This window comes from Mycobacterium sp. 852002-40037_SCH5390672 (assembly GCF_001665875.1).
GTDB lineage: Bacteria > Actinomycetota > Actinomycetes > Mycobacteriales > Mycobacteriaceae > Mycobacterium.
Genome location: NZ_LZTA01000097.1, coordinates 56,138 through 113,808, shown reverse-complemented (window position 1 = coordinate 113,808; position 57,671 = coordinate 56,138). Strand labels below are relative to the sequence as shown.

At 66.7% G+C, this 57,671-nt stretch carries 50 protein-coding genes, 3 tRNA genes and 3 pseudogenes (2 of these 56 running past the window's edge); 36 read left to right on the top strand and 20 right to left on the bottom strand.

Annotation, left to right across the window (positions count from 1 at the left end; all coding sequences use genetic code 11):
* From recB to A5782_RS17635, 3 genes are all read right to left on the bottom strand, one after another.
* On the bottom strand, positions 1–615 hold the 5' portion of the coding sequence (gene recB / locus A5782_RS17645) for an exodeoxyribonuclease V subunit beta (protein ID WP_067102902.1). The gene continues 2,688 nt to the left of window position 1, outside the view; only the first 615 of its 3,303 coding nucleotides appear in the window; it begins with the start codon at positions 613–615; its stop codon lies beyond the left edge, outside the window.
* Positions 615–3,905: an exodeoxyribonuclease V subunit gamma gene (recC, locus tag A5782_RS17640; protein ID WP_067102900.1), complete on the bottom strand. Its 3,291-nt coding sequence runs from the start codon at positions 3,903–3,905 to the stop codon at positions 615–617. Before recC ends, recB begins: the two co-directional genes overlap by 1 nt.
* A gap of 83 nt (positions 3,906–3,988) precedes the next feature.
* Positions 3,989–4,855, bottom strand: a complete 867-nt coding sequence (locus tag A5782_RS17635; RefSeq protein WP_067102898.1) for a cyclopropane mycolic acid synthase family methyltransferase — start codon at positions 4,853–4,855, stop codon at positions 3,989–3,991.
* 331 nt (positions 4,856–5,186) lie between these two features.
* Between A5782_RS17635 and A5782_RS17630 the strand changes: the two genes are divergently transcribed.
* Genes A5782_RS17630 through cynS form a run of 3 tightly spaced genes read left to right on the top strand, consistent with a single transcriptional unit; the run spans position 5,187 to position 6,984 of the window.
* The gene (locus A5782_RS17630; protein ID WP_067102896.1) at positions 5,187–5,702 is read left to right on the top strand and encodes a nitroreductase family protein; all 516 of its coding nucleotides are present in this window, start codon (positions 5,187–5,189) and stop codon (positions 5,700–5,702) included.
* Between the two features lie 51 nt (positions 5,703–5,753).
* A complete protein-coding gene (locus tag A5782_RS17625) occupies positions 5,754–6,503 on the top strand; it encodes a class I SAM-dependent methyltransferase (RefSeq protein WP_067103151.1) in 750 nt (249 codons plus the stop codon).
* A 25-nt stretch (positions 6,504–6,528) separates the two neighbouring features.
* Positions 6,529–6,984 carry a cyanase gene (gene cynS, locus A5782_RS17620; RefSeq protein WP_067102894.1) on the top strand — a complete coding sequence of 152 codons (456 nt, stop codon included), beginning with the start codon at positions 6,529–6,531 and terminating at the stop codon, positions 6,982–6,984.
* A gap of 108 nt (positions 6,985–7,092) precedes the next feature.
* On the opposite strand, the gene A5782_RS17615 is transcribed toward cynS, so the two are convergent.
* The 5 genes and pseudogenes from A5782_RS17615 to A5782_RS17595 all read right to left on the bottom strand — a co-directional run bounded on the left by A5782_RS17615 (position 7,093) and on the right by A5782_RS17595 (position 12,410).
* A complete protein-coding gene (locus A5782_RS17615) occupies positions 7,093–7,572 on the bottom strand; it encodes a hypothetical protein (RefSeq protein ID WP_067102892.1) in 480 nt (159 codons plus the stop codon).
* Positions 7,569–10,022, bottom strand: a complete 2,454-nt coding sequence (locus A5782_RS17610; RefSeq protein WP_067102889.1) for a molybdopterin oxidoreductase family protein — start codon at positions 10,020–10,022, stop codon at positions 7,569–7,571. The genes A5782_RS17615 and A5782_RS17610 overlap by 4 nt, the downstream gene beginning before the upstream one ends.
* A gap of 59 nt (positions 10,023–10,081) precedes the next feature.
* On the bottom strand, positions 10,082–10,777 hold the full coding sequence (locus A5782_RS17605) for a crotonase/enoyl-CoA hydratase family protein (protein WP_067102887.1): 696 nt from the start codon (positions 10,775–10,777) through the stop codon (positions 10,082–10,084).
* Positions 10,774–11,627, bottom strand: a pseudogene (locus tag A5782_RS17600) (hypothetical protein). The gene A5782_RS17605 and the pseudogene A5782_RS17600 overlap by 4 nt, the downstream one beginning before the upstream one ends.
* A 69-nt stretch (positions 11,628–11,696) precedes the next feature.
* Entirely contained in the window at positions 11,697–12,410 is a 714-nt protein-coding gene (locus tag A5782_RS17595) for an MBL fold metallo-hydrolase (protein ID WP_067102883.1), read from the bottom strand.
* A gap of 133 nt (positions 12,411–12,543) precedes the next feature.
* On the opposite strand from A5782_RS17595, the gene A5782_RS17590 reads away from it, so the two are divergent.
* From A5782_RS17590 to rplA, 12 genes are all read left to right on the top strand, one after another.
* Positions 12,544–12,750 carry a type II toxin-antitoxin system VapB family antitoxin gene (locus A5782_RS17590; RefSeq protein ID WP_067102881.1) on the top strand — a complete coding sequence of 69 codons (207 nt, stop codon included), beginning with the start codon at positions 12,544–12,546 and terminating at the stop codon, positions 12,748–12,750.
* A gap of 153 nt (positions 12,751–12,903) precedes the next feature.
* Positions 12,904–12,976: transfer RNA gene (locus tag A5782_RS17585), tRNA-Thr, on the top strand.
* A 52-nt stretch (positions 12,977–13,028) separates the two neighbouring features.
* Positions 13,029–13,102, top strand: a tRNA-Met gene (locus A5782_RS17580).
* A gap of 40 nt (positions 13,103–13,142) precedes the next feature.
* Complete coding sequence (rpmG, locus tag A5782_RS17575) at positions 13,143–13,310, top strand: 50S ribosomal protein L33 (RefSeq protein ID WP_067102879.1); 168 nt, start codon at positions 13,143–13,145, stop codon at positions 13,308–13,310.
* Between the two features lie 75 nt (positions 13,311–13,385).
* On the top strand, positions 13,386–13,838 hold the full coding sequence (gene hadA, locus A5782_RS17570; RefSeq protein ID WP_369815649.1) for a (3R)-hydroxyacyl-ACP dehydratase subunit HadA: 453 nt from the start codon (positions 13,386–13,388) through the stop codon (positions 13,836–13,838).
* Positions 13,825–14,253 (top strand): (3R)-hydroxyacyl-ACP dehydratase subunit HadB, encoded by a 429-nt coding sequence (hadB, locus tag A5782_RS17565; RefSeq protein WP_067102875.1) that lies wholly within the window; start codon positions 13,825–13,827, stop codon positions 14,251–14,253. Before hadA ends, hadB begins: the two co-directional genes overlap by 14 nt.
* A 3-nt stretch (positions 14,254–14,256) precedes the next feature.
* Complete coding sequence (gene hadC, locus A5782_RS17560; RefSeq protein ID WP_067102873.1) at positions 14,257–14,757, top strand: (3R)-hydroxyacyl-ACP dehydratase subunit HadC; 501 nt, start codon at positions 14,257–14,259, stop codon at positions 14,755–14,757.
* Between the two features lie 144 nt (positions 14,758–14,901).
* Positions 14,902–14,974: transfer RNA gene (locus A5782_RS17555), tRNA-Trp, on the top strand.
* A 145-nt stretch (positions 14,975–15,119) separates the two neighbouring features.
* The gene (gene secE / locus A5782_RS17550; RefSeq protein ID WP_067102870.1) at positions 15,120–15,569 is read left to right on the top strand and encodes a preprotein translocase subunit SecE; all 450 of its coding nucleotides are present in this window, start codon (positions 15,120–15,122) and stop codon (positions 15,567–15,569) included.
* Between the two features lie 25 nt (positions 15,570–15,594).
* On the top strand, positions 15,595–16,407 hold the full coding sequence (nusG, locus tag A5782_RS17545; RefSeq protein ID WP_067102868.1) for a transcription termination/antitermination protein NusG: 813 nt from the start codon (positions 15,595–15,597) through the stop codon (positions 16,405–16,407).
* 47 nt (positions 16,408–16,454) lie between these two features.
* Positions 16,455–16,883: a 50S ribosomal protein L11 gene (rplK, locus tag A5782_RS17540; protein ID WP_067102866.1), complete on the top strand. Its 429-nt coding sequence runs from the start codon at positions 16,455–16,457 to the stop codon at positions 16,881–16,883.
* A 71-nt stretch (positions 16,884–16,954) separates the two neighbouring features.
* Positions 16,955–17,662 (top strand): 50S ribosomal protein L1, encoded by a 708-nt coding sequence (gene rplA / locus A5782_RS17535; RefSeq protein WP_067103149.1) that lies wholly within the window; start codon positions 16,955–16,957, stop codon positions 17,660–17,662.
* A 49-nt stretch (positions 17,663–17,711) separates the two neighbouring features.
* On the opposite strand, the gene A5782_RS17530 is transcribed toward rplA, so the two are convergent.
* The 9 genes and pseudogenes from A5782_RS17530 to A5782_RS17490 form a co-directional block, all read right to left on the bottom strand.
* On the bottom strand, positions 17,712–18,938 hold the full coding sequence (locus A5782_RS17530; RefSeq protein ID WP_067102863.1) for an RNA polymerase sigma factor: 1,227 nt from the start codon (positions 18,936–18,938) through the stop codon (positions 17,712–17,714).
* A 3-nt stretch (positions 18,939–18,941) separates the two neighbouring features.
* Positions 18,942–19,640: a YciI family protein gene (locus A5782_RS17525; RefSeq protein ID WP_067103147.1), complete on the bottom strand. Its 699-nt coding sequence runs from the start codon at positions 19,638–19,640 to the stop codon at positions 18,942–18,944.
* Between the two features lie 103 nt (positions 19,641–19,743).
* Positions 19,744–20,670 carry a hydroxymycolate synthase MmaA4 gene (gene mmaA4 / locus A5782_RS17520; RefSeq protein ID WP_156624004.1) on the bottom strand — a complete coding sequence of 309 codons (927 nt, stop codon included), beginning with the start codon at positions 20,668–20,670 and terminating at the stop codon, positions 19,744–19,746.
* Between the two features lie 139 nt (positions 20,671–20,809).
* A pseudogene (locus A5782_RS17515) lies at positions 20,810–21,372 on the bottom strand (class I SAM-dependent methyltransferase).
* Between the two features lie 107 nt (positions 21,373–21,479).
* Positions 21,480–22,346: a cyclopropane mycolic acid synthase family methyltransferase gene (locus A5782_RS17510; protein ID WP_067102861.1), complete on the bottom strand. Its 867-nt coding sequence runs from the start codon at positions 22,344–22,346 to the stop codon at positions 21,480–21,482.
* 133 nt (positions 22,347–22,479) lie between these two features.
* On the bottom strand, positions 22,480–23,340 hold the full coding sequence (locus A5782_RS17505; RefSeq protein ID WP_067102859.1) for a cyclopropane mycolic acid synthase family methyltransferase: 861 nt from the start codon (positions 23,338–23,340) through the stop codon (positions 22,480–22,482).
* 88 nt (positions 23,341–23,428) lie between these two features.
* Entirely contained in the window at positions 23,429–24,334 is a 906-nt protein-coding gene (locus tag A5782_RS17500) for an alpha/beta fold hydrolase (protein ID WP_067102856.1), read from the bottom strand.
* Positions 24,335–24,345: 11 nt separating this feature from the next.
* Positions 24,346–25,692, bottom strand: a complete 1,347-nt coding sequence (locus A5782_RS17495; protein ID WP_067102854.1) for an AarF/ABC1/UbiB kinase family protein — start codon at positions 25,690–25,692, stop codon at positions 24,346–24,348.
* A 41-nt stretch (positions 25,693–25,733) separates the two neighbouring features.
* Complete coding sequence (locus A5782_RS17490; protein ID WP_067103143.1) at positions 25,734–26,327, bottom strand: DinB family protein; 594 nt, start codon at positions 26,325–26,327, stop codon at positions 25,734–25,736.
* A 76-nt stretch (positions 26,328–26,403) separates the two neighbouring features.
* On the opposite strand from A5782_RS17490, the gene A5782_RS17485 reads away from it, so the two are divergent.
* The 6 genes and pseudogenes from A5782_RS17485 to rplL all read left to right on the top strand — a co-directional run bounded on the left by A5782_RS17485 (position 26,404) and on the right by rplL (position 33,966).
* Entirely contained in the window at positions 26,404–30,582 is a 4,179-nt protein-coding gene (locus tag A5782_RS17485; protein WP_067102853.1) for an NEW3 domain-containing protein, read from the top strand.
* On the top strand, positions 30,579–31,196 hold the full coding sequence (locus A5782_RS17480) for a malonyl CoA-ACP transacylase (RefSeq protein ID WP_067102851.1): 618 nt from the start codon (positions 30,579–30,581) through the stop codon (positions 31,194–31,196). Before A5782_RS17485 ends, A5782_RS17480 begins: the two co-directional genes overlap by 4 nt.
* Before the next feature lie 5 nt (positions 31,197–31,201).
* Entirely contained in the window at positions 31,202–32,122 is a 921-nt protein-coding gene (locus A5782_RS17475) for an ROK family protein (RefSeq protein ID WP_067102849.1), read from the top strand.
* 76 nt (positions 32,123–32,198) lie between these two features.
* Complete coding sequence (locus tag A5782_RS17470) at positions 32,199–32,639, top strand: DUF1772 domain-containing protein (protein ID WP_067102847.1); 441 nt, start codon at positions 32,199–32,201, stop codon at positions 32,637–32,639.
* A 245-nt stretch (positions 32,640–32,884) separates the two neighbouring features.
* A pseudogene (gene rplJ / locus A5782_RS17465) lies at positions 32,885–33,406 on the top strand (50S ribosomal protein L10); the annotation flags it as partial.
* A gap of 164 nt (positions 33,407–33,570) precedes the next feature.
* The gene (rplL, locus tag A5782_RS17460; RefSeq protein ID WP_067102843.1) at positions 33,571–33,966 is read left to right on the top strand and encodes a 50S ribosomal protein L7/L12; all 396 of its coding nucleotides are present in this window, start codon (positions 33,571–33,573) and stop codon (positions 33,964–33,966) included.
* 49 nt (positions 33,967–34,015) lie between these two features.
* Here rplL and A5782_RS17455 read toward each other — a convergent pair whose 3' ends face one another.
* A complete protein-coding gene (locus A5782_RS17455) occupies positions 34,016–34,687 on the bottom strand; it encodes a TetR/AcrR family transcriptional regulator (RefSeq protein ID WP_067102840.1) in 672 nt (223 codons plus the stop codon).
* Positions 34,688–34,758: 71 nt separating this feature from the next.
* On the opposite strand from A5782_RS17455, the gene A5782_RS17450 reads away from it, so the two are divergent.
* The 9 genes from A5782_RS17450 to A5782_RS17410 all read left to right on the top strand — a co-directional run bounded on the left by A5782_RS17450 (position 34,759) and on the right by A5782_RS17410 (position 50,507).
* Complete coding sequence (locus A5782_RS17450) at positions 34,759–36,240, top strand: carotenoid oxygenase family protein (RefSeq protein ID WP_067102838.1); 1,482 nt, start codon at positions 34,759–34,761, stop codon at positions 36,238–36,240.
* A 181-nt stretch (positions 36,241–36,421) separates the two neighbouring features.
* On the top strand, positions 36,422–37,432 hold the full coding sequence (locus tag A5782_RS17445) for an ABC transporter ATP-binding protein (protein WP_067102836.1): 1,011 nt from the start codon (positions 36,422–36,424) through the stop codon (positions 37,430–37,432).
* Positions 37,433–37,824: 392 nt separating this feature from the next.
* Positions 37,825–41,331, top strand: coding sequence for a DNA-directed RNA polymerase subunit beta (locus A5782_RS17440; protein ID WP_156624003.1), 3,507 nt, complete (start codon positions 37,825–37,827; stop codon positions 41,329–41,331).
* Between the two features lie 68 nt (positions 41,332–41,399).
* The gene (locus tag A5782_RS17435) at positions 41,400–45,350 is read left to right on the top strand and encodes a DNA-directed RNA polymerase subunit beta' (protein WP_067102832.1); all 3,951 of its coding nucleotides are present in this window, start codon (positions 41,400–41,402) and stop codon (positions 45,348–45,350) included.
* A gap of 227 nt (positions 45,351–45,577) precedes the next feature.
* Positions 45,578–46,333: a deoxyribonuclease IV gene (locus A5782_RS17430; RefSeq protein ID WP_067102830.1), complete on the top strand. Its 756-nt coding sequence runs from the start codon at positions 45,578–45,580 to the stop codon at positions 46,331–46,333.
* A gap of 59 nt (positions 46,334–46,392) precedes the next feature.
* Positions 46,393–48,021: an acyl-CoA dehydrogenase family protein gene (locus A5782_RS17425; RefSeq protein WP_067102828.1), complete on the top strand. Its 1,629-nt coding sequence runs from the start codon at positions 46,393–46,395 to the stop codon at positions 48,019–48,021.
* 61 nt (positions 48,022–48,082) lie between these two features.
* Entirely contained in the window at positions 48,083–49,021 is a 939-nt protein-coding gene (locus tag A5782_RS17420) for a crotonase/enoyl-CoA hydratase family protein (RefSeq protein ID WP_067103141.1), read from the top strand.
* 2 nt (positions 49,022–49,023) lie between these two features.
* Positions 49,024–49,743: a PaaX family transcriptional regulator C-terminal domain-containing protein gene (locus A5782_RS17415; RefSeq protein ID WP_067102826.1), complete on the top strand. Its 720-nt coding sequence runs from the start codon at positions 49,024–49,026 to the stop codon at positions 49,741–49,743.
* Complete coding sequence (locus tag A5782_RS17410; protein WP_067102823.1) at positions 49,740–50,507, top strand: crotonase/enoyl-CoA hydratase family protein; 768 nt, start codon at positions 49,740–49,742, stop codon at positions 50,505–50,507. Before A5782_RS17415 ends, A5782_RS17410 begins: the two co-directional genes overlap by 4 nt.
* Positions 50,508–50,517: 10 nt before the next feature.
* On the opposite strand, the gene A5782_RS17405 is transcribed toward A5782_RS17410, so the two are convergent.
* Both A5782_RS17405 and A5782_RS17400 read right to left on the bottom strand, forming a co-directional pair.
* Positions 50,518–51,003 (bottom strand): DUF3060 domain-containing protein, encoded by a 486-nt coding sequence (locus tag A5782_RS17405; RefSeq protein ID WP_067102821.1) that lies wholly within the window; start codon positions 51,001–51,003, stop codon positions 50,518–50,520.
* A gap of 45 nt (positions 51,004–51,048) precedes the next feature.
* Complete coding sequence (locus A5782_RS17400; protein WP_067102819.1) at positions 51,049–51,426, bottom strand: DUF3060 domain-containing protein; 378 nt, start codon at positions 51,424–51,426, stop codon at positions 51,049–51,051.
* 196 nt (positions 51,427–51,622) lie between these two features.
* On the opposite strand from A5782_RS17400, the gene A5782_RS17395 reads away from it, so the two are divergent.
* The 6 genes from A5782_RS17395 to A5782_RS17370 all read left to right on the top strand — a co-directional run.
* Positions 51,623–52,267 carry a TetR/AcrR family transcriptional regulator gene (locus A5782_RS17395; RefSeq protein ID WP_067102817.1) on the top strand — a complete coding sequence of 215 codons (645 nt, stop codon included), beginning with the start codon at positions 51,623–51,625 and terminating at the stop codon, positions 52,265–52,267.
* A gap of 262 nt (positions 52,268–52,529) precedes the next feature.
* Positions 52,530–52,904, top strand: coding sequence for a 30S ribosomal protein S12 (gene rpsL, locus A5782_RS17390; protein ID WP_007767794.1), 375 nt, complete (start codon positions 52,530–52,532; stop codon positions 52,902–52,904).
* Complete coding sequence (gene rpsG, locus A5782_RS17385) at positions 52,904–53,374, top strand: 30S ribosomal protein S7 (protein WP_067102815.1); 471 nt, start codon at positions 52,904–52,906, stop codon at positions 53,372–53,374. The genes rpsL and rpsG overlap by 1 nt, the downstream gene beginning before the upstream one ends.
* 84 nt (positions 53,375–53,458) lie before the next feature.
* Positions 53,459–55,564, top strand: coding sequence for an elongation factor G (fusA, locus tag A5782_RS17380; protein WP_082942988.1), 2,106 nt, complete (start codon positions 53,459–53,461; stop codon positions 55,562–55,564).
* Between the two features lie 166 nt (positions 55,565–55,730).
* Positions 55,731–56,921 (top strand): elongation factor Tu, encoded by a 1,191-nt coding sequence (gene tuf, locus A5782_RS17375; RefSeq protein ID WP_067102813.1) that lies wholly within the window; start codon positions 55,731–55,733, stop codon positions 56,919–56,921.
* Positions 56,922–57,098: 177 nt separating this feature from the next.
* Positions 57,099–57,671: the 5' portion of a PE family protein gene (locus A5782_RS17370; protein ID WP_231986712.1), read on the top strand. 198 nt of this gene lie beyond the right edge of the window; only the first 573 of its 771 coding nucleotides appear in the window; the start codon lies at positions 57,099–57,101; its stop codon lies beyond the right edge, outside the window.

Here is a 57,671-nt window from a genome sequence, read left to right as displayed (position 1 = left end):
GGCCCGCGAATCGGGATCCGGGTCGCGCGGCCGCAGCTGCGTCGAAGGGTTCTTGACCACCTCGCGTGCCAGCCGCAGCGCTTCTCGGTAGTGCAGCACCGGATCGTCGCGCTCCTGACCGAAGTGGGCCAGGTACAGATCGTCGACGATTTCGGTCACCAGATCGTCGAGGCTCTCGAGCAGCGTCACGCTGGCCGCGGTGTCGCCCGCCACGCCGAGTGAGCGCAGCACCAGTTGGCAGAACTGATGGGTGGTGGCGATCGTCGCCGCATCGAAGCCGGCCAGTGCGTCGCGAAGACGCTCTTGGCGCGCCGCGCGCTGATCGTCGGTGCCGTCCAGCAGGTAGGCCACCACCTGGTTATCGCCGACGGTCGACGGATCGGCGAAAGCGCGCACGGCCTCGACGATTTGACACCGGACGCGTTCACGAAGTTCCTGGCTGGCGGCCCGGCCGAAGGTGATGAGCAGCATCTGATCCAGCGTCGCGGCGCCGTCGGCGAGATACCGGGTCACCAGCGAAGCCAACGCGAAAGTCTTGCCGGTTCCCGCGCTGGCCTCCAGTACGGTGGTGGAGCGCTCGGCCGGCAGGGCACCCAACAGGTCGAAGCGCTCCATCAGATGGGTTTCCTCTCGGCGCGCAGCATCGGCAGCCAGACCCGGGCCGCGTAGGCACCGAGCCGGTTGTCCTCGCCGTCGCACTCCTCGCCCGGGCGCACGGGCTGCATCAGTTCGTCGAGCGGCGCACCCTTCCCCCATGCCCGCACGTGTGCCGGAGCCTGGTCCTCACCCGGAAAGCGGTCGCTCGATCTCCATCGGTACCGCGCCTCGGCCACCGGGTCCTCGCCGCCGTACCGGGCGGCCGCCCAGGCATAGGACGTTTTGATGGGCAACGGAATCGGCTCACGCCGTCCGGCGTCGTAGATCTCCACCAGCTCGCGCAGCACCTCGATGACCTGCTCACGGTCACGCGGCGGCCCCAGACCCTCCACCCGGGTGCTGGTGCCGCGGCGCATGCGGCCGATGCACACCGCCGTCCAGTCCCGGTCGGCATCATGAGCGACCAACGCCAGCAACGGGATCCACGATTCGAGTAGGTGCTTGCCGTCCAGCCGCGAATACGTCACGGATACCAATTTGTCGCCATACACCGGCGACACCGTGCCGGTGAGGCGCCGTCCGCCGCCCAGATCGACGTCGACGTCGTAGGCCGCGCCGCCGGCGGGACGGTGGCGAAGCGCCTCGACCCCCAACAGGGCGGCCTGGTCCCGGATCTCGGTGACCTTGCGCCAGCCGAGCTGACCGGGGGGCAGCGTGCCGCGGCGCCACTCGGCTTGCCGCGCATCGTCCGGCGACATCCCGCGCAGGATGTCGCCCAGCATCCGGTCGCCGACCGTCCACTCTTCGAGACCGTCGATGTCGACCGGCATGGCGTCTTGCACGCCGTCGACGTCGTAAGGCAGCGTGAATTCCAGTGCGCGAAAGAAGCCTTTCACCGGGTCTTTGAAGAAGCCGACCAGGTCGGCGAGAATGACGTCGCCGGCCGGTGGTGGCGGCAAGGGCGCCGAGATGAATTTCGGCCGTTCGCTGTGTTCACCGGTGGTCGCGCGTGCCGCGCGCAGCACCGTGGGGTCGAAACTGAACGGCACGGTCGGGACGAGCCTGCCCGGGATCACATTGCGAATATCGAACGGCTGCAACGGATGCTGGACGACGACGCGGTCACGCACCTTGGTCGAAGTGGTCATGTCGAGGGTGTCCAGCAATTCGGCCAGCGGCACCGCCGGCGGACGCGGCTGCCCCGAATATTCGTTGGCGCCGGTGTAGGTGATCACCAGTTTCTCGGTGGCCGCGCCGATCGCGTCGAGCAGCAATTGCCGGTCCTCGGAACGGATGTCGCGTTCACCGGTCATCGGGCACCGGGCCAGCGCATCGTCGCCGTCGACGATGCCGAGCCGCGGGAACAGCCCGTCGTCCAGGCCGACCAGGCACACCACCCGGTGTGGCACCGAGCGCATCGGCACCATGGTGCACACCGTCAGGGTGCCGGTGCGGAAGTTCGCCCGCGTCGGGCGACCGGAGAGGCGTTGGGCTAGTAGCGCGCGAATGTCGGGCAATCGCAGCGCGGTGTCGCTCCGGGATCCGGCTTGTGCAGCCGTCCGGGCGAACTCGCGTTGCAGCTGACCGGTCTGCCATTCGTCCGCGTCGCGGACCCGTGTCAGCAGCGTGATGCCGTCGGTGAGGTTGGTCAGCCACTCGGCCAGCGGCCGGGTTCCGGTGAGCGAGTCGAGGACGTGCTGCAGCCGTGCGACGAATTCGGCCAACTGGCCGGCCAATTGGACGCGATTACTGCTGACGTCGTCGAGCGGCAGCGTGGCGTCGATCCATGCGTTCGAATCGTCGGACATCGCGACGCCCGCCAGTATCCGGTCGATGCCGAAACGCCATGTGTTGTGCACGAAGTCGACGTGGTAGGGCCGGCGATGCTCCTGGTCCAATCCCCACCGGATGTTCGCCTGCCGGACCCAGCGGGTGATGGCCTCCAGATCGTCATCGGTGAACCCGAACCGGGCTCGCACCGGCGGGGACTGGGCCAGGTTCAGCACCTCGCTGGCCGTCACCCGGCCGGCCGCCAGGGCCAGCAGTTGCGCGGCCACGCCCAGCAGCGGATTGGTCTGGATCGGCGAGCGGTCCGCCAGCCGCACGCGCAGTTGGTGGGCGGGATGGGCGCCGTGCACCACGTCGCCCAGGCCGAAGTCGGCCATGATCAGCGGCGCGTAGGTCTCGATGTCCGGGCACATCACCAGGATGTCGCGCGGCTCGAGCGTCGGGTCGTCCTGCAACAGGCCGAGCAGCACCTCGCGCAGCACGTCGACCTGGCGGGCGGGGCCGTGGCAGTTGTGTACCTGGACCGAGCGATCGTCGGACGCCGGCGTGCGGCCAAGTGGGCGAACGGTATTGGCGGCGATGTCGGACTGCAGCCAGCCGAGCAGCGTGTCCGCGCGGACGGCACTGGCCAGATACTCGTCGGTCCGGGGGACCGCCGGCAGGCTGCGTTGCAATTCACGCAGGTCTCGTCCCAGCGTCGCGAGCAGCGGATGGGACACCGCGCGATGGCTGACGTCCTCGCGCCGGGGAATGGCGCCGTGCGTGCCGGCCAGCGCACGCCACAGCTCCTCGCTCGGGTGCGGTAGCCACAGATGCAGGTCGTGGTGGGTTGCCACCGCCTCCAACAGCTCAACGTCGGTACGGGTCAACCGCGTGTGCCCAAACAGCGACAGCCGGGGCGGCAGCTCGCTAGGTGCTTCGCGCAGCCGCGCAACGGTCATGGCGTGGCGGACCTGCGGGGGGTCGGCGGCGACGCGCGCGACCAGCGCCCGCCACAGCTCGGGCTGCCAGCGCAGGTCCTCATCGAGATCACCGACGTCGCCGTTGCCCCAGTCGACGAGCAGTTGCGGGCGTTGCCGGGCATAGGAGTCGAACAACCCGGCCAGCCGGCGGGCGACCTCGTATCGCCTGCCCTGACGCAGCTCGGCTTCCGCACCGGTGTGGAAGTGACCCACGTGCATGGCCAGCGTGCGGCACCACGGTAGGTCCAGCGAACAGTCGATCGCCTCCAGCAGCGGCCAGGCCATGGCGTCCGGCGACCACGGATCGTCGTCGGCCGTGCCGGTGATCTCGGCGATCAACGAGCCCGGGCTGCGGAACGCGACCCCGGCGCACACCCCGTCACCGCCGCGCGCACCGAGCACATGCGACAGCCGCTGACTGAGCCAGCGCTCCACGCCACGCGCCGGGACCACGACGAGCTCGGTGGCGAACGGGTCGGGCTGCGGGTTGGCCAGCAGAGCGCCGAGACCGTCGGCCAACAGATCGGTGCGCTCGGCACGGTGCAGATGAAGCGGCATTGCGCTGTCACGATAAACCCGATGACCGACACGGGTGGGCGCTTAGGGCTGCGCAGTGTGTCGCCCGAGGGGCGGGTGCGGTGTTATTTCGCCAGCGTGAACTGGTTGACGTCGATGTATCCGACCCGGAATGCGTTGGCGCAGCCGGTCAGATACCGCATGTAACGCTGGTAGACCTCTTCGGACTGGATCTCGACTGCCTCGCGGTGGTGAGCCTGTAGAGCTTCGGCCCAATGATCGAGTGTGCGGGCGTAGTGCAGTTGCAGCGACTGCCTGCGCTTCAGGTTGAAGCCCATCTTCGATGCGTGGAACTCCACGATCTCGATCGCCGGCAACTGCCCGCCCGGGAAGATCTCGGTGGCGATGAACTCGTTGAAGCGCGTCTGCTCCTCGGTCATCGGCAGGTCGCGCTCGATGATCTGCTGCGGGGTCAGCATGGTGATGGTGTGCAGCAGCATCACCCCGTCCTCGGGCAGGGTGCGATGGGCCATCGCGAAGAAGTCGTCGTAGCGGTCGTACCCGAAATGCTCGAACGCGCCGATGGAGACGATCCGGTCCGCGTGCTCGTCGAACTCTTCCCAGCCGTGCAGCAGCACCCGCCTGCTGCGTTGGGTGTCCATCGCGTCGAAGAGCTTCTGCACGTGCGCGGCCTGGTGTTCGGACAGGGTCAGACCGACGACGTTCACGTCGTAGTTTTCGATCGCGCGCCGCATCGTGCCACCCCACCCGCACCCGATGTCCAGCAGCGTCATGCCCGGCCGCAGGCCAAGCTTGCCCAGCGAGAGGTCCATCTTGCGCAGCTGCGCCTCTTCAAGCGATATATCCCGGTTGCGGTCCCAGTACGCGCAGCTGTAGGTCATGGTGGGGTCGAGGAACAACCGGAAGAAGTCGTCGGACAGGTCGTAATGGGCCTGTACCTCTTCGAAGTGCGGCGTCAGGTGCTCTGCCACGGCGGCTACCGCCTTTCTGGCTTGGGGGCATTCAGTTGTTCACGAGTGGGCCGCTCAATTGGTTCACCACGGCTTCCAGGAAATGTGGCGATCGCACCCGACCGGGCCGGCGGGCATTCTGTTGTCGAATCCGGCGCTGCACACCCGGCGCGGCGATGGCCGTCTCGGAGGAAACTCGTGTTGAACTGTGGCCCAAGGTGTTTGGCTGCGTTGGCGCCCGTGCGCTCACATTTACCGGGGCTACACTACGGGCGAAGGCGCAATCGCTACCTCGGAATTCACCCGATCCTACGCCGGTTGATCCGGGAACAGAGTTGCTGGAGGGAACCAGATGGAAGCTTGGGACGCGATCTGCGCACGTCGCAATGTGCGGGAGTACCAGCCGAAACCGGTACCGGCCGACGACCTCGACCGCATCGCCGAAGCCGGCTGGCGCGCGCCGTCGGCGAAGAACCGCCAGCCGTGGGACTTCGTCATCGTCACCGATCGCCATCAGCTGCAGGAGCTGTCCACGGTCTGGCGGGGCGCCGGCCACATCGCGGCGGCCGCGGCCGCGATCGCCATCGGGGTCCCGCTGCCCCCCGACGAGCGCCGGGTGGTCACCGACAACTACGACGTCGGCCAGGCCACCATGGCGATGATGATCGCCGCCACCGACCTGGGGATCGGGACCGGTCATTCGTCGGTGGGGGACCAGGACAAGGCACGGGCAATCCTGGGCGTGCCCGATGATTACCTGGTGGCCTTCCTGCTCGGGATCGGCTATCCCGCGGATCGCCCGCTCGCGCCGATCCGCAAGCCGAATCGGCGGCCGTTCTCCGAGGTCGTGCACCACGGCCGTTGGTGATCGTCACGGCGAAAAAGCTTCGGCGCGTTATTGAGTCGTATGCTGATGGGCGTGCATGACCACCAGGGCGATTACGGGGTCGACGGTTCTTTTCACACCGTCTCGGCCCGCGCACAGGCAATAGGCATCGGCGCTCAGGCCGTCGGTCTGGCCGTGTTCGCGGGGATCAGCTGGGCGCGCGGGAGGCGGCTGCGGGCGGCGTTGGCCGCGGTGTCGTCCGCCGGGGTCGCGGGCGCCGTCGTTCTCTACATGCACGCCACCCGGACCGGGAAATTCGTTGTCTGGGACCGGGTTCTGCGCGATCTGCGCCTCGCGGGCGACGAAACGGTGCTCGACCTGGGATGCGGGCGCGGTGCGGTGTTGCTGGCGGCGGCCAAGCGGTTGCCGCGGGGCCGCGCGATCGGCGTCGACCTGTGGCAGGCCGACCAGACCGACAACTCCGAGCAGGCCACGCTGGCCAACGCGGCGGCCGAAGGCGTCGCCGATCGCGTCGAGTTACGCACCGCCGACATGACCGCGCTGCCGCTCGCCGACGAGAGTGTCGACGTGGTCGTGAGCAACCTGGCCATCCACAACATCGGTGGCCACGACGGGCGACGCCAGGCACTCGACGAAGCCGTGCGGGTGCTGCGGCCCGGGGGCCGGCTCGCCATCGCCGACCTGTGGGAGACGCGTCAACATGCCGCCCGGCTGCGCGAACTCGGCTGGCGCAACGTGCGCCGGCGCAACCTCGGCTGGCGCATGTGGTACGGTGGCCCCTGGTTCTCCACCCGCTTGGTCACCGCAACCAAGCCGGAGTGATACTGCGCGGGCATGCTTGAGGGCTATGAACAGAACCGAACTCACCGAACAGGTCGTTCTAGCCCGGCTTCGGGAGGGGCTGACGTGGCAACAGCTGGCCGATGCGATCGACCGGCCGGTGCTGTGGACAACGTCGGCGCTGCTCGGTCAGCACCCGATTCCGGTTGAGCAGGCCCAAATTCTGGCCGAGAAGTTGAAGCTCGACGCGTCCGCGGTGCCGGTGCTGGCGGCGGCGCCCATGCGTGGCGGCCTGCCCACCGCCGTCCCCACCGACCCGACCATCTACCGCTTTTACGAAGCCCTGCAGGTCTACGGCGGCGCCCTCAAGGAGGTGATCGCCGAACAGTTCGGCGACGGCATCATGAGCGCGATCAACTTCAGTCTCGACGTGCAGAAGAAGCCGCACCCGTCCGGAGACCGCGTCGTGGTGACGTTCGACGGGAAGTTTCTTCCCTATCAATGGGTTGCGGCGGACGCCTGACGCGAGGTCGCCGCAGTGAAGTGACGGCCCGTCGCGTACGTGTCAGACTGGCGGCGAGGAGGCGAAGGGAACGCGGTGGCGGCCAATGGTGGCCACCGCGTTCGTCATTCAGTTCATCAAGACTTGCGGGGAAAGTTCTTTCAGCATCGCGTTGGCCCAGCGCATCTGGCGCAACGTCTCGGGGTGACAGCGCGACGCCAGGCTCAGCAGTTCGGAATCCTTGGCGGCCTGCGCGCCCTGGGCCAGCAGCTCCCAATCCAGCGACACCCCCGCCGACAGCCGGTGAATCCGTCGCAGGTCCGCGAGCAGCGCCAGGGCGGGTTCGGGGCGGTGCCGCAGCAGGCCACTCATCCGCGACTGCATGAAACCGGTCATCGCGCCGGTGCGCGGGTCGGCGGACAGGCGCAGACCATAGTGGCGGCCGTGCCGCGCCAGCTCGCTGACGTGCTGCTTCGACCAGCCAGCCATGTCGTGCGCCAGGTGGCGGATGTCCTGATCACTGTGGTGGCGCGCGGCCATCACGTTGAGGTGGTGGGCCAGCTTACGTTCGGAGCGGTGCAGCTCGCGGATCGCCAATTTCAGCTTCATGATCGGCTCCCCGTCGACACGACCTCGGTCACGCCGGCCGACGCGCCGCCCTCGGTCGGGGGCACCGATCCGTTGACCGGAGCGGACGCCGCGGTGGTCGGCGCGTATCCGGCGCCGTTTCTCCCCTGCTGCCCCACCCGCACCCTGCGCAGCCGCGCGGCGGCCGTCTTGTAGATCGGCTGCTTGGACACCGGATCCCAATCGGTGAGCGTCATTTCGTTGCCGGCCCGATGATGCGTCCTGCCTCCTACGTCCCAGTAGCCGTAGTGGAAGGGCACGAACAGCACGCCGTCGCGGATGCCGCAGATGCGTGCGGCGGCCACGACGCAGCCACGCGGCGTGCTCACCTCGACGAGATCGCCCTCCGCGATGCCCAGGCGGCGCGCGTCGCGTTCGGACATCTCGACCCACACGTCGGGCGCGGCCCGCTGAAGTTGCTGAGCCCGAGCGGTTTTGGTGCGGGTATGGAAATGGTAGACGGTGCGACCGGTGATCAACGCGAACGGGAAATCGCGGCTGGTGGGCTCGTGCGGGGGCACGTATTCGGCCGCCTTGATGATGGCCTTGCCGAAGGGGTTCATCGATCGGTACTCGTCGGGCTGCAACGGAGCGCCGGTGATCAGGTCTTTGCCGTATGCCTCGCAGTAGTCCGGTGTTGCCCAGAATTTCGCGTCGGCATAGAGCCGTTCGGTGCCGTCGGGATGCTCTGTGTTGCAAGGCCATTGAATGCCGCTGCCGCCGCGCAACTTGTCATAGCTCAGGCCGGTGTAGTCGCACGGCCGGCCCGCGGTGCATTTCTTCCACGCCTCGAACGCCGACTCCGGATCCGTCCAGGGCGGAAACGGCTGGCCGTCCTTGTCGCGGAAATCCATCCGCCGCGCATAGTCCAGGAAGATATCGAGGTCACTGCGCGCGGAACCCGGTGGCTCCACGGCCTTTTCGGACAGGTGCACGGTGCGGTCGGCGTTGGTGAAGGTGCCGGTTTTCTCTGCCCACGCCGCGGCGGGTAACACCACGTCGGCCAGCGCGGCGGTCTCGGTCATGAAGATGTCCTGGACGATGAGGTACAGCCGTTCCTGCGACAGAATGTCACGGATCCGCGGCAGCTCCGGCAGCGACACCGCGGGATTGGTGGCGGTGACCCAGAGCATCCGCAGCGTCCCCTCCTCGGCGAAGCGGAACATCTGCATGGCGTGCGTCGGCGGGCCGTAGTGCGGAATCTGCAGGGGTTCAAGATTCCACAATTTCGCCAACTCGGCGACGTGGGAGTCGTTGGACCAGTTGCGGAAGCCGGCCAGGTCCCCGTCGGCGCCGCACTCGCGCGTGTTCTCCGCGGTCGGCTGCCCGTTCATCTGCAACACACCGCAACCCGGCTTGCCCAGCATGCCGCGCACCAGGTGAATGTTGTTGACCTGCACGGCCGCCGCGGTGGCCTGGTGGGACTGATAGAAGCCTTGCAGGACAGTGGACATCAACCGCTTGGCCGTGCCGAGCAGTCGTGCCGCACGCCGGATGTCCTCGGCCGCCACGCCGCAGATCTCGGCCACGCGCTCGGGCGCGAACTCTTCGACCCGGTCACGCAGTTCGTCGAAACCGATGGTGTGCGAGTCGATGTAGTCCTGGTCGGTCCAGCCGTGGCCGATGATCTCGTGCAGCAGTCCGTTCATCAACGCCACGTTGGTGCCCGGCAGCGGCGCCAGGTGCACCGTGGCGTGCCGCGCCACCGGCGTGAGCCGCGGGTCGACGCAGATGATCGCCGGTGGCGAGTTGCCGGCCAGCCGGTCCAGCATCCGCGCCCACAGCACCGTTTGCGTCTCGGCGACGTTGTGCCCGAACAACGCGATGACGTCGGCGTGGTCGACATCGGTGTAGGACCCCGGTTGCCCGTCGCAGCCGAAGGATTCCTTGAGCGCCTCGGCCGCCGTCGCGGTGCACAGCCGGGTGTTCCCGTCGACATGATTGGTGCCGATCGCCCCGTGCGCGATGGCCCCTTGGGTGTAGTACGCCTCGGCGAACAACTGCCCGGAAGTGTAGAAACCGATCGAGCTGGGACCGTAGTTGTCGAGTAAGTCCTTGGTGTGGTCCACGATCCGCTGCATCGCGGTGTCCCAGTCGCACGGCTTCAGCTCGCCGCGGACCCTGATCATCGGTGTGGTGAGCCGGTCGGCTGAGGCGTTGGCCTGCCAGCCGAAGAGGTCCTTCGGATCGAGCCGCCCGTGGTTGACCCGGTCGACGGCGCGTCCGCGCACCCCCACGATCCGCCCGTCCTTGACGGCGATGTCCAGACCGTCGCCGTTGGAATGCAACACCGCAGCCGATTGCACCCAGCGGTCCACGGATTCGGCGGTGACTCCGTCGGCCAGGTAGCTATCGACTCGTTCCGGCCACCGTGTGGCGGGTTCGTAGGGAGTCCGCGTCCCCCAGGGGTCCGCGATGCGATCGATGGCCATTCCGGTGACTTCCCCGGCAGCGGCCCGCGAAACCGGCTCGGGCGGACGCCCTCAACGGCTCACACCCCGAATTCGGATTCGATTCCGTCGATGCCGGCGCGGATGGCCGTCAGGGCGTCGGCGCGGGTGCGCAATTTGGTGGCGGCGTGCGCGCGCTGATGCAGGCCGGCGAATTCCCGTGCGGCCTCTTCGGCGCGGTCGATCACCATCTCGGGCAGCACGATCTCATCGATAAAGCCTGCGGCGAGGGCGGTTTCACCGAAGAAGGTTTTGGCCAGCCCGCTGGCTTGCTGGTAAGCCGACGGCGTCAACCGCAGCTTCATGATTTCCAGGGCGGCATACGGGATGACCATGCCGATCGCGACCTCGTTGGCCTGAATGTTGTAGGCGTGCGCGGCCACCCGGTGATCACCCGCCGACAACAGGAACGCCCCCATCGCGATGGCATGGCCGGTGCACGCCATCACCACCGGCTTGGGATGGGACAGCAGGCGATACGCCAGCTCGAATCCGCCCCGGAGCATGTCGATCGCGGGCTGCACCTCACCGGAGGTGAGGATCTTCAGGTCGAAGCCGCCGCTGAACACCCGCTCGTTCCCGGTGATCACCAGCGCCCCGGCGTTGTCCGCGTCGGCGCGGTCGATCGCGTCGTTCAGGGCCTGCTGCATGGTGGGGCCCAGCGCATTGACCTTGCCGTCGTCCATCTTGATGACGGCGATGGAGTCTTTGGTGCTGTAGTGGACCGGGGCGGTCATCGGCTGCTCCTTGCCGTCAGGCGGGCTGGCTGTGGTGTTTGCCCAGTTCGTCTTCGGCGTTACTCCAGCGCAGGCTGACATCGGTGGGTTCGTCGAGTTGGCGCGTGCGCCATCTGTCTTGGGTTTCCCGGACCGCGCCGTTGATCCGTTCGATCTCGCTGCGGAACACCTCGGGACGGGTTTCCTTGCTGGCGTAGTGGAAATAGGTCAGCAGGCCGCGCAACAGCTCCAGCTTCTCCTTCTCCCGCTTCGCCAGGTCGTGGCTGGTCATCAACTCGATGCGCTGGACGGGCGGCAGGGCGTCCCAGTCCAGCACCACGTCGGTGTGCAGCGGCGAACGCTCGCGCTGCCAGAACCTGCGGCCGTGCGGCGTATCGGGCCGGTCGTAGTAGGTCAGGGTGCCGGTGAAGCGCGATTCGATGCCACTGCCGATCTCCGCGCGGTCGAGCGCGGAATCCCACACCATGCGCCATTCCTGGCCGGGGGCCAGCATCGGCAGTTCGCGGGGGAGCCGCAGTTCGATGACGTCGGCGTAACCGTCGGTGGCGTTCTCGTATTCGGCCACCGTGGGGGGATTGGAAAAGGAGAACCCGATGTCGTAGGCCGCGGTCCGGCCGAAATTCCGGACCACGAGTTCGATCACGTGCCAGTCGGCGGAATGCGGTTCCATGAACATCGCGACGTGCGGGCGGGTCTGCTCGGCCGCTGCCCGGCGATTGCGGTTGATCTGGCTGTTGGTGAAGATCAGTGTGACGACGGCCAGGATGATTGCCGCCCACGCTGCCCACGCAATCCAGGTGCCAGACCCGACGTGCGTGACATCATGCCAGCTGTCCTGGATCCAACCCATGGAATCCACCCCCCGCTTATATCACAGGGGCGGCCGCCGGATGGTCATGACGAGCGATCCCAGGGGAACTCAGCCGCCCATCAGCATCCGCCATTGATCAAGGTCCGCGGCCCGGTAGACGTAGTTGGAGCGCTTGACCTCCGAGAGCGAGGCACTGGGCTCCGCCGAATACCAATGGCCCGGAAATACGGTCGGGTCACCGGGTAAGGTCGCGAGCCGCTGCAGGCTGCGGTACATCTCGTCGGAGTCGCCGCCCGGGAAGTCGGTGCGCCCACAGCCCTCCAAAAACAACGTGTCACCGGCGACGAGGCGGCCGTCGAGCAGAAAGCACTGGCTGCCCGGCGTGTGCCCGGGTGTGTGCAGCAACTCGATCTCGATGTCACCGATGCTGACCTTGTCATGGTTCTCATGGGAGGTCAGGTCGCCCAGGCTTATCCCCGTGACCCGCGAAACCCACAGGGCCTCATGGGTATTGACGTGCACTGGCACCGGTGCCCGCTCCAGCAGTTCGGCCAGGCCCGCCAGCGCGAACCCCATCATGGATCCGCCCACGTGGTCGGGGTGGTGATGGGTGACCAGCACGCCGGACAGGTGCATGCCGTCGGCCTCGAGCGTGTCGAGGAGATCGCCGGCAGCGTAGGCCGGGTCGACGACCACGCAGTCACCGGTTTGCCGGTCGCCGATCAGGTAGGCGAAGTTGCGCATTTGCGTCGCGATCATGTCGCCGGCGGCGAAGTCGCGACCGGAGAGCAGTTGGCGGAAGTACAGCCGGTCCTCTGGCACGTGACCAGACTAGGACCCCGACCGCAGCGTGCCACGACTAGTCCCACCACTGCGGATTCGCCGCGGCGGACACTGCCTGACACAGCCGTTTCGGACCCGAGTTAGGCCGGTAGCCAGTGGGTATTGTTGGCACATGAAGAAGAAGGTCGAAATCGAGATCGACGTCGATCTGGTCGATGAGGCAATCCGCCGCTTCCATCTCGGCGACGCGCGTGAGGCCGTCAACCTGGCGTTGCGGACCCTGCTCAACGAGGGTGATTCCGTCGAACGCGACGATGCGTACGACGAGTTCAGCGACCTCAGTGCCTGGGAACCCCAGCGCAGCGTCGGCGGCGGTTGATGTTTGCCTGGGCGTCATCAATCGCCCGGCGAGACCCATGATCACGAACGACCCGCGCCCGACAGCGCCGTCGTTACCCGTGGTTTGGTTCCGCTGCGAGCCAGGCTGTACCCTCTTTTAGGCCCGCGCGGAGGAGATCGCTTCGGGTGAACGGCCCCCTTAGCTCAGTCGGTAGAGCGTTTCCATGGTAAGGAAAAGGTCAACGGTTCGATTCCGTTAGGGGGCTCGGAGGACGCCGAGCAGGCGTGGCGGCCCCGAGCCCAACAGGGGTGGCCAGAGGCGATGTAGCTCAGTCGGTTAGAGCGAACGACTCATAATCGTTAGGTCGCCGGTTCGAGTCCGGCCATCGCTACAACACAACAGCACAGTCCAGGAATTGAGAGAGAATCGTCATGGCTTCCAGTACCGACGTACGGCCGAAGATCACCTTGGCATGCGAGGTGTGCAAGCACCGCAACTACATCACCAAGAAAAACCGCCGGAACGACCCGGACCGGCTGGACCTGAAGAAGTTCTGCCCCAACTGCGGTAAGCATCAGGCGCATCGGGAGACACGCTAGCGGCCGCCCGCGAGCGTCTACTCCGATTGACTAGGTAGTTTAAGAACCGTGCCGTTAACTTCAAGCCTCGTCGGGATGCACTACCGCTACCCCGATCATTACGAGGTTGAGCGGGAGAAGATCCGCGAGTACGCGGTGGCCGTGCAAAACGACGACCCCATGTTCTCCGCGGAGAACGCGGCGGCCGAACTCGGCTACAAGGGGCTGCCCGCCCCGTTGACGTTTGTCAGTGTGTTCGGGTACCAGGCGCAGACGGCGTTCTTCAAGTACGCCAACGTCGCCGTCCAGGATGCACAGGTCGTGCAGGTCGATCAGGTGTTGAAGTTCTTCGCGCCGCTGGTGGCCGGGGACAAACTCTACTGCGACGTCTATGTGGACTCGGTGCGCGTGTCGCACGGCACCCAGATCATTGTCACCAAGAATGTCATCACCAACGAAGCCGGTGACGTCGTGCAAGAGACCTACACGACACTGGCCGGCCGTGCCGGCGACGATGGAGAAGAGGGATTTTCCGATGCCACTGCGTGAGTTCAGTTCCGTGAAGGTGGGTGACCAGCTTCCTGAGCGGACCTACCCGCTGACCCGACAGGATCTGGTGAATTACGCGGGCGTTTCTGGCGACTTGAACCCGATCCACTGGGACGACGAGATCGCGAAGGTCGTCGGCCTGGACACCGCGATCGCGCACGGCATGCTGACCATGGGCATCGGCGGTGGTTACGTCACCGCATGGATCGGCGACCCCGGCGCCGTCACCGAGTACAACGTGCGGTTCACCGCCGTGGTGCCGGTGCCCAACGACGGTAAGGGTGCCGAGCTCGTCTTCAGCGGTCGGGTGAAGTCCGCCGATCCCGAGACCAAGTCCGTGACCATCGCGCTCACGGCCACCACCGGCGGCAAGAAGATCTTCGGCAGGGCAATCGCGTCCGCGACTCTCGCATAGCCCATGGCGCTCAAAACAGACATCAGGGGAATGATCTGGCGGTACGCGGATTACTTCGTTGTCGGGCGCGAACAGTTGCGCCAGTTCGCGCAAGCGGTGAAGAACGACCACCCGGCCCACTTCGAGGAAAGCGTGGCCGCCGACCTCGGGCACGACGCGATTGTCGCGCCGCTGACCTTCGCGACCATCCTCGCCAAGCTGGTCCAGCTGGATTTCTTCCGGCATGTCGACATCGGCATGGAGACGATGGTGATCGTCCAGGTCGACCAGCGGTTCGTGTTCTCCAGGCCGATCAAGGCCGGCGACAAGCTGTGGGCCCGCATGGACGTCTACTCGGTGGACGAGCGCTTCGGCGCCGACATCGTCGTCACCAAGAACACCTGTACCGACGAGCACGGCGAGGTGGTCATGGAGGCTTACACCACGCTGATGAGTCAGTACACCGACGGGTCCGCGAACCTGCGCTGGGACCCGGACTCCGGCCAGGTCGTCAGAACGGCGTAATTAGTATCTGACTCCCGCGCCGATGTACACTCGGTCCTCGGGGTTTTCCCAGCATTAGCGCGCTTTCCGTGAGTCGAGCAATCGGAAGGCGCGCGTGTCATGTAAGCCCCGGTAGGTAAGCGCAGGTTGGCCTGCCAACCGCGAAGGGGCGTAGCTCAACTGGCAGAGCAGCGGTCTCCAAAACCGCAGGTTGCAGGTTCAAGTCCTGTCGCCCCTGCTGACGGAGAACGTCCGGTGACAATGCAGGCCGGGACGGCCTGAGGAGGAGCCGGGCACTGAGAATGTGCCATGGTGGACACTGGAAGTACGTGCCGCCACAAAAGGGACGTGTCTCGGAGTACTAGCAAACAAAGGAGCATGCGGTGAGCGACGAAGGCGATGTTGCCAACGACGCCGCAAGCGACGGCACTGACAAAGAGGACGGCCGCGCGAGCGGCGGTCGGACGGCGGTGGTGACGCGGCCACAGCGCCCCACGGGCAAGCGGTCCCGGCAGCGGGCGGTCGAGGCCGGCGACGACGCCGAATCGGCGGACGAGGTCGAGGCGTCTACGCCGGATAAGGCCAAGAAGGCCACCAAAGCCAAGAAGGCCGCGAAGCCCACAAAGGCCGGGGACCATCGGGCCAACCCGTTCGTGTTCATCTACAACTACCTCAAGCAGGTCGTTGCAGAGATGCGGAAGGTCATCTGGCCCAACCGCAAGCAGATGCTCACTTACACCTCCGTCGTGCTGGCCTTCCTGGCCTTCATGGTGGCGCTGGTCGGCCTGGCGGACTTCGGCCTGACCAAGCTGGTGCTATTGGTGTTCGGCTGAGCGAGTGACAGAGAGGACTCAAACCGTGACTACCTTCGACGGTGACCCGTCCGCGGGTGAAGCGGTCGACCTGAAAGAGACCGCCGAAGCCACCGAGGCGTCTGAAACGGACACCTCTGCGGCCGCTGAGGTCACCGAGGCGACTGCGGACGAGGCTGCCGACGAGACGGCCGAGGCCGAGGCCGCCGAGGCCCCCGACGAGTCGGCCGAAGAGGCCGACCCGGCCGCCACGCTCAAGGCGGAACTGCGCAGCAAGCCCGGCGATTGGTATGTCATCCACTCCTATGCGGGATACGAGAACAAGGTCAAAGCCAACCTCGAAACCCGTGTGCAGAACCTTGACGTCGGGGACTACATCTTCCAGGTGGAGGTGCCCACCGAAGAGGTCACCGAGATCAAGAACGGCCAGCGCAAGCAGGTCAACCGCAAGGTACTGCCCGGCTACATCCTGGTACGCATGGACCTGACCGACGACTCGTGGGCCGCGGTGCGCAACACCCCCGGCGTCACCGGGTTCGTCGGGGCGACCTCGCGTCCGTCGGCGCTGACGCTCGACGACGTGGTGAAGTTCCTGCTGCCGCGCGGCGCGACGAAGAAGGCCGCCAAGGGCGCGGCCACCACGGCGGCCGCCGCCGAGGTCGGCGGCCTGGAGCGGCCGGCCATCGAGGTCGACTACGAGGTCGGCGAGTCGGTGACCGTCATGGACGGGCCGTTTGCGACGCTGCCGGCGACGATCAGCGAGGTCAACGGCGAACAGCAGAAGCTCAAGGTGTTGGTGTCGATCTTCGGCCGCGAAACCCCGGTCGAATTGACCTTCAGCCAAGTCTCCAAGCTCTAAACCGGCGCATACGCCGGGCGTAAACCAGGAAGGAACAGCACAATCTCATGGCCCCGAAGAAGAAAGTCGTCGGGCTGATCAAGCTTCAGATCCAGGCGGGGCAGGCCAACCCGGCGCCGCCGGTCGGGCCCGCGCTCGGTCAGCACGGCGTCAACATCATGGAGTTCTGCAAGGCGTACAACGCCGCCACGGAGAGCCAGCGCGGCCAGGTCATCCCCGTGGAGATCACGGTCTACGAGGACCGCAGCTTCACCTTCGCGCTCAAGACGCCACCCGCCGCCAAGCTTCTGCTCAAGGCCGCCGGCGTGGGCAAGGGATCGCCCGAGCCGCACAAGACCAAGGTCGCCAAGGTCAGCTGGGATCAGGTCAAGGAGATCGCCGAGACCAAGAAGGCCGATCTGAACGCCAACGACATCGACGCAGCCGCCAAGATCATCGCCGGCACCGCCCGGTCGATGGGTATCACCGTCGAATAGCCCCTAACCGTGGGAGGGCCAGCTTCGGCCCGCTTCCTAACCACGACCCAACACCACGATTGGATGAGTACGTGAGCAAGAACAGCAAGGCATACCGCGCCGCCGCCGAGAAGATCGACCGGGACAACCTGTACTCCCCGCTCGAGGCGGCCAAGCTCGCCAAGGAGACGGCGTCGACCAAGCAGGACCCGACCGTCGAGGTCGCGATCCGGTTGGGCGTCGACCCGCGCAAGGCCGACCAAATGGTCCGTGGCACGGTCAACCTGCCGCACGGCACCGGCAAGACCGCCCGCGTCGCGGTGTTCGCCGTCGGCGACAAAGCGGATGCCGCCGTCGCCGCGGGCGCCGATGTTGTCGGTAGCGATGACCTGATCGAGAAGATCCAGGGCGGTTGGCTGGAATTCGACGCCGCGATCGCGACCCCGGACCAGATGGCCAAGGTGGGTCGTATCGCCCGCGTGCTCGGTCCCCGCGGACTGATGCCGAACCCCAAGACCGGCACCGTGACCCCCGATGTCGCCAAGGCCGTCGCCGACATCAAGGGCGGCAAGATCAACTTCCGGGTGGACAAGCAGGCCAACCTGCACTTCGTCATCGGCAAGGCCTCGTTCGACGAGAAGGACCTGGCCGAGAACTACGGTGCCGCGCTGGACGAGGTGCTGCGGCTCAAGCCGTCGGCGTCGAAGGGCCGTTACCTGAAGAAGATCGTGGTCTCGACGACGACGGGACCGGGCATCCCGGTAGACCCGGCCGTCACCCGCAACTTCTCGGAGGGCTGAGCTCCGCGGCGCCCGGGCGCCGCGGTGACCGACCTATTTCGCGGGGCAACTATCCGCCGCACTCGACGATGCGCCGCCGCAGAAATGCGCGGCCCGGATCAGATCCGTTGGACTCCAACGCCATTCGATACCAGGTGAGCGCATCGGCGGGTCTGCCCGAGCGCCGCAACAGGTCGGCGCGCACGGTCGCGACGAGATTGGAGCGGGTAAGCCGCGGATCGTGTGCCACCTGGTCCAGGTCGGCCAGGCCGGCCGCGGGGCCGTCGCGGAATCCGATCGCCAGCGCCCGGTTGGCGGCCACCACCGGCGAGCCCGTCAGTGCGAACAGCCGGTCATATGCGGTGCAGATGGCGACCCAGTCGGTCTGCTCCCAGGACGGTGCCGTGGCATGCAGCGCGGCGATCACGGCCTGAGGCAAGTAGGCGCCCGTCGAGCCCTGCGCATGACGCAGCAGCTCGAGCCCGCGCGAAATGCGTCCGCGGTCCCACCGGCGCCGGTCCTGATTTTCCAGCGGCACCAGCATCCCGGTGTCGTCCACCCGGGTCGCGCGCCGTGAATCGTGCAGCAGCATCAGCGCGGACAAGGCGTGCGCCTCCGGCTCGTCGGGCAACAGCGCGCACAACTCCAGGCCCAGCCGGATCCCCTCGTCACACAGGTCGTCCCGAATGGCCGACGGGCCGGCGGTCGACCAGTAGCCCTCGGTGAACACCGAATAGACGCAACCGAACACGTGCGGTGTGCGCTCGGGCAACAACTCGGCGGGCGGCACCCGCAGCGGGATGTTGGCATGGCGAACCTTGTTCTTGGCGCGGGTGATTCGCTGCCCGATCGCCGCCTCCGTCTGCAGGAGCGCACGGGCGATCTCGCCGACGGTCAAACCGGACACCAACCGCAACGTGAGCGCCAATTGCGATTGCCGGTCCAGCGCCGGGTGGGCACAGGTGAACATCATCCGCAACTCGTCGTCGCGAACCGGATGCGGATCGCTGTGGTCGGTGCGTGCCCTGATCTCGTCCACGTAGCTTTTCAAAGCCGCCAATTCCTTTCCGGGGCGCACGGATTCGCGGCGCAGCCGATCCCGGGCGCGGTTACGGCCGACGGTCACCAGCCAGCCACCCGGGTTGGCGGGCACCCCGTCGCGCGGCCAAGCGCGCAGCGCTTCGGCGCAGGCCTCCTGGACGGCGTCCTCGGCGACGGTGAGGTCACCCGACCACCGCGCGAGCGCGGCCACGGCCGGGCCCCATTCCCGGCGGAAGACGCCGTCCAGGTTGGTCATGCGCTACCGGTGCGAGATTCCCGCCAGCTGGCGCAGTTGCACCGTCGAAGCGGGGATCATGGATGCGATCTTGACGGCCTCATCGCGGTCAGCGGCGCCGAGCAGGTAGATCCCGGTAGCGATTTCGGCGCCCTCGACGTACGGCCCGTCCGTGATGAGGACCTGACCGTCGCGCACGCGCACGGTCGTGGCCGTGGACCGGTCGTGCAATGCGGCGCCACCGATCACGTGATCACCGGCGCCGGCGTGCAGGTCCGCGTGCTTGGCCGCCACTGCCCCCCACTCCGGCGTGCCCGGTGTGTGTGCCGATTCGGCGGGTTCCAACAGCAACGCGAGCCAGTCGTCGCCGGTGAGCGTGCGGGACGGCTCGATGGAGTGAACAACCGGCCACAGCTCCACCGCGCCGTGCTGGGCGATCGGGACGTCGCGGGCCAGCGCCAACGCCTCGTCGAGGTTGTCGGCCTCGAAGACGTAATAACCGCACGCCACCTCGGCGGCCTCTGCGAAGGGACCATCGGTGACCATTGGCGCATCCGGGCCCCCGGTGATGACCGCTGCGGCCGCGGCGGGCGCCAGCGCGTCCCCGGCTTTGATCGCCGATCCCGCCTTGGCATGGAAGTCCTCAAACGCCGTCATGATGGCGCCGTATTCGTCGGGCGTGCGCTCTTGTTCTTTGCTGATCAACAAGGCGAAGTACTGCATGTTCGTCACCTCCGGTAGTGAGCGAAGCCGTGTGCTCCACTCTCTACCTACTCGACGAACCGCGCAGCGCTAATCCGACAGGTGCCACAAAATCAGGCCCCAACTAGTTCGAGGCACCCGGCTTGAGGTAGGTCACCAGGCTGACGTCGAGCATCTCCTCGGCGAAGTAGTGCTCGCAGCCACGCAGGTACTTGATGTATCGGTTGTAGACCTCTTCAGAGGTCACCTCGATGGCCTTGTCCCGGTTCGACTCGAGCGTGTCGCCCCAGATGTGCAGCGTCTTGATGTAGTCCGGACGCAGCGAAAGCGGTTCGGGCACAATAAATCCCGCCTTCTCGCCGTGATCGACCATCATCTGGGTGGACGGCAGCCGCCCGCCCGGGAAGATCTCGGTGACGATGAACTTGATGAACCGCGCCGTCTCGAACGTCAGCTTCTTGCCCCGCGCGGCGAACTCGTACGGGTGGTAGCTGACACTGCTCTGAACGGTCATCCGGCCGTCCTCGGGCATGATGTCGAAAGTCCGCTTGAAGAAGTCGTCGTAGTTCTCGTGGCCGAAGTGCTCGAAGGCCTCGATCGACACGATGCGGTCGACCGGGTCGGAGAAGTCCTCCCAGTTTTGCAGCCGCACCTGACGGGAGCGGTTGCTGTCCAGCGACCCGAGCAGTTCCTCGCTGCGGGCGTGCTGGTTCTTGGACAGCGTCAGGCCGATGACGTTGACGTCGAACCGTTCGACGGCGCGCTTCATGGTGGTGCCCCAACCGCAGCCGATGTCCAGCAGGGTCATGCCCGGCTTGAGGTCCAGCTTGTCCAGGTTGAGGTCGATCTTGGCGTATTGGGCCTCTTCCAGGCTCATGTCGTCGCGCTCGAAGTAGGCGCAGCTGTAGGTCCGGGTCGGATCCTGGAACAGGCCGAAGAAGTCGTCGGAGACGTCGTAATGCGCCTGGATGTCTTCCGAACGCGTCCGCGTCTTCGTCGGGCTAATCGGGTGCTCGGCCATTTTCGTCCTGTTCTCGTGGATGAGGTTCATTGCCTATAACCCACGCACGCATCGAGGGGTGGTGTGACGTGCAACGATACCCAATGTTGAGGTGTCGTCTGACTGGGGTGGATGCAGAGTCGCTCGGGGTTGGATGCTGTGCCCGCAGTCAGATAATCCATGCAAGAGTTTACTTTTTCAGGGTGAACTGGTTGCAGTCGATGTAGCCCGTCCGGAAAGCCCCGGCGCAGCCGGTCAAGTACTTCATGTACCGCTCGAAGATTTCTTCGGACTGGATCTCAACGCCTCATCCTTATGTGCCGCCAACGCCTCGACCCACAGGTCGAGAGTCCTGGCGAAGTCCGCCCAGTCGCACAGCAGCGCACGTCGCGAGCGGTTCGAGTCGATACCGTCGAGCACTTGCTGGCAGTGGGCATGCTGGTTCTTGGACAGCGTCAACCCGACGACGTTGACGTCGTACTTTTCCACGGCGTGCTTCATGACCGAACCCCAGCCGCAGCCGACGTCGAGCAAGGTCATCCCCGGCTCGAGTCCGAGCTTGCCCAGCGTCAGGTCCAGCTTGGCGAGCTGCGCTTCCTGCAAGGTCATGCCCTCGCGCGGAAAGTACGGACAGCTGTACGTGCGGGTGGGGTCCTGAAATAGCGCGAAGAACTCGTCGGACAGGTCGTAGTGCGCCTGGACATCAGCGAAATTCGCCCGCGGAAGCATGGCTTCCACGGAGTTGTCAGACATTCGTCCTCCCCAAGGACAGACACCTCGAGGTGACCATCCCCGGCGACCCTACACTCGGCCAGTCAGATACTGCGGATCTGCGGGCGCTCTGACTCGAGTTTCTCGATCTACTTTTCCAGGGTGAACTGGTTCACGTCCACCCATCCCGACCGGAAAGCGTTGGCGCAGCCGGTCAGATATTTCATGTAGCGCTCGTAGACCTCGGCGGATTGGATATCGGTCGCGCGGTCCCTGTTCTCGCTCAGTGCTTTCGACCACAGGCTCAGGGTCCTCGCGTAATGCGGCTGCAGCGACTGGCGGCGGGTGAGCGTGAAACCCGCCTTCGCCGAGTGCTCCTCCACCATCTGGATCGTCGGCGCGCCACCGCCGGGAAAGATCTCGGTGAGGATGAACTTGAGGAAGCGGACCATGTCCATGGAGGTGCGCAGGCCCTGCACACTGAGCTGGTCTCGGGTCAGCGCGGTGATCGAATGCAACAGCATGACGCCGTCGGAGGGCAGCACGCTGTGCGCCATGGCGAAGAAATCGTCGTAGCGATCGCGACCGAAGTGCTCGAAGGCGCCGATCGACACGATCCGGTCGACGGGTTCATCGAATTCTTCCCAGCCGTGCAACAGCACCCGCCTGCCGCGCGGGGAGTCCATCGCATCGAACGACTTCTGCACGTGGGTGGCCTGGTTCTTGGACAATGTCAGCCCGATGACGTTCACGTCATACCGCTCGATTGCGCGGCGCATGGTGGCGCCCCACCCGCAGCCCACGTCGAGCAGCGTCATGCCGGGTTGCAGCCCCAGCTTGCCCAGCGCCAGATCGATTTTCGCGATCTGTGCCTCTTGCAGCGTCATGTCGTCGCGGGCGAAATACGCGCAGCTATACGTCTGGGTCGGATCGAGGAACAGGCGAAAGAAATCGTCCGACAGGTCATAGTGCGCCTGCACCTCTTCGAAATGCGGCGTCAATTTTTTGGCGTCCATAAAGCAACGCCTTTCTGGACCTCGCTGGCCCCCTCGACAGTCCGGCGCCCGTGCACGCATGTATACCCGGAAGGACGAGGCCGCTAATCGTTCGGTTCAGTCCGAAGCGCGGAACGTGAACCGGAGGCGGTCGCTACTTGGTGAGCGTGTACTGGGCCACGTTGGAGATGCCTTTGCGGAACAGGTTCGCGCAGCCGGTCAGATAGCGCATGAAGCGGTCGTAGACCTCTTCGGACTGGATGGCGATGGCGCGTTCGCGGCTGGCTTCCAGATTGGCCGCCCACGTGTCCAGCGTCCGCGCGTAATGCGACTGCAGATACTGGGTCTGCTCGATCGAGAAACCGCTGGCTTGCGCGTAGTCGACGATATCGGTTTCCCCGCACATCTGCCCGCCGGGAAAGATCTCCTTGCCGAGGAAGTGGAAGAAACGCAGATCCGACATCGTGATCGGGATGCCGCGCTCTTTCCATTGCGACTGCGGATACGTGAATATGCTGTGCATCATCATCCGGCTGTCGTCGGGAAGGACCTGGTAGGCCCAATCCCAAAACGCCGGCCAACGTTCCTTTTTGAAGGCGTCGAAGGCCTCGAAGCTCATGATCCGGTCGACCTGCTCGTCGAACTCTTCCCAGCCCTGCAGCCGGGCCTCGGCCCGTCGCGTTGTCGGGATCGCGGCCAGCCTCGCCTTGGTGCGCGTGTAGTGGTTGCGGCTCAACGTGATGCCGATGACGTTGACGTCGTATTTCTCCACCGCCCGGACCACGGCGCCACCCCAGCCGCACCCGACATCGAGCACCGTCATTCCAGGCTCGAGATTCAGCTTGTCCAGCCCCAGATCCAGCTTGGCGAGCTGGGCCTCTTCCAGGGTCATGTCGTCGTGTTCGAAGTAGGCGCAGGTGTACACCATGTTCGGGTCGAGGAACAGCGCGAAGAAGTCATCTGAAATGTCGTAGGTTGCTTGCGACTCTTCGTAATACGGCTTCAGCTTGGCCATTTGAGACACCCACCCTTCTGTGCCAACCGTACAACCCTGCGACATGGACCGAAAATCGCGGGGATGCGTTTCTACCGAGTGTTTTTGGCTAGCCGGACTCGTTGAAGTTCTTCGTCAGCACGCCGATCACCTGATCCCACAACTGCTGTGGAAGATCATGACCCATTCCGTCAAATGTAAACAATCGGGCCCCGGGGATCGCCCGGGCCACCGCGCGCCCACCGAACGGCCGCATCAGCTTGTCCGCCCGGCCGTGGATCACCACGGTGGGTGCGGTGGTCTGGCGGTTGTAGCGACGCAGGCTGCCGCTGCCCAGGACCGCGCCGAAGTGCCTCGCGACGCCCTGGGGATAGTAGTTGCGGTCGTAGCCCTCAGCGGCCTCGGCGCGGGCCTGCTCTTCGGGCACGCGGTAGCGCGGGCCGCCGATGATGTTGCCGACGCGCACCGCGTTGTCGATGATCACGTCGCGCGGCGAGTCGGGCGGCGGGCCCTTCAGCAGCGCCAGCAGCGCGCGGGGGGCCGGCGGCGGCAGCAGTGCCGAATTGTTGCTGGAGAAGATGACCGCCAGGGTCTTGGTCCGCTCACTGAATCGCGCCGCGAAGATCTGCGCGATCATGCCGCCCATCGACGCGCCCACGATATGGGCACGCTCGATGCCCAGGTGATCCAGCACCGCCGCAGCGTCGTCGGCCATGTCTTCAAGCTTGTATTCCGACTGGCTGGGCAGACCCAACCAGGACCGCAGCAACCTCGTCACCAGGGGCTGACCCGAGCTGCGGTGTTGGGTTTTGCTGGACAGGCCGACATCGCGGTTGTCGTACCGGATGACGCGCAGGCCGTGGCCGACCAGCTTCTCGCAGAACGCCATGCGCCACAGCAGCAGCTGGGCACCCAGTCCCATGATCAGCAGGACGGGCGGGTCGTCGATGTCGCCCATGTCCTCGTAGTACAGCTTCAGATCGCCGGAAATGGCATGCCCCGTGCGTATCTGCACCAGAGAAGCTCCTATACCTCGATGTCGGATTGATGCTCGCGGCTGACTTCGACCATGAAGTTCGCGAAATAACCCGTCAGTTGCGGATCCGACATCATCTGCCACTTGGGCGCCAGCAGCTTCATGTACCGCTCGACGTAGAGGAATTGCTTGCCGATCAGCACCAGCTCGCGGGGGAGCTTGACGTCGTAGGCGTCGGCCAGCGCCGACAGCTGCCGGCCGATGTCGGCGTAGGACATGTCACCCAGCGTCTGCATGGTCAACGGGGTGGCGAAGCGCTCCAGGTCCTTGGCGGCCTCGGCCTCCGGCTTCATGGTGCCGACGGCGCCCATCAGCACCACGATCTTGCCCGCCGCGGCATGGTCCTTCTTGACCAGCAGGGCGTACACCAGCTCGCGCAGCAGCCAGCGGGTGCGGGGATCGACGCGGCCCATGATCCCGAAGTCGAAGAAGACGATGCGGCCCGTCTCGTCGACGTAGAGGTTGCCGGCGTGCAGGTCGCCGTGGAACAGCCCGTGCCGCAGCCCGCCCTCGAAGAGTGAGAACAGCAAGGCCTTGACCAGCTCGACTCCGTCGAACCCGGCCTTGCGGATGGCGGCGACGTCGTCGATGCGGATGCCGTGGACCCGTTCCATCGTCAACACCCGGTCACTGGTGAAGTCCCAGAACACCTGCGGCACCCGGATGTTGCGGCCCAGCGGGGAGGCGTGCAGGTGCGATACCCACGCCTCCATCGACTGCGCCTCCAGCCGGAAATTCAGCTCCTCGGCCAGGTTGTCGGAGAAGTCGGCGACCACGTCTTGTGCCGAGAGCCGGCGGCCCAGCTTGGCCAGCTCGACGGCCTGGGCGAAACGTTTCAGGATTTGCAGGTCGGCCGCGACCCGGCGCCGGATACCGGGGCGCTGGATCTTGACGACGACCTCCTCGCCGGTGTGCAGGGTGGCGTAGTGGACCTGCGCGATGGAGGCCGAGGCGAACGGCGTCTCGTCCCATTTGGCGAACAACTCGGACGGGTCGCCGCCGAGGTCTTCGACGAACAGCTTGTGGATTTCCTCGGAATTGGCAGGTGGTACCCGGTCGAGCAGGCCGCGGAACTCCCGGGACAGCGATTCACCGAACGCCCCGGGACTGGACGCCACGATCTGTCCGAACTTGACGTACGTCGGTCCCAGGTCGGCGAACGTCTGCGGGAGCTGCTTGATCACCTTCTGCTGCCACGGACCCCTGCCCGGCAGCTTGGTGACGATGCGAGCGGCGGTGCGGGTGACCTGCCAACCTGTCACTGCAACCCGGGCCGCTTCGACCGGCAACGGCACCCGGTCGAGCTTGGCCCCCTCTCGATGTTTGGTAGGGCTCATCTGTGCAGTGTGCCAAATCGGCACGCAGGAGTCCCAATCCTCTACCTCGGACGCCCGTCGCTTCCCTCGCTTTTCCAGGGCTGCACCCAGCCCTCGATCGCCCAGTTCTCCCGCGCGGCGATCAACTCGTACATGGTGGCGCCGTCGATCGTCTCCCGGATGATGTCGGCGTGCCCGGCATGCCGGGCCAGCTCGTTGATCACATGCAGGATCACCCAGCGCACCGACCAGGCCTGCTGATTCTTGGGAAACCACGGGATGTCGTGCGGGACGGGCACCGCGGCTTCCAGGTCGGCGGTCTCCGCCAGCCGCAGCGTCGTCGCGTTCTGCGCCTCGAACGCCCGCAACAACCCGGCCAGCGTCTCGTCGGGCCGCATCACGTGCTGATCGCCGAAGTCCTTGGTGATCTGCTCGAACGGGCGGTTGTCTTTCGGCGGCGCGTCCGGTGCGGCGGCGACGCGCGCCATCCAGCTGCGCTGCATTCCGGTGGCGTGTTTGATCAGCCCGCCGATCGACAACGCGCTGACCGAAGGCGTTGACCGGGCCTGGTCGTCGGTGAGGCCATGGCTGACCGCGAAATACGCGCTCTGGTGAAACTCCAGGAAATCGCGCAGGGCGCTACGTTCGTCGGCCACCGGCGGGGCGAGTGCGGGCATGAGTCGATCCTAGGTCTCGTGCGCCGTAAGGTGCGGGGATGCAGGTGGTTTCGGCATGCGAATAACGAAGGCCGAGTCGACCGAGCTCTTCGTCGGGCCACCGGACGCGCCGCTGCAACTGGTCCGCGTCACCGTCTCCGACTGTGGGAAGCCCACGCCGATTCGCATCGACGGCCGCGGCCTGCGCGGGCGGGCGGTTGCCGAACGCGGATGCGAGGCCGTGGAGGTTGCGGTGACCGTCGATGAGGCTGTCGCCGGACAGCGCCGGCCCGCGCGGGTGCACGCCGGTGGTCTGCGGCTGCCGTTCGAGTTCACCGTGGCCGAGCCCGGCTGGACCATGTTCATGATCAGCCACTTCCACTACGACCCGGTGTGGTGGAACACCCAGGGCGCCTATACCAGCGAGTGGACCGAGGACCCGCCGGGGCGGGCCCGCCAGACCAACGGGTTCGAGCTGGTGCACGCCCATCTGGAGATGGCCCGCCGCGATCCCGACTACAAGTTCGTGCTGGCCGAGGTCGACTACCTCAAGCCCTACTGGGACACCCGCCCCGAAGACCGTGCCGACCTGCGCCGGTTCATCGCCCAGGGCCGCGTCGAGGTGATGGGTGGTACGTACAACGAACCCAACACCAACCTCACCAGCCCGGAAACGACGATTCGAAACCTGGTGCATGGCATGGGTTTTCAGCGCCATGTCCTGGGAGGCGACCCGGCCACGGCGTGGCAGCTGGACGTGTTCGGTCACGATCCGCAATTCCCCGGGATGGCCGCCGACGCGGGGCTGACGTCGAGTTCGTGGGCCAGGGGACCGCACCACCAGTGGGGTCCGGCCCAGGGTGATCCCGAAACCGGCGGCGTGGAGCGCATGCAGTTCAGCAGCGAGTTCGAGTGGATCTCGCCGTCGGGCCGCGGGCTGCTCACCCATTACATGCCCGCGCATTATTCGGCCGGCTGGTGGATGGATTCCGCGGCGTCGCTGAGCGAGGCCGAGGCCGCCACGTATGAGCTCTTCGATCAGCTCAAAAAAGTCGCACTCACCCGCAATGTGTTGCTGCCGGTCGGCACCGACTACACCCCGCCCAACAAGTGGGTCACCGAGATCCACCGTGACTGGGCCGGCCGGTACACCTGGCCGCGCTTCGTGTGCGCGCTGCCGCGCGAGTTCTTCGCGGCGGTGCGTGCCGAACTGGCGCACTGCGATCGCGCGCCCTCGCCCCAGACCCGGGACATGAACCCCATCTACACCGGCAAGGACGTGTCCTACATCGACACCAAGCAGGCCAACCGGGCCGCCGAGAACGCCGTGTTGCAGGCCGAGCGCTTCGCGGTGTTCGCCGGGCTGCTGAGCGGCGCCCCGTACCCGCAGGCCGCGCTGGCCAAGGCCTGGGTGCAGCTGGCCTACGGTGCACACCATGACGCCATCACCGGCTCGGAATCCGACCAGGTGTACCTCGACCTGCTGACCGGATGGCGCGACGCCTGGGAGCTGGGCACCGCGGCCCGCGACAACTCGCTGGCGTTGCTGTCCGGGGCCGTAGGAGTCGCTGAGGGCGACGTGATCGTGTGGAATCCGCTGACCTGCCCGCGCACCGACATCGTCACCGCACGCCTGGACCACCCGGCCGGCCGCGTTCGGGTGTTCGACACCGACGGTGCCGAGCTGGCGGCGCACGTCGAGCACGACGGCCGATCGGTCAGCTGGCTGGCGCGCGATGTGCCGTCGCTGGGTTGGCGGGCGTACCGGTTGGTGCCCACCGAACCGGACGGACCGGGCGGCTGGAGATCGGTGGCGGGATCGGTCATCTCCAACGAGCACTACCGCGTCGAGGTCGACCCGGCGCGCGGCGGGGGAGTCGCCTCGCTGATCCAGGACGGCCGCGAGCTGATTGCCGACGGGCGGGTGGGCAACGAGCTCGCCGTCTACGAGGAATACCCGGCGCACCCGAGCCAGGGTGAGGGCCCGTGGCATCTGCTGCCCAAGGGGCCGGTGGTGTGCTCGTCGGAAGCGCCCGCGCGGGTTCGGGCCTACCACGGGCCACTCGGTCAGCGGGTGGTGGTGCAAGGCCGGATCGGCACGCTGCTGCGCTACACCCAGACCCTGACGCTGTGGCGTGGCGTCGCGCGGGTGGACTGCCGCACCACGATCGACGAGTTCAGCGGCGCAGACCAGCTGGTGCGGCTGCGTTGGCCGTGCCCGGTGCCGGGCGCCATGCCGGTCAGCGAGGTGGGCGATGCCGTCGTCGGCCGCGGTTTCGCGCTGCTGCACGAGGGGACCCGCTCGGTGGACACCGCCCAGCACCTGTGGACCTTGGACAACCCGGCGTACGGCTGGTTCGGCCTGTCCTCGGCGGCCCGGGTGCGGATCTCGGGCAGCGGCGTGCGGGCGGTGTCGGTCGCCGAGGTGGTGTCGCCGACGGAGGCGGCGTCCGGCCCGCTGGCCCGGGAGCTGATGGTCGCGCTGGTCCGCGCGGGCGTCACGGCCACCTGCAGCGCCGCGGACAAGCCGCGCTACGGCAACCTGGAGGTCGATTCCAATCTGCCCGACGTGCGCATCGCGCTGGGCGGGCCCGGCCGCAACGCGTTCGCCGCGGCCGTGCTGGCCGACGCGGGTCCGGCGTACCGCGACGAACTGGACCGCCAGTTGGCGACGACCGGCCGGGCCCGGATATGGGTGCCGGCCGAGACGCCGCTGGACGCGGTGTGGGTGCCCGACGCCGACCTGCGTTCGTTGCGGGCGTTGCCCGTGCTGGTCATCGACGGCCGCGACGCCGACCACCTGCGGGCCGCGATCGCCGCGGTGGCCGATGACCTCGGTGACGCCGAGATCGTCGTAACGCAGCAACCACCCTCGGGGACGGTCGCTTTCGAAGACCGCACCGTCGCCCTGCTCAACCGCGGCGTGCCCAGCTTCGCCGTCGACACCGAGGGCACCCTGCATACCGCGCTGATGCGTTCCTGCACCGGCTGGCCGTCGGGCATCTGGATCGACGACCCGCGCCGCACCGCGCCGGACGGCTCCAACTTCCAACTGCAGCACTGGACGCATGCCTTCGACTATGCGCTGGTCAGCGCAGCGGGCGACTGGCGGCAAGCCCAGATCCCCACCCGCGGTGCGCGGTTCTCCCAGCCACTGCTCGCCGTCACTGCGCGCCGGCGCGGGGGCGCGCTGCCGCCGACCGGATCGCTGCTGCGCGTCGAGCCCGCCGAATCGGTACAGCTGGGCGCCCTCAAGGCCGCCGGCAATCCGCTGACCGCGGGCAGCGCGGCGCCCCTGGACCCGAACGCGATCGCGCTGCGCTTGGTGGAGACGACCGGCACGACCACCCACGTCGTCATCGACTCGGACGTCGCGACGGTGAACGACCTGCAGCGTGTCGATCTGCTGGAAACGCGGCCCGAACCCGTGCCGTCGATCGAGCTGCACGGCTACCAGGTGGCGACCGTGCTGGCCCGATTCGCCGCGCCCCGGGCGGTGACCGGCGCCGCCGTCCTGGCCCCGCACGCCGAGGCCGCGCAACCGCTGTACGCGCGGTATTGGCTGCACAATCGCGGCCCCGCGCCGCTGGGCGGACTTCCGGCGGTCGCCCATCTGCACCCGTCGCAGCTGACAGCGGAACCCGGCGGCGAGGTGACGTTGCGCCTCACCGCGGCCAGCGACAGCACCGATGCCACGCTGCACGGCGCGGTCGTCCTCGGATGTCCGGCCGGCTGGACGCCCATGCCGGCCGAGCTGCCCTTCACTTTGTGCACCGGCGACTACCTGCACACCGACGTGGTGGTGTCGGTCCCGGCTCGCGCCGAGCCGGGGCTATACCCGGTCCGCGCCGAACTCCGCATCACCGGCGAAGGGGTCCCGGCCTCGTGGCGGCAGCCCGTCGAGGACGTGTGCGTGGTGGCGGTGGGTGACCCCGGCGAGCTGGTCTACCTCGCCGACGGGCCCGCCGAGGTCACGCTCGAGGCCGGCGAAGCGGGCGCCGTGACCGTCACGGTCGGCAGCCACGCCGCGGCCGACCTGGCGCTGGAGGCGCATCTGATCAGCCCCTGGGGCACCTGGGAGTGGATGGGTCCGGGCGCGCTGGGCGCGGTGCTACCCGCCCGGGGCACCGTCGACCTAGGCTTCCAGCTGACCCCGCCGGCCTGGCTGGACCCCGGCCAGTGGTGGGCGCTGGTGCGGGTCGGCTGCAGTGGCCGACTGGTCTACTCGCCGGCGGTGAAAGTGACGGTGACATGAGCATGCATCCGATCGCGACGGTTGCCGGCGTGCCCGTTTCGCCGGACGTCCTCGACGCCGCCGAAGCGCGGCTGCGCACCGCGCGCGGGGCGGCCGCCCTACCGGTCAGCGGCACCCGCGAGGGCCGCCAACTGCGGCGGTGGCTGACCCAACTCATCGTCACCGAGCGGGTGGTCGCCGCGGAGGCCACCGCACGCGGGCTGAGCGCGCGCGGTGCGCCGTCGGAGGCCGGGCTGCTGCCCGACCCGACCGCCCGGCTGGAGATCGGCAGCGTCGCCGCGGCCGTGCTCGCCGACCCGCGGGCCCGGGCGCTGTTCGCCGATGTCACCGCCGCGGTGCGGGTGGCCGACGCCGAGGTGGCCGCCTATCACGCCCGCAACCCACTGCGCTTCGCCACGCCGCGGCGTGGCGAATATGGCTGGCGTACAGCGGCTTTGGCTGCCCCGCCCCTGCACGAGGTGCGATCGGCGATCGAAGAGCATCTGCGCGGCGCCGCACGGCGACGCGCCTTCCGGCTGTGGCTGGACGCGCGACGCGCGGCGCTGGTGGAGCTGGCACCCGGCTACGAGCATCCCGGCGACCCCCGCCAACCCGACAACACCCACCGGCACTGAGCGCCATGCTCACCCTCTGCCTGGACGTCGGCGGCACCAAAATCGCCGCTGCGCTGGCAGATTCGGGAGGAGAGCTGGTGTACTCCGCGATCCGCCCCACGCCGATCACGTCCGCCGCGGACGACGTCTGGGCCGTCGTCGAAGCGATGATCAGCGACGCGCTGCGGGCGGCGACGGGGCCGGTCGCCGCCGTGGGGATCGCGTCGTCCGGGCCCATCGACCTGCGCAGCGGGTCCGTCAGCCCGATCAACATCGACAGCTGGGACCGGTTCCCGTTGCGCGACAGGGTTGCGGCGGCGGTGCCCGGAGTGCCGGTGGTGCTGGCCGGCGACGGCGTCTGTATGGCGTTGGGCGAGCATTGGATTGGAGCCGGCAAGGACGCGGGCCCGGACGCCCGGTTTCTGCTGGGCATGGTGGTCTCCACCGGGGTGGGCGGCGGCCTGGTGCTCGACGGTGTCCCCTACTCGGGGCGCACCGGCAATGCCGGTCACGTCGGACACGTGGTGGTCGAACTGGACGGTAGGCCTTGCACCTGCGGCGGTCACGGCTGCGTGGAGACCGTCGCGTCCGGGCCGTGGATGGTGCGCCGGGCGCGAGAAAACGGGTGGTCGGCGCCCCCCGGCGCCGGCGCCAGCGACCTGGCCGCCGCCGCGGAGTCCGGAGACCCCTTGGCGCAGAGAGCATTTCATCGCGGCGCCAACGCGCTCGCCGCGATGATCGCCTCGGTCGGCGCGGTGTGCGATCTGGATCTCGTGGTGATCGGGGGAGGTGTCGCCAAATCCGGGCCGCTGCTCTTCGACCCACTGCGGGCCAAGCTCGCCGAATACGCCGGCCTGGACTTCTTGTCCGGACTGCGGGTGGTGCCGGGCGAGCTGGGCGGCGCAGCCGGTCTGATCGGCGCGGCCCGGCTCGCGGCCCTGCGCTGACCCGCTGCATGTGCTGTGGGCCCAGGTCGCACAGACTCGGCAGCACCGGGTCCGGCGTCATGCAAAGGTCATTGGCATGAACCACAGCATCGACGCGCTCGCGGTCGTGATCACCGGACTGCTGGTCGGCGTGGAGCTGGCGGTCGCGGTCTTCTTCAACCCGCTCATCGCCCGGCTGCCCGACGACGCCTTCCGCGCGGCGCGCGGCGGCGCCGGCCGAGCGCTGGGCACGACGATGCCGTTCTGGTATGCCATCGTCCTGCTGCTGTTGGTGTCGCTCGCCATCCAGGAGCGCGGCGCCCCGCGCGACTGGCTCTGCGGCGTCGCCGCGGGCCTGATGGCGGTGGTGGTGCTGCTGACGGTCACCATGCTGGTGCCGATCAACAACCGCATCGCCAAGTGGCCGAGCACCGGTGAGCTCTCGCGCGAGCTCGCGGCCCGCTGGGATCGACGGCACCGGCTGCGGGTGATCCTGCTGCTGGCGGTGTTTGTCCTGCTGGTCCTCGCGGTCACCTGAGGCCGCCGTTTTGGCTGATCGCGCACGTCACGCTATTGTGTTAGCCGATCCACCGAAGACCGTCGGTCACCGAGCAATCGGTTGAAGGTCCGGGAGCATCCCGGCGGCCCACGCAGGAGGACGAGGCACAGCGCCGGCGCCTGCCGGCGTGCTTTCACGCCCCGGCCGCTTCTGCGCCGGGGCGTTCGTCGTTCTACGGGGATCGAGACGACACGTCGCATTGACTTTCACTTCAGGAGGTAGGCATGGCCAGGGCTGACAAGGCCACCGCCGTTGCAGACATCGCCGAGCAGTTCAAGGAATCGACCGCGACCCTGATCACGGAGTACCGGGGTCTGACGGTCGCCAACCTGGCCGAGCTGCGGCGCTCGCTCAACGGGGCGGCCACCTACTCGGTCGCCAAGAACACGCTGGTCAGGCGGGCCGCTTCGGAGGCCGGGGTCGAGGGGCTCGACGAGCTTTTCGCCGGCCCGACGGCCATTGCATTCGTCACCGGGGAACCGGTCGACGCCGCCAAGGCCATCAAGACCTTCGCCAAGGAACACAAGGCGCTGGTCATCAAGGGCGGCTACATGGACGGCCGCGCGCTGACGGTCGCCGAAGTCGAGCGCATCGCCGACCTCGAGTCGCGTGAGGTGCTGCTGGCCAAGCTGGCCGGCGCGATGAAGGGCAACCTCGCCAAGGCGGCCGGCTTGTTCAACGCTCCGGCTTCGCAGGTCGCCCGGCTCGCGGCCGCCCTGCAGGAGAAGAAGGCCGCCGAAGCTCCGGCAGGTCCCGCTGCTGCTGCGGAACCCGCAGCCGCTGCGGAGCCGGCCGCGGAAGCCGCCCCGGAACCAGCTTCGGAAACACCGGCTGAGGCGCCGGAAACCCCGGCCGAAGCCGAATAACAACCAACCCGGAACCTGGAAAAAACAAGGAAGGACCCATACCCATGGCAAAGATGTCAACCGACGACCTGCTCGACGCCTTCAAGGAAATGACCCTGCTGGAGCTCTCCGACTTCGTGAAGAAGTTCGAGGAAACCTTCGAGGTCACCGCGGCCGCCCCGGTCGCCGTCGCCGCTGCCGGTGGCGCCGCCGCCGGTGGCGCGCCCGCCGAGGCCGCCGAGGAGCAGTCGGAGTTCGACGTGATCCTCGAGGCCGCCGGTGACAAGAAGATCGGCGTCATCAAGGTGGTCCGCGAGATCGTCTCCGGCCTGGGCCTCAAGGAGGCCAAGGACCTGGTCGACGGCGCGCCCAAACCACTGCTGGAGAAGGTGGCCAAGGAGGCCGCCGACGAGGCCAAGACCAAGCTCGAGGCCGCCGGCGCCACCGTCACCGTCAAGTAAGTCACTGCGCGTGAACCCCCGGGATCACCATCCCGGGGGTTTCGTGCATTCAGCGCCGTGTCGACCGCACGGACTCGTGCACTTGGTCTGCTGAATCACCAAGTGCCACAAGCAGGCTCGAATACATCGCGGTGAGTACCGGCGCGACGGCAGCGCCGTCGTTGCCGTAGTAGCCGGCCAGCTCGAGCATGACGAACCCGTGGATCAACGCCCAGAACTGGGCTGCGGTGGCCACGACGGACGCGTCGTCGTCGGCAGCGCCCACGGTGATGCGGCCGGCCACCATGCAGCGGTGCACCCCGCGCACCACGTGCGCGAAGCTGGGGTATCCGCGCTCGATCTCGGCGACCGTGAGCGTCAGGACATTGTGGGCGGGGGCATTGATGCCGTGCGCGCTGGTACTGCCGAACATCAGCCGATACATGTGCGGGCGCCCGATGGCGTAGCGGCGGTAGGCCGCCCCGATCGCAAACAGGTCGGCGACCGGATCGTTGGTTTCGGACACGGCCAGTGCGGCGTCGAACTGGCGCAGTCCCTCCTCGGCCACCTCGGCGATGAGCCCCCGCATCCCGCCGAAATGGGTGTAGACCGCCATGGTGGAGGTTCCCGCCGCGCCGGCCACCTTGCGCGTCTGCAGGGCGTCGGGCCCGTCGTCGTCGAGCAGACCGACCGCGGCGTGCAGCATCTCCTCGCGAACGCTGCGCTGAACTTCTGAAGTCATCGTTGCCATCTTCTCATCAGCAGCGTACCGTACCAATAACGCTGAAATAACACTGTTATAGGAGTTCAGTCATGGTGACCACGGCAACCGTCAAGCCCGGCAATCCCTACCTCGAGGACTTCCTGGCGCCGGTGAGCGCGGAAGTCACCGCGCACGATCTGCCGGTCACCGGGCACATTCCCGAACACCTCGACGGGCGCTACCTGCGCAACGGGCCCAACCCGGCCGCCGAGGTGGACCCGGCCGTCTACCACTGGTTCAGCGGCGACGGCATGGTGCACGGGGTGGCGCTGCGCGACGGACAGGCCCGCTGGTATCGCAACCGCTGGGTGCGCAGCCGACCGGTGTGCCGAACCCTCGGCGAGCCGGCGCCCGGCCGGCTCGACCCGCGCGCGGGAATGCTGAGCCTGGGGGCCAACACCAGCGCGGTGAGCCACGCCGGACGCACCCTGGCGCTGGTGGAGGGCGGAGTCGCCAACTACGAGCTCACCGAAGAGCTGGACACCATCGGGACGTGCGACTTCGACGGCACGCTGACGGGCGGCTACACCGCGCATCCGCACCGCGATCCGCGCACCGGCGAACTGCACGCGGTGTCTTACTCGTTCACGCGCGGACGAACCGTGCAGTACTCGGTGATCGATGCCGCCGGACGTGCCCGGCGCACGGTGGACATCGAGGTGGGCGGGTCGCCGATGATGCACGACTTCTCGCTGACCGACAAATACGTGGTGATCTACGACCTCCCGGTGACGTTCGACCCGGTACAGGTGCTGCCGCAGAAAATGCCGCCCTGGCTGGCCCTGCCGGCCCGTCTGGTGCTGCAGTCGCTGATCGGGCGGGTGCGGGTGCCGAGCCCGATCAACGCCAGGCTGAACCGCGGCGCCACCCACTCCGACCGGATGCCCTATGCGTGGAACCCGCGCTACCCCGCGCGCATCGGGGTCATGCCCAGGGAAGGAGCCAACAAGGACGTGCGCTGGTTCGACATCGAACCCTGCTACGTCTACCACCCGCTGAACGCCTATTCGGAGATGCGCGGTGCCGCCGAGGTTTTGGTGCTCGACGTGGTGCGCTACACGCGGATGTTCGACCGGGACCGGCGCGGCCCCGGGGAAAGCACCCCCATGCTGGACCGCTGGACCATCAACCTCGCGACCGGCGCGGTCACCACCGAATGCCGCGACGAACAGTCCCAGGAATTCCCGCGGATCAACGAGGAGTTGCTGGGCGCACGGCACCGGTTCGGCTACACCGTGGGCGCGCACTTCGCGGGCGGCGGATCCGGCCTTTTCAAACACGACTATGCGACGGGATCCCGCGAGGTCGCAGTCCTCGATGCCGGCGTTTTACTCGGCGAGATGTCCTTTGTGCCCAATCCCTCGGCACGCGCCGAAGATGACGGCATCCTGATCGGCTTCGGCTATCACCGCGACCGCGACGAAGGCCAATTGCTTTTGCTGGACGCGCAGACGCTCGAACAGGTGGCCACCGTCCACCTGCCGCAGCGGGTGCCGATGGGCTTCCACGGCAACTGGGCGCCCACTGGCTAACGTTCGGCTGGAACGTGCGTCAAATAAGTTGTGCCGTGCGGGCTTCCGGGTGATCTCAAGACGGCCAATTTTTCCAGCTGTCCTCCGCATCCCTGATGCCGTGTGGCAGGCGTGCGCTACAGTGACTCATGCCACACAAAAGGGCAGGTGGCGGGCACGAGTGTCGACGGAAGGATTTCCCATGGGCGTCGCTATCGAGGTGAATGGACTGACGAAGTCCTTCGGATCCTCGAGGATTTGGGAAGACGTGACGCTGGAAGTCCCCGCCGGGGAGGTCAGCGTGCTGCTGGGGCCGTCGGGTACCGGCAAATCGGTTTTCCTGAAATCCCTGATCGGTCTGTTGCGGCCCGAGCGCGGCTCGGTCGTCATCGACGGCACCGACATCCTGCAGTGTTCGGCCAAGGAACTCTACGAGATCCGCACGCTGTTCGGCGTGATGTTCCAGGACGGTGCCCTGTTCGGTTCGATGAACCTATTCGACAACGCGGCGTTCCCGCTGCGCGAGCACACCAAGAAGAAGGAAGGCGAGATCCGTGACATCGTCATGGAGAAGCTGACCCTGGTCGGTCTTGGTGGCGACGAGAAGAAGTTCCCCGGAGAGATCTCCGGCGGTATGCGCAAGCGCGCCAGCCTGGCCCGGGCTTTGGTGATGGATCCGCAGATCATCCTGTGTGACGAGCCCGACTCCGGTCTGGACCCGGTTCGTACCGCCTACTTGAGCCAGTTGATCCTCGACATCAATGCCCAGATCGACGCCACGGTGCTGATCGTGACGCACAACATCAACATCGCCCGCACCGTGCCGGACAACATGGGCATGCTTTTCCGTCGCAAGCTGGTCATGTTCGGCCCGCGTGAGGTGCTGCTGACCAGCGACGAGCCCGTCGTGCGGCAATTCCTCAACGGCCGCCGGATCGGGCCGATCGGCATGTCCGAGGAAAAGGACGAGGCGACCATGGCCGAAGAGCAGGCCATGATCGATGCCGGTCACCACGCCGGTGGTGTCGAGGAGATCGAGGGGGTGCCGCCGCAGATCGTCGCGACCCCCGGGATGCCCGAGCGCAAGGCAGTCGCCCGCCGCCAGGCCAGGGTGCGCGAGATTCTGCACACGCTGCCCAAGGGTGCTCAGGCCGCCATCCTCGACGACCTCGAAGGCACCCACAAGTACCGCGCGCACGAGTTCGGCGACTAGGGTGCGTAGGCCCGGTGGGTTTCGCGATAACTCCGGGTAACACGGCGGCCCGCCCTCTTGACGAAGGGCCGTAAACCGGCCAGTCTGTTGGGCAGCATGTATCCAGCGGAAAGTCGAGATGCCAGCCAGCGCCGATATCCCTGGACTGCTAGTGCTGGGAAGTTGAGGAATGCGCGGTCCTGCGCTATTGTTGGACGTTGCGCTGGCTACTTCCTGCCCACCTCACCCGCCACCTGACACCGTGGTCTAAGTCTGAGCCCCGTTAAGCGGCTTAGTTCTAGTTGCGCGTGAGATCCGGACAGTTCGTTCGCCGGCCGAACCGACAAATTCGCGGCGAGCTGGCCGGTGGTCCCGGCCTTCGTGAGTCGCACGAGGTGCTGGAAGGATGCATCTTGGCAGATTTCCGCCAGAGCAAGACGGATCGCCCACAAAGTTCCTCTTATGGAAGTTCTTCAAACGGGTCCGTGCCTGGAGCCCCCAACCGAGTTTCCTTCGCCAAGCTCCGCGAACCGCTTGAGGTTCCCGGTCTGCTTGACGTGCAGATCGACTCCTTCGAGTGGTTGATCGGCGCGCCGCGGTGGCGTGAGGCCGCCGCCGCCCGCGGGGACGTCACTCCGGTGGGTGGCCTGGAAGAGGTGCTCTACGAGCTCTCGCCGATCGAGGACTTTTCCGGCTCGATGTCGCTGTCGTTCTCCGACCCGCGTTTCGACGAGGTCAAGGCGCCGGTCGACGAGTGCAAAGACAAGGACATGACGTACGCGGCCCCGCTGTTCGTCACTGCCGAGTTCATCAACAACAACACCGGCGAGATCAAGAGCCAGACGGTGTTCATGGGTGACTTCCCGATGATGACCGAGAAGGGCACCTTCATCATCAACGGGACCGAGCGTGTGGTGGTCAGCCAGCTGGTCCGCTCGCCCGGTGTGTACTTCGATGAGAGCATCGACAAGTCGACCGAGAAGCTGCTGCACAGCGTCAAGGTGATCCCCAGCCGGGGTGCGTGGCTGGAGTTCGACGTCGACAAGCGCGACACCGTCGGTGTGCGCATCGACCGCAAGCGTCGCCAGCCGGTCACCGTGCTGCTCAAGGCGCTGGGCTGGACCAACGAGCAGATCCACGAGCGGTTTGGTTTCTCCGAGATCATGATGTCGACGCTGGAGAAGGACAACACCGCCGGCACCGACGAGGCACTGCTGGACATCTACCGCAAGCTGCGTCCGGGCGAGCCGCCGACCAAGGAGTCCGCGCAGACCCTGCTGGAGAACCTGTTCTTCAAGGAGAAGCGCTACGACCTGGCCCGCGTGGGCCGTTACAAGGTCAACAAGAAGCTCGGGCTGCACGTCGGCGAGCCGATCACGTCGTCGACGCTGACCGAGGAAGACGTCGTCGCCACCATCGAATACCTGGTGCGCCTGCACGAGGGCCAGGCCACGATGACCGTCCCCGGCGGCACCGAGGTGCCGGTGGAGACCGACGACATCGACCACTTCGGTAACCGCCGGCTGCGCACCGTCGGCGAGCTGATCCAGAACCAGATCCGCGTCGGCATGTCGCGGATGGAGCGCGTGGTCCGGGAACGGATGACGACGCAGGACGTCGAGGCCATCACGCCGCAGACCCTGATCAACATCCGGCCGGTCGTCGCCGCGATCAAGGAGTTCTTCGGCACCAGCCAGCTGTCGCAGTTCATGGACCAGAACAACCCGCTGTCCGGGTTGACCCACAAGCGTCGTCTCTCGGCGCTGGGCCCGGGTGGTCTGTCGCGTGAGCGCGCCGGCCTCGAGGTCCGTGACGTCCACCCGTCGCACTACGGCCGGATGTGCCCGATCGAGACCCCGGAGGGTCCGAACATCGGTCTGATCGGCTCGCTGTCGGTGTACGCCCGGGTCAACCCGTTCGGGTTCATCGAGACGCCGTACCGCAAGGTGGTCGACGGTGTGGTCTCCGACGAGATCCACTACCTGACCGCCGACGAGGAGGACCGCCACGTCGTGGCGCAGGCCAACTCGCCGATCGACGACAAGGGCCGGTTCGAAGAGTCACGTGTCCTGGTCCGCCGCAAGGCGGGCGAGGTCGAGTACGTGCCCTCGTCCGAGGTGGACTACATGGACGTGTCGCCGCGCCAGATGGTGTCGGTGGCCACGGCCATGATCCCGTTCCTCGAGCACGACGACGCCAACCGTGCCCTGATGGGTGCCAACATGCAGCGCCAGGCGGTTCCGCTGGTGCGCAGCGAGGCGCCGCTGGTGGGTACCGGCATGGAGCTGCGCGCCGCGATCGACGCCGGTGACGTGGTGGTGGCCGACAAGGCCGGGGTGATCGAGGAGGTCTCCGCCGACTACATCACCGTGATGGCCGACGACGGCACCCGGCACACCTACCGGATGCGCAAGTTCGAGCGGTCCAACCATGGCACCTGCGCCAACCAGTCGCCGATCGTCGACGCGGGGGAGCGGGTCGAGGCCGGTCAGGTCATCGCCGACGGTCCGTGCACCGAGAACGGCGAGATGGCGCTGGGCAAGAACCTGCTCGTGGCGATCATGCCGTGGGAAGGCCACAACTACGAGGACGCGATCATCCTCTCCAACCGGCTGGTTGAGGAGGACGTGCTCACCTCGATCCACATCGAGGAGCACGAGATCGATGCCCGCGACACCAAGCTGGGCGCCGAGGAGATCACCCGGGACATCCCGAACGTCTCCGACGAGGTGCTGGCCGACCTGGACGAGCGCGGCATCGTGCGCATCGGTGCCGAGGTCCGTGACGGCGACATCCTGGTCGGCAAGGTCACCCCGAAGGGTGAGACCGAGCTGACGCCGGAGGAGCGGCTGCTGCGTGCGATCTTCGGTGAGAAGGCCCGCGAGGTCCGCGACACCTCACTGAAGGTGCCGCACGGCGAGTCCGGCAAGGTCATCGGAATCCGGGTGTTCTCCCGCGAGGACGACGACGAGCTGCCGGCCGGTGTCAACGAGTTGGTGCGCGTCTACGTGGCCCAGAAGCGGAAGATCTCCGACGGCGACAAGCTGGCCGGACGCCACGGCAACAAGGGCGTCATCGGCAAGATCCTGCCGCAGGAGGACATGCCGTTCATGCCGGACGGCACGCCGGTGGACATCATCCTGAACACCCACGGTGTGCCGCGACGGATGAACATCGGTCAGATCCTGGAGACCCACCTCGGGTGGGTGGCCAAATCCGGCTGGAACATCGACGGTTCGCCCGAGTGGGCGGCCAACCTGCCCGAGCAGCTGCTGCACGCGCAGCCGAACCAGATCGTGTCGACGCCGGTGTTCGACGGCGCCAAGGAGGAGGAGCTGCAGGGCATGCTGTCCTGCACGCTGCCCAACCGTGACGGCGAGGTCATGGTCAACGGCGATGGCAAGGCGGTGCTGTTCGACGGCCGCAGCGGCGAGCCGTTCCCGTACCCGGTGACCGTTGGCTACATGTACATCATGAAGCTGCACCACCTCGTGGACGACAAGATCCACGCCCGCTCCACCGGTCCGTACTCGATGATCACGCAGCAGCCGCTGGGTGGTAAGGCGCAGTTCGGTGGGCAGCGCTTCGGTGAGATGGAGTGCTGGGCCATGCAGGCCTACGGCGCCGCGTACACACTGCAGGAGCTGTTGACCATCAAGTCCGACGACACGGTCGGCCGGGTCAAGGTGTACGAGGCGATCGTCAAGGGCGAGAACATCCCGGAGCCGGGTATTCCCGAGTCCTTCAAGGTGTTGCTCAAGGAGTTGCAGTCGCTCTGCCTCAACGTCGAGGTGCTCTCCTCGGACGGTGCGGCGATCGAATTGCGCGAAGGCGAGGACGAGGACCTCGAGCGGGCAGCGGCGAACCTGGGAATCAACCTGTCCCGCAACGAATCTGCGTCTGTTGAGGACCTGGCTTAGCGGCAAATCCATTGCAGCCAAGCCAGCCTCTTATTGGTAACTAAACCCGCAAGGGGAAAGGGAGTTACGTGCTCGACGTCAACTTCTTCGATGAACTCCGTATCGGCCTGGCCACCGCGGAGGACATCAGGCAATGGTCTTACGGCGAGGTCAAGAAGCCGGAGACGATCAACTACCGCACGCTGAAGCCCGAAAAGGACGGCCTGTTCTGCGAGAAGATCTTCGGACCGACTCGCGACTGGGAGTGCTACTGCGGCAAGTACAAGCGGGTCCGGTTCAAGGGCATCATCTGTGAGCGCTGCGGCGTCGAAGTGACGCGCGCCAAGGTGCGTCGCGAGCGGATGGGTCACATCGAGCTGGCCGCGCCCGTCACGCACATCTGGTACTTCAAGGGTGTGCCGTCGCGGCTCGGCTATCTGCTCGACCTGGCGCCGAAGGATCTCGAGAAGATCATCTACTTCGCCGCCTACGTCATCACCTCGGTCGACGATGAGATGCGCCACAACGAGCTCTCGACACTCGAGGCCGAGATGATGGTGGAGCGCAAGGCCATTGAGGACCAGCGCGACTCCGACCTGGAGGCCCGCGCCCAGAAGCTCGAGGCCGACCTGGCCGAGCTGGAGGCAGAGGGCGCCAAGGCCGACGCGCGCCGCAAGGTCCGCGACGGCGGCGAGCGCGAGATGCGTCAGCTGCGCGACCGCGCCCAGCGCGAGCTGGACCGGCTCGAGGAGATCTGGACCACCTTCACCAAGCTGGCCCCCAAGCAGCTCATCGTCGACGAGAACCTCTACCGCGAGCTGATCGACCGCTTCGGTGAGTACTTCACCGGCGCCATGGGCGCGGAGTCGATCCAGAAGCTGATCGAGAACTTCGATATCGACGCCGAGGCCGAGATCCTGCGTGACGTCATCCGAAACGGCAAGGGGCAGAAGAAGCTTCGCGCCCTCAAGCGGCTCAAGGTGGTCGCCGCCTTCCAGCAGTCGGGCAACTCGCCGATGGGCATGGTGCTCGACGCCGTCCCGGTGATCCCTCCGGAACTGCGGCCGATGGTGCAGCTGGATGGTGGCCGGTTCGCCACCTCCGACCTCAACGACCTGTACCGCCGCGTGATCAACCGGAACAACCGCCTCAAGAGGCTGATCGACCTCGGTGCGCCCGAGATCATCGTCAACAACGAGAAGCGGATGTTGCAGGAGTCGGTGGACGCGCTGTTCGACAACGGTCGTCGCGGCCGCCCGGTCACCGGGCCGGGTAACCGTCCGCTGAAGTCGCTGAGCGATCTGCTCAAGGGTAAGCAGGGCCGGTTCCGTCAGAACCTGCTCGGTAAGCGTGTCGACTACTCGGGCCGTTCGGTCATCGTGGTCGGTCCGCAGCTCAAGCTGCACCAGTGCGGTCTGCCCAAGCTGATGGCGCTGGAGCTGTTCAAGCCGTTCGTGATGAAGCGGCTGGTCGACCTCAACCACGCGCAGAACATCAAGAGCGCCAAGCGCATGGTGGAGCGTCAGCGTCCCCAGGTGTGGGATGTCCTCGAAGAGGTCATCGCCGAGCACCCGGTGCTGCTGAACCGCGCGCCCACCCTGCACCGCCTGGGTATCCAGGCCTTCGAGCCAATGCTGGTGGAAGGCAAGGCAATCCAGCTGCACCCGCTGGTGTGTGAGGCGTTCAACGCGGACTTCGACGGTGACCAGATGGCGGTGCACCTGCCGCTGAGCGCCGAGGCGCAGGCCGAGGCCCGCATCCTGATGCTGTCGTCGAACAACATCCTGTCGCCCGCGTCGGGCCGTCCGCTGGCCATGCCGCGTCTGGACATGGTGACCGGTCTGTACTTCTTGACCACCGAAGTCGACGGTGACAAGGGCGAATTCAAGGCGGCCGCCAAGGATGAGCCCGAGGTCGGGGTGTACTCCTCGCCGGCCGAGGCGATCATGGCGTCGGACCGTGGCGTGCTGTCGGTGCGGGCCAAGATCAAGGTGCGGCTGACCCAGTTGCGTCCGCCCGCCGAGATCGAGGCCGAGCTGTTCGGCGCCGGCGGCTGGCAGCCGGGGGATGCCTGGATGGCGGAGACCACGTTGGGCCGCGTGCTGTTCAACGAGCTGCTGCCGGTGGGCTATCCGTTCGTGAACAAGCAGATGCACAAGAAGGTGCAGGCGTCGATCATCAACGATCTGGCCGAGCGCTACCCGATGATCGTGGTTGCGCAGACCGTGGACAAGCTCAAGGACGCCGGCTTCTACTGGGCGACCCGCAGCGGTGTCACGGTCTCGATGGCCGACGTGCTCGTCCCGCCGCGCAAGAAGGAGATCCTCGACCAGTACGAGGAGCGGGCCGAGAAGGTCGAAAAGCAGTTCCAGCGTGGTGCTTTGAACCACGACGAGCGCAACGAGGCGCTGGTGGAGATCTGGAAGGAAGCCACCGACGAGGTCGGTCAGGCGCTGCGTGAGCACTACCCGGCCGACAACCCGATCATCACGATCGTCGACTCGGGTGCCACGGGTAACTTCACCCAGACGCGAACGCTGGCCGGTATGAAGGGTCTGGTGACCAACCCGAAGGGTGAGTTCATCCCGCGTCCGGTCAAGTCCTCGTTCCGTGAGGGCCTGACCGTGCTGGAGTACTTCATCAACACCCACGGCGCTCGAAAGGGCTTGGCGGACACCGCGTTGCGTACCGCCGACTCCGGCTACCTGACCCGTCGTCTGGTGGACGTCAGCCAAGACGTCATCGTCCGCGAACACGACTGCGAGACCGAGCGCGGCATCCTCGTCGAGCTGGCCGAGCGTCAGCCGGACGGCACGCTGATCCGCGACCCGTACATCGAAACCTCGGCGTACGCACGGACTCTGGGCGCCGACGCGGTCGACGAGGCCGGCAACGTCGTTGTGGCGCGTGGTGAAGACCTGGGTGACCCGTCGATCGAAGCCCTGCTGGCTGCGGGCATCACGCAGATCAAGGTGCGTTCCGTGCTGACGTGCACCACCGGAACCGGTGTGTGTGCGACCTGTTACGGGCGGTCCATGGCCACCGGGAAGCTGGTCGACATCGGCGAGGCCGTCGGTATCGTCGCGGCCCAGTCCATCGGTGAGCCCGGTACCCAGCTGACCATGCGTACCTTCCACCAGGGTGGTGTCGGTGAGGACATCACCGGCGGTCTGCCCCGTGTGCAGGAGCTGTTCGAGGCCCGCATCCCGCGCGGTAAGGCGCCGATCGCCGACGTCACCGGACGGATCCGCCTCGAGGACGGTGAGCGCTTCTACAAGATCACCATCGTTCCCGATGACGGCAGCGAAGAGGTCGTGTACGACAAGCTCTCCAAGCGGCAGCGGCTGCGGGTGTTCAAGCACGAAGACGGTTCCGAGCGGGTGCTGTCCGACGGCGATCACGTCGAGGTGGGCCAGCAGCTGATGGAAGGCTCGGCCGACCCGCACGAGGTGCTGCGCGTGCAGGGCCCCCGCGAGGTGCAGATCCACCTCGTCCGGGAGACCCAGGAGGTCTACCGCGCCCAGGGTGTGTCGATCCACGACAAGCACATCGAGGTGATCGTGCGCCAGATGCTGCGCCGGGTCACCATCATCGACTCGGGCTCGACGGAGTTCCTGCCCGGCTCGCTGATCGACCGTGCGGAGTTCGAGGCGTCGAACCGCCGGGTGGTGGCCGAGGGTGGCGAGCCCGCCGCCGGCCGTCCGGTGCTGATGGGTATCACGAAGGCGAGCCTGGCCACCGACTCGTGGCTGAGTGCGGCGTCGTTCCAGGAGACCACTCGGGTGCTGACCGATGCGGCGATCAACTGCCGCAGCGACAAGCTGCAGGGTCTGAAGGAGAACGTGATCATCGGAAAGCTGATCCCGGCCGGAACCGGTATCAACCGCTACCGCAACATCGCGGTGCAGCCGACCGAGGAGGCACGGGCCGCCGCGTACACGATCCCGTCCTACGAGGATCAGTACTACAGCCCGGACTTCGGCCAGGCCGCCGGCGCCGCGGTGCCGCTGGACGACTACGGCTACAGCGACTACCGCTAGTCAACAACGAAAAAGCCCCGGGTTCGCCCCGGGGCTTTTTCGTGCCCCCAGGATTGTTCACCGGGCACGCAGCTTGCTCGCGCAGCCCGTTCGCCACACCGGTAGCCGCGGGGACCCGTTACCGGATTCCCAGACGCGCTACCGCATTTGCCAGCACTTTCCGGACTCGCATCAGGGTCCGCCTTGCGCCGTCGCGGCCGTCGGGGGCCGTCACTAGACTGGCCGACGTGCTCATCGGTTCACACGTCCGCAACGACGACCCACTGGCCGCCGCGCAAGCCGACGGCGCCGACGTAGTGCAGTTCTTCCTCAGCAACCCGCAGAGCTGGAAGAAACCGAAACCCCGCGACGACGCCGAGGCGCTCAAAGCGTCCACCGTGCCCCTTTATGTCCATGCGCCGTATCTCATCAACGTCGCATCGGCGAACAACCGCATCCGGATTCCGTCGCGCAAAATCTTGCAGGACACCTGCGACTCGGCTTCGGAAATCAACGCGACGGCGGTCATCGTGCATGGCGGCCACGCCGACGACGACGACATGGAAGCTGGCTTCGAGCGGTGGGTCAAAGCACTGGACTACCTGGAAACGGACGTGCAGGTCTATCTGGAGAACACCGCCGGCGGCGACCACGCGATGGCCCGTCACTTCGACACCATCGGCAGACTGTGGGATCACATCGGCGACAAGGGAATCGGCTTCTGTTTGGACACCTGTCACGCCTGGGCCGCCGGTGAGGCCCTGATCGATGCGGTCGACAGGATCAGGGCCCTGACGGGACGCATCGACTTGGTGCACTGCAACGACTCGAGGGACGCGGCAGGCTCCGGTGCCGACCGGCACGCCAACTTCGGCACCGGCCAGATCGACCCCGAGCTGCTCGTCGCGGTGGTGCAGGCCGCCGGCGCGCCGGTGATCTGCGAAACCGCGGACGAGGGCCGCAAGGACGACATCGCCTTCCTGCGGGAGAACACCCAAGGCTGACCCGGCCCCCGGCCATTACACCTCTTGTGCAACTGTCGGGAAAATGTAACATTGGTGGGATGTCGGATACGCATGTCGTCACCAACCAGGTCCCGCCCCTGGAAAACCACAACCCCGCCGGCTCTGCGGTGCTCATCGAGGCCCTGATCCGCGAGGGCGGGCAGTGGGGCCTGGACGAGGTGAACGAGGTGGGTGCGCTGTCGGCCACCCACCAGGCGCAGCGGTGGGGCGAGCTCGCCGACCGCAACCGACCCGTCCTGCACACCCACGATTGCAACGGTCACCGCGTCGACGAGGTCGAATACGACCCGGCGTACCACGAACTGATGCGCGCGGCGGTCGCCCATGGCATGCATGCCGCGCCGTGGGCCGACGAGCGCCCGGGTGCGCACGTCGTCCGGGCCGCCAAAACCTCGGTGTGGACGGTCGAGCCGGGCCACATCTGCCCGATCTCGATGACGTACGCCGTCGTTCCCGCCCTGCGCTTCAACCCCGAGCTGGCCGGCGTCTACGAACCGCTGCTGACCAGCCGCGAATACGACCCCGAGCTCAGGCTGGCCACCACCAAGCCCGGCATCACCGCGGGCATGTCGATGACCGAGAAGCAGGGTGGCTCCGACGTGCGTGCCGGCACCACCCAGGCGACGCCCAACGCCGACGGCACCTACAGCCTGACCGGGCACAAGTGGTTCACCTCGGCGCCGATGTGCGACATCTTCCTGGTGCTGGCGCAGGCGCCGGGCGGGCTGTCGTGCTTCCTGCTGCCCCGGGTACTGCCCGACGGCGCCCGCAACCGAATGTTCTTGCAGCGCCTCAAGGACAAGCTCGGCAACCACGCCAACGCGTCCAGCGAAGTCGAATACGACGGCGCGATCGCATGGCTGGTGGGGGAGGAAGGGCGCGGCGTGCCCACCATCATCGAGATGGTCAACCTCACCCGGCTCGACTGCACGCTGGGCAGCGCCACCAGCATGCGCACCGGTCTGACCCGCGCGATCTACCACGCCCAGCACCGAAAGGCCTTCGGCGCCTATCTGATTGACCAGCCCCTGATGCGTAACGTGCTGGCCGATTTGGCCGTCGAGGCGGAGGCGGCCACCATGGTCGCGATGCGGATGGCCGGCGCCACCGATAAGGCCGTGCGCGGCGACCAGAAGGAAGCGCTGCTGCGCCGGATCGGGCTGGCCGCAAGCAAATACTCGGTGTGCAAGCGCGCCACCCCGCACGCCGCCGAGGCGCTGGAATGCCTGGGCGGCAACGGCTATGTGGAGGATTCCGGGATGCCGCGGCTGTTCCGCGAGGCGCCGCTGATGGGCATCTGGGAGGGTTCGGGCAACGTCAGCGCGCTGGACACCTTGCGCGCCATGGCGACTCGTCCCGAGTGCGTCGAGGTGCTGTTCGAGGAGCTCGCCGACAGCGCGGGTCAGGACCCGCGGCTGGCCGGTCATGTGGCGCGACTGCGCGACCAACTGGGCAACCTGGAGACGATCCAGTACCGCGGCCGCAAGGTGGCCGAAGACATCTGCCTGGCGTTGCAGGGCTCGCTGCTGGTGCGCCACGGCCACCCGGCCGTCGCCGAGGCGTTCCTGACGACCCGGCTCGACCGCCGGTGGGGCGGTGCGTTCGGCACCATGCCGGACGGGCTCGACCTCGCACCGATTCTGGAGCGGGCACTGGTCAAGGGCTGAGCCACAAGATGACTCACGCCGACGGCGATGCAGAGCGAAGCGATGAGGAGGAGTGGCGCCGTTGACTCACGCGATCAGGCCGGTCGACTTCGACAACCTCAAAACGATGACCTACGAGGTCACCGATCGGGTTGCCCGCATCACGTTCAACCGGCCGGAGAAGGGCAACGCGATCGTCGCGGACACACCGCTGGAGCTCTCGGCATTGGTGGAGCGCGCCGATCTCGACCCGAAGGTGCATGTCATCCTGGTGTCGGGTCGCGGTGAGGGCTTCTGCGCCGGCTTCGACCTCAGTGCCTACGCCGATCGCACCGGTTCGGCCGGCGGCACCGGCGCCTATCAGGGCACCGTGCTGGACGGAAAGACCCAGGCGGTCAACCACCTGGCGGACCAGCCGTGGGACCCGATGATCGACTACCAGATGATGAGTCGCTTCGTGCGGGGCTTTTCCAGCCTCCTGCACGCGGACAAGCCCACGGTGGTCAAGATCCACGGCTACTGTGTGGCCGGCGGCACCGACATCGCGCTGCACGCCGATCAGGTGATCGCCGCCGCCGACGCCAAGATCGGCTACCCACCGACGCGGGTGTGGGGGGTCCCGGCGGCCGGCCTGTGGGCGCACCGCCTCGGCGACGCGCGGGCGAAACGGCTGTTGTTCACCGGTGATTGCATCACCGGCGCGCAGGCCGCCGAGTGGGGATGGGCGGTCGAGGCACCGGATCCGGCGGACCTCGATGAGCGCACCGAGCGGCTGGTCGAGCGGATCGCCGCGGTACCGGTCAACCAGCTGATCATGGTCAAGCTCACGCTGAATTCCGCTCTGCTGCAACAGGGTGTGGCGACCAGCCGGATGGTCAGCACGGTGTTCGACGGTGTCGCCCGGCACACGCCGGAGGGCCACGCCTTCGTCGCCGACGCGGTCGAGCACGGATTTCGTGAGGCGGTCCGGCATCGCGACGAACCGTTCGGCGACCACGGCCGCCGCGCGTCCGGGGTGTAGCCATGCCGGATATGACAGCACGGTCGGTGGTGCTCAGCGTGCTGCTCGGCGCTCACCCCGCGCACGCCCGGGCTAGCGAATTGGTCAGGCTCACTTCCGATTTCGGCATCAAGGAGTCGACGCTGCGGGTGGCGCTGACCCGCATGGTCGGTGCCGGCGACCTGATCCGCTCCGCCGACGGCTATCGGCTCTCGGATCGCCTGTTGGCCCGCCAGCGACGCCAGGACGATGCCATCGACCCGCGGGTGCACCCCTGGGGCGGGGACTGGGTCACGCTGATCGTGACCAGCGTCGGCAAGGACGCGCGCACCCGAGCGGCACTGCGAACCACCCTGCAGGACAAGCGCTTCGGTGAGCTGCGTGAAGGGGTGTGGATGCGCCCCGACAATATCGACGCAGAGGCCGGGCCCGAGGTCACGGCACAGGCGCGGGTGCTGCGGGCGCGCGACGACGACCCCGCCGAGCTGGCCGCGCAGCTGTGGGATCTTCCCGCCTGGGCGCAGACCGGTCATGAGTTGCTCGACGAGATGGCCGCCGCGCCAGACGTTCCCGGCCGTTTCGTGGTAGCCGCGGCGACGGTCCGCCACCTGCTCACCGACCCGGTGCTGCCCGACGAGCTACTGCCGGCCGACTGGCCGGGTGCCCGGTTGCGGGCGGCCTACCACGACTTTGCCACTGAGCTGCTCACGCGGCGCGAACCACTATTTGCGGAGGCGACATGACTGATCCGGTGCGCATCGAGCGCAATGGCCCGGTGACCACGGTGATCATCAACCGGCCCGCGGCGCGCAACGCGGTCAACGGCCCGACGGCCGCCGCGCTCTACGCGGCGTTCGAGGAGTTCGACCGCGACGACACCGCATCGGTGGCCGTGCTGTGGGGCGATAATGGAACATTCTGCGCCGGAGCCGATTTGAAAGCCTTCGGCACACCCGACGCCAACGCGGTGCACCGCACGGGCCCGGGCCCGATGGGCCCGACGCGGATGGTGCTGTCCAAACCCGTCATCGCCGCGGTGAGTGGCCACGCCGTCGCCGGCGGCCTGGAACTGGCCATCTGGTGCGACCTGCGGGTGGCCGAGGAGGACGCCGTGTTCGGCGTGTTCTGCCGGCGCTGGGGGGTTCCGCTCATCGATGGCGGCACCGTGCGGCTGCCCCGGCTGATCGGCCACAGCCGCGCGATGGACATGATCCTCACCGGCCGTGCGGTCGCCGCCGACGAAGCCCACGCCATCGGATTGGCGAATCGGGTTGTCCCCAAAGGCCAGGCGCGTCAGGCCGCAGAGGAGTTGGCGGCGCAACTGGCGGCGCTGCCGCAGCAGTGCCTGCGCTCGGACCGACTCTCGGCGCTACACCAGTGGGGCACAACGGAATCCGATGCGCTCGACGTCGAATTCGCCAGCATCTCCCGGGTGGCCGCGGAGGCGAACGAAGGAGCCGGGCGGTTCGCGGCGGGCGCGGGACGGCACGGCGCGCCAGCCGGCTAGGCGTGGGCGGTCAGCTGCCCTTGTTGATCGTGTTGCTCTGGCCGATCTTGTCGACCTTGGGGTCACCGTCCTTGTAGGTGATGGTGTTGTTCATCCCCAGCACGGTGATGCGGGTGTTGACCTTGTCGAACGTGATCTTGTTGTTGGTGCCGCTGACGGTGGCGGTCTCGCAGGTGCCCGTGATGGTCAGGGTGTTGTCCGAGCCGCCGACGTTCAACGACTTGCCGCTGGCGCAGTCCAGGGTGGTGGTGGTGCCCATCGATCCGTAATTGATCGTGTTCCCGATCTCGATGGACGCGGTGGTGCTCGCCCCGCTCGATCCCGTCGTCGGCGCGGCGCCGGCACTGGTCGTCGCGCTGCTCTTCGTGGTGGTGGTCGAAGAGCCCGCCGGCGGGTTGGCCGTCGAACTGCAACCGGCCAGCACCAGGGCGGCGGCGGCCGGCGTCACGGCGAGCACGGCCAAGCGCAGCGAACGGTCACGGATGTAGGCGGGCATGGTTCCTCGATTCCCCTCGATCGGATAATGGTGTGGCGCCGTGGTTTAGCCCGGCACCTGCTGGAGCCGGTTGGTCATACCCAGTTCGCGGCCGCGGTCCCACAGGGCGGGCTGGCCGTTTTTGTAGAACACCGTCTGGTTGTAGCCGTACACGGTGATGTCGTGCGAAACCGAGTCGGCGATCACGGTGTTCGACGAACCCATCACCGTCACGGCGTAGCAGTTGCCCAGCGCGGTGACGGTGATGCCGCTGCCGTTGACCATCAGCGTGGCGTCGTTGCAGTCGATCGTCTGCTCGATGTCTTCCCCGATGACGTGGGTGTCACCGTTCTTGGCCTGCGCCACCCACGGCGGGGCGGCGGCGCCGGCCATGACGGCGATGACACAGGTGGCCAGTGACCCGGCGACAGTCGTCCACTTCACTGCGGGCCCCCTTTGGGACGGCTCGGCTGCTCGAAACGAGCAAGCATGACATTACGTGCATTTGCCTGCCCGGTGGCAGAGTTTATTTTCCTTTGCCGGGCGCTCATATCCCCTCCGGGAGACTAATGTCGCCACGGGCGTCAACTAGAGTCATTAGTTAACCGCAACCCGTTCATGCAATCGAAGGGCGACCGCCATGGCAGCTCCACCGGATCCGCCACCGGCGGCCGGGCGCCAGCGCGCGGGACGGCCCGCCTCCCGTCCGGCCAAGCTGAGCCGGGACGGCATCATCGACGGCGCCCTGACGTTCCTGGACCGCGAGGGCTGGGACGCCCTGACCATCAACGCGCTGGCGATGCAGCTGGGCACCAAGGGGCCGTCGCTGTACAACCACGTCGACAGCCTGGAAGACCTGCGCCGCGCGGTGCGGATTCGCGTCATCGACGACATCATCACGATGCTCAACCGGGTCGGCGAGGGCCGCGAGCGCGACGACGCGGTGCTGGTGATGGCGGGTGCCTACCGCAGCTATGCCCACCACCACCCCGGGCGCTACTCGGCCTTCACCCGGATGCCGTTCGGCGGTGAGGATCCCGAATACACGGCCGCGACCCGCGGGGCGGCCGGACCGGTGATCGCCGTGCTGTCCTCCTACGGTCTGGACGGTGAGGCGGCCTTTCATGCGGCGCTGGAGTTCTGGTCCGCCCTGCACGGCTTCGTTTTACTGGAGATGACCGGCGTCATGGATGACATCGACACCGACGTGTTGTTCTCCGACATGGTGCTGCGGCTGGCGGCCGGCATGGAAAGGCGCACCGCCGCCGATGGCGCCCGCTACTAGCGATCGCCATTAGCCCCGCCGTCGCTTTGACCTGCGAGACCGGCGGCGGGTATTGTGGTCCCTCGTGCCTGGCGGCTTACGGCGCCTAACCGTAAGGAAGTGGATGCCGGGCGAATTCGCGTGTCCACGAAGCATCGGACCAGGTCCGGTGCGCAGCGCATGCGACACACCCGGACGCGGGGTGACGCGGCCGGACATAACTGCAGTACACAGACTTGAAAACGCTAGAAGTATGCCGAACACGAATACAGAAAGCCGGTAGATGCCAACCATTCAGCAGCTGGTCCGTAAGGGTCGCCGCGACAAGGTCGCCAAGGTCAAGACCGCGGCCCTGAAGGGCAGCCCGCAGCGCCGTGGCGTATGCACCCGCGTGTACACCACCACCCCGAAGAAGCCGAACTCGGCGCTTCGGAAGGTCGCCCGCGTGAAGCTGACGAGCCAGGTTGAGGTCACCGCCTACATCCCCGGCGAAGGCCACAACCTGCAGGAGCACTCGATGGTGCTGGTGCGTGGTGGTCGTGTGAAGGACCTGCCCGGTGTCCGGTACAAGATCATCCGCGGTTCGCTTGACACGCAGGGTGTCAAGAACCGCAAGCAGGCTCGCAGCCGTTACGGCGCCAAGAAGGAGAAGAGCTGATGCCGCGCAAGGGGCCCGCGCCGAAGCGTCCGTTGGTCAATGACCCGGTCTATGGATCGCAGCTGGTGACGCAGCTGGTGAACAAAGTTCTGCTGGACGGGAAGAAATCGCTGGCCGAACGCATTGTTTATGGAGCGCTCGAGAATGCCCGGGACAAGACGGGTACCGATCCGGTGATCACGCTCAAGCGCGCGATGGACAACGTCAAGCCCTCCCTCGAGGTGCGCAGCCGCCGCGTCGGTGGCGCTACCTACCAGGTCCCGGTCGAGGTCCGTCCGGATCGCTCGGTGACGCTGGCACTGCGCTGGTTGGTCAGCTTCTCCAAGCAACGCCGCGAGAAGACCATGGTCGAGCGGCTGGCCAACGAGATCCTGGATGCCAGCAATGGCCTCGGAGCCGCCGTCAAGCGGCGCGAGGACACCCACAAGATGGCCGAGGCCAACCGCGCCTTCGCGCACTATCGCTGGTAGGGCCGGACGGCGCCCAACGGCAGAGTGGCCGGGCGCAAACCGACAGCGAACTAACCAAGCAATCGAAAGAGTGGGAAGACTTCTGTGGCACAGAAGGACGTGCTGACCGACCTCACCAAGGTCCGCAACATCGGCATCATGGCGCACATCGACGCCGGCAAGACGACGACGACCGAGCGCATCCTCTACTACACCGGTATCAGCTACAAGATCGGTGAGGTGCACGACGGCGCCGCCACCATGGACTGGATGGAGCAGGAGCAGGAGCGCGGGATCACCATCACCTCCGCGGCTACCACTTGCTTCTGGAAAGACAACCAGATCAACATCATCGACACCCCCGGGCACGTCGACTTCACCGTTGAGGTGGAGCGCAGCCTGCGCGTGCTCGACGGTGCCGTGGCCGTCTTCGACGGCAAGGAAGGTGTCGAGCCGCAGTCCGAGCAGGTCTGGCGTCAGGCCGACAAGTACGACGTCCCGCGCATCTGCTTCGTCAACAAGATGGACAAGATCGGGGCCGACTTCTACTTCTCCGTGAAGACCATGGAGGAGCGCCTCGGTGCCAACGTCATCCCGATTCAGCTGCCCGTCGGCTCCGAGGGTGACTTCGAGGGCATCGTCGACCTGGTCGAGATGAACGCCAAGGTGTGGCGCGGCGAGACGAAGCTGGGCGAAACCTACGACACCATCGACATCCCGGCCGAGCTGGCCGAGAAGGTTGAGGAGTACCGGACCAAGCTGCTCGAGGCCGTCGCCGAGACCGACGAGGCGCTGCTCGAGAAGTACCTCGGCGGCGAAGAACTCACCGTCGACGAGATCAAGGGCGCCATCCGCAAGCTGACCATCAGCTCGGAGGCCTACCCGGTGCTGTGCGGCAGCGCGTTCAAGAACAAGGGCGTGCAGCCCATGCTGGACGCCGTCATCGACTACCTGCCCTCGCCGCTGGACGTGCCGCCTGCCGTCGGCCACGCACCGGGCAAGGAGGACGAAGAGGTCACCCGCAACCCCTCGACCGACGAGCCGTTCTCGGCGCTGGCGTTCAAGGTCGCGACGCACCCCTTCTTTGGCAAGCTCACCTATGTCCGGGTGTACTCGGGCAAGGTCGACTCCGGCAGTCAGGTCATCAACGCCACCAAGGGCAAGAAGGAGCGGCTGGGCAAGCTGTTCCAGATGCACTCCAACAAGGAGAACCCGGTGGAGACCGCCTCGGCCGGTCACATCTACGCGGTGATCGGTCTGAAGGACACCACCACGGGCGACACCCTGAGCGACCCGAACCAGCAGGTCGTGCTGGAATCGATGACCTTCCCCGATCCGGTCATCGAGGTGGCCATCGAGCCCAAGACCAAGAGCGACCAGGAGAAGCTGAGCCTGTCGATCCAGAAGCTCGCCGAAGAGGATCCCACCTTCAAGGTTCACCAGGACAACGAGACGGGCCAGACCGTGATCGGCGGGATGGGCGAGTTGCACCTCGACATCCTGGTCGACCGCATGCGCCGCGAATTCAAGGTCGAGGCCAACGTCGGCAAGCCGCAGGTGGCCTACAAGGAGACCATCAAGCGCAAGGTCGACAAGGTCGAGTTCACCCACAAGAAGCAGACCGGCGGTTCTGGCCAGTTCGCCAAGGTGCTGATCAGCCTCGAGCCGTTCCACGGCGAAGACGGTGCGACCTACGAGTTCGAGAACAAGGTCACCGGTGGGCGCATCCCGCGCGAGTACATCCCGTCGGTGGATGCCGGCGCGCAAGACGCCATGCAGTACGGTGTGCTGGCCGGCTACCCGTTGGTCAACTTGAAGGTCACCCTGCTTGACGGGGCCTTCCACGAGGTCGACTCGTCGGAGATGGCATTCAAGATCGCCGGTTCCCAGGTGCTGAAAAAGGCTGCGGCACAAGCGCAGCCGGTCATCCTGGAACCGATCATGGCCGTCGAGGTCACCACGCCCGAGGACTACATGGGTGACGTGATCGGCGACTTGAACTCCCGCCGTGGCCAGATCCAGGCCATGGAGGAGCGGAGCGGTGCGCGCGTGGTCAAGGCGCATGTGCCGCTGTCGGAGATGTTCGGCTACGTCGGCGACCTGCGGTCCAAGACCCAAGGCCGGGCAAACTACTCCATGGTCTTTGACTCGTACGCCGAAGTGCCGGCGAACGTGTCAAAGGAGATCATCGCGAAGGCGACCGGTCAGTGAGCGACGACGACGGCGAGTAAGCGGAGCTTACGAGCGAGGAGTCGGGCCACAAGCTCAAGTCACCTCGGAGTAACCTTGCCGGGTCATTGGAATGCCTTGGGCGCGGCACAACTGAAAACACCAACACTGCTTTAACGAGCACCAACTAGTCCAGGAGGACACAGAAGTGGCGAAGGCGAAGTTCGAGCGGACGAAGCCGCACGTCAACATCGGGACCATTGGTCACGTTGACCACGGCAAGACCACGCTGACCGCGGCTATCACCAAGGTTCTGCATGACAAGTACCCCAACCTGAACGAGTCGCGCGCATTCGACCAGATCGACAACGCGCCCGAGGAGCGTCAGCGCGGTATCACCATCAACATCTCCCACGTGGAGTACCAGACCGAGAAGCGTCACTACGCCCACGTGGACGCCCCGGGTCACGCCGACTACATCAAGAACATGATCACCGGTGCGGCCCAGATGGACGGCGCGATCCTGGTGGTCGCCGCGACCGACGGCCCGATGCCGCAGACGCGTGAGCACGTGCTGCTGGCTCGTCAGGTCGGCGTGCCCTACATCCTGGTCGCGTTGAACAAGGCCGACATGGTCGACGACGAAGAGCTGCTCGAGCTCGTCGAGATGGAGGTCCGCGAACTGCTGGCCGCCCAGGAGTTCGACGAGGATGCCCCGGTCGTGCGGGTCTCGGCGCTCAAGGCGCTCGAGGGCGACGCCAAGTGGGTCGAGTCCGTCGAGCAGCTGATGGAGGCCGTCGACGAGTCGATCCCGGACCCGGTCCGCGAGACGGAGAAGCCGTTCCTGATGCCCGTCGAGGACGTCTTCACCATCACCGGTCGTGGCACGGTGGTCACCGGTCGTGTCGAGCGCGGCATCATCAACGTCAACGAGGAAGTCGAGATCGTTGGTATCAAGCCGACCAGCACCAAGACCACGGTCACCGGTGTGGAGATGTTCCGCAAGCTGCTCGACCAGGGTCAGGCCGGTGACAACGTCGGTCTGTTGCTGCGTGGTATCAAGCGTGAGGACGTCGAGCGCGGTCAGGTCGTCGTGAAGCCCGGCACCACCACGCCACACACCGAGTTCGAGGGCAGTGTCTACATTCTGTCCAAGGACGAGGGTGGGCGGCACACGCCGTTCTTCAACAACTACCGTCCGCAGTTCTACTTCCGCACCACCGACGTGACCGGTGTGGTGACACTGCCGGAGGGCACCGAAATGGTGATGCCCGGTGACAACACCAACATCTCGGTGAAGCTGATCCAGCCCGTCGCCATGGACGACGGCCTGCGGTTCGCGATCCGTGAGGGTGGCCGCACCGTAGGCGCCGGCCGGGTCGTCAAGATCATCAAGTAGTTTCGAACCACCACTGAGTTAGTTCAAGGCCCGGATTGCCGACTCGGCGATCCGGGCCTTGTGCTTTGGTTGCGCGCGGGCGCAGACCCACGCGGGGGAAATCGTGCGGCGACGGGACCGACTGGTTTAGGATTTGCTCATAATTCTCCTGACCGTGGGCGTGGCGGGGAGGTGCCGGTGTCATACGTTCAAGCGAGTCCCGAATTCGTCGCGGCTGCCGCGGGGGACCTGGCCCAGATCGGGTCGACGATCACCTCGGCCAACACCGCCGCCCTGGGACCGACCTCGGGTGTGCTCGCCCCCGGCGCCGACGAGGTGTCGGCGAGTATCGCCGCGCTGTTCGACGCGCACTCCCAGGTCTATCAGGCGCTCAGCGCCCAGGCGGCCGCGTTTCACAGCCAGTTCGTGCAACTGATGAACGGCGGCGCGGCGCAGTATGCGTTCGCCGAGGCCGCCAACACCACGCCCCTGCAGTCCGCGGCGGCCCCGGCGTCGATGGCCGCGCAGGTACCGGCGGTGAGCGCCGGCGCGGTGGGTACGTCCGCGCCGACGGCGCCCGCCGGTCCCCTGGCGGCGGCGGTGGCACCCGCCGCGGCCGCGGCCACACCGGCACCGGCCGGCACGCCGGTCGCGGCGGCGCCGGCGGGATCGGCGACGCTGGCCTCGGCCACCACGCCGACCGGCGCGGCGCGGGTGGCAACGCCGGCCTACGCTCCGGCCGGTTCGCCGGCCACCGTCCAGCCGGCGGCA

What these genes read in the sequence shown, in the direction of transcription:
- recC (WP_067102900.1), bottom strand. Translation starts at nt 3,905, where the DNA reads ATGCCGCTTCATCTGCACCGTGCCGAGCGCACCGATCTGTTGGCCGAC.
- A5782_RS17630 (WP_067102896.1), top strand. Translation starts at nt 5,187, where the DNA reads ATGGAAGCTTGGGACGCGATCTGCGCACGTCGCAATGTGCGGGAGTAC.
- cynS (WP_067102894.1), top strand. Translation starts at nt 6,529, where the DNA reads ATGAACAGAACCGAACTCACCGAACAGGTCGTTCTAGCCCGGCTTCGG.
- A5782_RS17615 (WP_067102892.1), bottom strand. Translation starts at nt 7,572, where the DNA reads ATGAAGCTGAAATTGGCGATCCGCGAGCTGCACCGCTCCGAACGTAAG.
- A5782_RS17610 (WP_067102889.1), bottom strand. Translation starts at nt 10,022, where the DNA reads ATGGCCATCGATCGCATCGCGGACCCCTGGGGGACGCGGACTCCCTAC.
- A5782_RS17605 (WP_067102887.1), bottom strand. Translation starts at nt 10,777, where the DNA reads ATGACCGCCCCGGTCCACTACAGCACCAAAGACTCCATCGCCGTCATC.
- A5782_RS17590 (WP_067102881.1), top strand. Translation starts at nt 12,544, where the DNA reads ATGAAGAAGAAGGTCGAAATCGAGATCGACGTCGATCTGGTCGATGAG.
- rpmG (WP_067102879.1), top strand. Translation starts at nt 13,143, where the DNA reads ATGGCTTCCAGTACCGACGTACGGCCGAAGATCACCTTGGCATGCGAG.
- hadA (WP_369815649.1), top strand. Translation starts at nt 13,386, where the DNA reads ATGCACTACCGCTACCCCGATCATTACGAGGTTGAGCGGGAGAAGATC.
- hadB (WP_067102875.1), top strand. Translation starts at nt 13,825, where the DNA reads ATGCCACTGCGTGAGTTCAGTTCCGTGAAGGTGGGTGACCAGCTTCCT.
- hadC (WP_067102873.1), top strand. Translation starts at nt 14,257, where the DNA reads ATGGCGCTCAAAACAGACATCAGGGGAATGATCTGGCGGTACGCGGAT.
- rplK (WP_067102866.1), top strand. Translation starts at nt 16,455, where the DNA reads ATGGCCCCGAAGAAGAAAGTCGTCGGGCTGATCAAGCTTCAGATCCAG.
- A5782_RS17530 (WP_067102863.1), bottom strand. Translation starts at nt 18,938, where the DNA reads ATGACCAACCTGGACGGCGTCTTCCGCCGGGAATGGGGCCCGGCCGTG.
- A5782_RS17525 (WP_067103147.1), bottom strand. Translation starts at nt 19,640, where the DNA reads ATGCAGTACTTCGCCTTGTTGATCAGCAAAGAACAAGAGCGCACGCCC.
- mmaA4 (WP_156624004.1), bottom strand. Translation starts at nt 20,670, where the DNA reads ATGAACCTCATCCACGAGAACAGGACGAAAATGGCCGAGCACCCGATT.
- A5782_RS17510 (WP_067102861.1), bottom strand. Translation starts at nt 22,346, where the DNA reads ATGGACGCCAAAAAATTGACGCCGCATTTCGAAGAGGTGCAGGCGCAC.
- A5782_RS17505 (WP_067102859.1), bottom strand. Translation starts at nt 23,340, where the DNA reads ATGGCCAAGCTGAAGCCGTATTACGAAGAGTCGCAAGCAACCTACGAC.
- A5782_RS17495 (WP_067102854.1), bottom strand. Translation starts at nt 25,692, where the DNA reads ATGAGCCCTACCAAACATCGAGAGGGGGCCAAGCTCGACCGGGTGCCG.
- A5782_RS17485 (WP_067102853.1), top strand. Translation starts at nt 26,404, where the DNA reads ATGCGAATAACGAAGGCCGAGTCGACCGAGCTCTTCGTCGGGCCACCG.
- A5782_RS17480 (WP_067102851.1), top strand. Translation starts at nt 30,579, where the DNA reads ATGAGCATGCATCCGATCGCGACGGTTGCCGGCGTGCCCGTTTCGCCG.
- A5782_RS17475 (WP_067102849.1), top strand. Translation starts at nt 31,202, where the DNA reads ATGCTCACCCTCTGCCTGGACGTCGGCGGCACCAAAATCGCCGCTGCG.
- A5782_RS17470 (WP_067102847.1), top strand. Translation starts at nt 32,199, where the DNA reads ATGAACCACAGCATCGACGCGCTCGCGGTCGTGATCACCGGACTGCTG.
- rplL (WP_067102843.1), top strand. Translation starts at nt 33,571, where the DNA reads ATGGCAAAGATGTCAACCGACGACCTGCTCGACGCCTTCAAGGAAATG.
- A5782_RS17455 (WP_067102840.1), bottom strand. Translation starts at nt 34,687, where the DNA reads ATGACTTCAGAAGTTCAGCGCAGCGTTCGCGAGGAGATGCTGCACGCC.
- A5782_RS17450 (WP_067102838.1), top strand. Translation starts at nt 34,759, where the DNA reads ATGGTGACCACGGCAACCGTCAAGCCCGGCAATCCCTACCTCGAGGAC.
- A5782_RS17445 (WP_067102836.1), top strand. Translation starts at nt 36,422, where the DNA reads ATGGGCGTCGCTATCGAGGTGAATGGACTGACGAAGTCCTTCGGATCC.
- A5782_RS17425 (WP_067102828.1), top strand. Translation starts at nt 46,393, where the DNA reads ATGTCGGATACGCATGTCGTCACCAACCAGGTCCCGCCCCTGGAAAAC.
- A5782_RS17415 (WP_067102826.1), top strand. Translation starts at nt 49,024, where the DNA reads ATGCCGGATATGACAGCACGGTCGGTGGTGCTCAGCGTGCTGCTCGGC.
- A5782_RS17410 (WP_067102823.1), top strand. Translation starts at nt 49,740, where the DNA reads ATGACTGATCCGGTGCGCATCGAGCGCAATGGCCCGGTGACCACGGTG.
- A5782_RS17405 (WP_067102821.1), bottom strand. Translation starts at nt 51,003, where the DNA reads ATGCCCGCCTACATCCGTGACCGTTCGCTGCGCTTGGCCGTGCTCGCC.
- A5782_RS17395 (WP_067102817.1), top strand. Translation starts at nt 51,623, where the DNA reads ATGGCAGCTCCACCGGATCCGCCACCGGCGGCCGGGCGCCAGCGCGCG.
- rpsL (WP_007767794.1), top strand. Translation starts at nt 52,530, where the DNA reads ATGCCAACCATTCAGCAGCTGGTCCGTAAGGGTCGCCGCGACAAGGTC.
- rpsG (WP_067102815.1), top strand. Translation starts at nt 52,904, where the DNA reads ATGCCGCGCAAGGGGCCCGCGCCGAAGCGTCCGTTGGTCAATGACCCG.